This window comes from Acinetobacter sp. ANC_7655, assembly GCF_056784015.1.
The window spans coordinates 343306-400976 of the sequence record NZ_JBWYJB010000001.1; the positions used below are offsets into that span (position 1 = coordinate 343306).

Below are 57671 nucleotides of genomic sequence, written 5' to 3' on the forward strand. Positions count from 1 at the left end.
AACTCGCTGTAATAGACGAATTGGCTGAACTGGTACTACCGCCGCCTGTCGCAGTGCTTGGGGCTTCTGTTTCTGCACCTGAGCCACCTGTATTTCCACCACCTGTGCCTGTACTAGGGTTTGTTCCTGTGTCTTGATCAATTTCGGTATAACCAATTAAGCCTTTGTTTTTATTGTTAAGTGTTTTTGCATCAATCGCTAAGTCCTGTAAGCCTGTTTGAACAACTTTACCTGAACTGTTCTTCAGATCTTTTGTTTCTAGATCAACACGACCTGCATTGAGTTCGCCTTGGTTTTGAATGGTTTCTTTATTTCGAATATTCAATTCACCAGAAGTTGCTATCAAACCAGTGTTATTCAGGTTTGTCGTTTGTATGCTTTGCTTACCCAAACTCGAAATACTGCCACTGTTATTTAACTCTGTAGCTTGAATATCTAATGTTGCTTGTTGAGGATCTTCTTTATGTTGTGCAACAACTGAACCACTGTTTTGTAGTTGTCCATCTGCACTAATTTTAATACTGCCAGCAGAAGCAAACACTTGCCCTGCATTATTAATACCCACACCTTTGTCTGTACTAATCAGGCTAATCTTCCCTGCGTACATTCCCCCTAAGCTACCTGTATCTATGGCAAATTTTGGTGTGTTGTTCGTTGTACCGCTGCTTGCATTACCTATACTTTTAATATTACTTTGTGCATCAATGTCATTTTGACCTGTGACTATTTGCAAGTCTTTTGCCCATACACCTGCATTAATTTGTGCTGCATGACTAAGTAAACGCGTGTAGTCTGCTGTACTGGTATCTAATCCTTGTCCTGTAATATTGATTAAACCATCGCGAACTTGAAAGCCTGTAACCGCACCATTATTTAGTAACGGATTACCCGTACTTAACGTAACTGCACCAGCATTGATGAATCCACCACCATCAACATTAATTCCAGATGGGTTGGCAATAATTACATCGGCTTTACGTCCACCCACTTCAATATAGCCATTAAGGTGACTGGCATTGGTTGAGTTAACTTGATTCACAATGACTTTAGCTTCACCGACTGCAAGCCAAGGGTTACCTTGGATATAACCACCCAATTGCGTTTGAGCATTTTGACGGCTGTTATTGAGGATCACCCCATTTTTATTCACATCAAATTGTTCGTAGTGGTTCATTGAAACACCAGCTTGGCTTGGCGTTTGAATATTCACCTGGGTGGTACCATTAGCGCTGTTAATAATCGTCGGTCTTTGATTCCCTGCTGCATTTGGGTCTGCAATCACATTGGCTTCTGCTAAATCTGTGGTCATACCAATGCTTGCAACGCCCGTCAAAAGCATGATGGAAAATGATAGAACTTTTAAGCCTAAACTTTTTTCAGCTGTAGATTCTGTGTCTAGCTCTAAATGTGTGATGTTTGAATTACTTGTTTGTCCTTCTGCAGACACATTTTCTGCAACAACGACCATTTCACCACGTGTTTTACTGAAAATCGTTTTATAAAAGTTCTTATTCATTTTTCAATTACCTATTCTTTAATCTTTTAAATAAATTATTCAGCAAGTGCGTATTTGTTTTGCCAATCGTTAAAATCTTGCTCACTCATTAAATCGCCTTTGAATGTCATAACTCTTAAACCTGTCTCTCTACCTCTGTGATAAAGCGATCTCATACCATTTTTAGGAAACAGTTGTTGTGCGACTAGATTCTTCATTGTTTTACTACGGCCAAATGGACTAAACCAATCTATAATCCATAAACGATCACCACTGTTACTTTCATTGATTGACAACGGTAGACCTTGGCTTTGTATATATTTTTTTTCAGTTTCATTATTTAAAAATGCCCAACTGACATAGCCAATGACTCGACCATTTTCAACACACACAACAAATTGCTTATTCTGTATATAAGGCACAACTCTCGTCATTAAGTAACTTAAGGGTGCATCCTTTAAGCTGGGCACGTATTGCCATAACCACATCAATGAACCCAATACTTCAGCTTCACTCCAATGCTCATGAGGGTAATGTGATGGTGCAATTAAACTAATATTTCCAATTTTCATAATGGCCTCAACTAGAATGAGTAATTCACACTAAAACCATAGTTCATGTCATAATTTTGAAAGTACTCAGGCTTCTTAATCGGCTTACCTGCAAATACGTCATAATAGAAATTCCCACCGACTTTGAACTGTCCTCTGAAACCCATTGCACCACCAATTAAGGTTTTACCCAGTAGCAATTCTGCTGACTGTCCATCGACATGCCCTGCATCTAATGCAATATAAAATTGGTGTGCTGGGAAAATTGACATCGCTAAATCATTACGCCAGTAATAACCACGGTCAGCAGCTAAAGTCATGTTCCCGTCAAAACCACGTACTGTATAACGCCCACCAATTGACATACGATCTTGCATGGTTAATGGTGTATCGTTGTACTGTGCTCTGATTGAACTTGAGTAGTTATAGTTTTGTTTTTCAAATTGAAATGGGACATTTAGATTGGCATCTAATGTCCAAATTTTCATGCGTGAAGAACCTTCATCAAAGGCTTCTTCCGGGGCACGTAAAGCACTAAAAGCACCTGTCCCGCGTTTATACCCAAGACTCAAATCAAGTACCGATGATTTTATATATTCTCGATGATCTATATTGAATTGCCAGCCTGAAACATCACGTCTTTGAATGCTCACCTCTGCATCATCAATGAAGCTTTTTGATTCTCGATGCCAACCTTTAAAGCTTGCTGAAGTTTTTCTTTTCGCATCGCGATATAACAATCGTGTTACACCTAGATCTTGTGTTTTACTTTCACCATTGTAGTTATAGACGTTATTCGCTCCGGCAACGGCTTGGTCGTAGTTGTATTGGCTTGCATTAGCACTAATGAGCCAGTTTTTATACGGTACTGAGTAATGCAGTGCATAGTTATTAGTACCACTTTCTACAGTCGTACCATGCTGATCTGTGATTTTTTGTTGATCCGCTAAGTTGCGACCAACTGTGATATAAAATAAATCACTTCGGAATAAAGGGTTATCTAACGAGACTGTTATATTACCTTGATATTTACCTGTTTGGCGACTTCCTGCATCATCCGCACTTAGAGTCACACGGATTGGAATTTTTCTTTGTTTCCATTTGACGATGACATCACTCTGATTCGGTGCATCAGCAGGGACAATTTGAATATCAGCCTCTGTAGTAGGCACACGTTTTAAATTTTCTAAGCCTTGTTCTAAATCTCGTAGATTCAGCACATCACCATTTTTAATTGGGAATATGTTTTTCGCATATTGAATTCGGCCGGCGCGGGTATTATCTTCATCACTTAAATCGAGTTTGATTTCTCGAACCAAACCAGAAATAACAGTCAGTTCTAACCTACTCGTACTTAGGTTTTGTGGGGCTACCAAAATACGTGTTGTGGTATAGCCACGACCAATAATGATGTTTTGTGTTTTAGTCATGAGCAAATTAACAGCTTGCTCACCTATACACATGCCAGACTTAAATTCGAGTTCTTTTAAAGCTTGTGTTAAGTATTTACTAAACTTATTACTCATTTCACCATTGAGTTTTACTTCATTAATATCAAAACATTTTTCTTCTTTTATTTCGTGAAGTTTCAAGCTTTCTTTTTGGCGTACAGCATCTAAATTTACATCTGCTGAAGGTTGTATGATTTTTTCTAATTCTGCTTGGCGTTCTTGATTTCGTATAAGTCCATCAATCGCAGGGTCAAAATTTTGTGCATGTGCAGATGAAATAAATATCCCTCCACCAATACTTAGAAGTATTCCCTTGAACAATAATTTTTCTGTAAACATTTTGTCACTTTGTATTAAATTTGCGATAAATCTAACAATTAAAAGTTTATTTTACAACATCTGTAAACCCTTTGTTTAATAGATATTTATAATCAAATGATTCTTATAATAATTTTAAAGCTTTAATTGATTTTTATTCGTAATAGCATCATTTTAAAATATTCTTAGCTTAGAGGGGCTTTGTTGCAGAAAGCTATTCTTAAGGGCTTCTTCAGCCATATAATTTTCAAATGAAGAAGCCTACACACAAAATCTACCGCACAACCAATTGGCCCGCATATAACCGAGCACTCATTAATCGCGGAAATATTGCCATTTGGTTTAATCCTACTACGCAATGGTATGCTCTATCAAAAGGCAAACAAGGACGAAATCAAACCTACTCCGACGCAGCCATCCAATTCAGCTTAATGATTAAATCCTTATTCCATCTGTCTTTACGTATGGTCACTGGCTTTGTGCAAAGTCTGATTAAACTTTGCGGATTAAATTGGACAGCGCCAGATTACAGTACGCTTTGTAGAAGACAAAAGTATATTGATATTGCAATCAGCTACCAAAAAAGTAGCTATGGGCTGCATCTACTCATGGACTCTACAGGCTTGAAGTTTCTAGATGAGGGCGAATGGAAACGCAAGAAACATGGACCTGGATATCGTCGCCAATGGCGTAAGCTACATATTGCTATAGATGCTGAAACCTTTCAAATACGTGCTATACAGCTCACAACCAATAATATCAGTGATTCACAGGTACTAGGTGATTTACTTGATCAGATTCCACAAGATGAACAGATTGACTCTGTTTATACCGATGGAGCTTATGACAGCAAGCAATGCCGTCAGGCCATTGCAGATCGGCAAGCGCATGCGGTGATTCCACCTAGAAAAAATGCGAAACCATGGAAAGATACAAAGAGCAGCTCGCTAGAGCGAAATGAATTACTTCAAACAGTTAAACGTTTAGGTAGGACACTATGGAAAAAATGGTCAGGCTATCATCGCCGAAGTTTGGTTGAGACTAAAATGCACTGCATCAAATTATTAGGAGATAAACTCAGTGCAAGGAGCTTTGATAGCCAAGTCAATGAGGTTCATGCACGTGTAGCGGTCCTCAACAGATTTACGAAATTAGGTCGACCACTTACCCAAGTTACGCCTTAAATTTGGCTCAATTAGGGGCTCTTTGCCTTTCAAATCTTTGTGCAACAAAGCCATTTAGGATACAAACAAGGATACACAGAGCGTGTTCCCATATGAAGTTATATGACGTTAAACAAAGCAATAAAAAACCCTTAACTCTTTTAGAATTAAGGGTTCGGATCTTATATAAAGCTATATAAGTATAAAATTTGGTGGGCCCAGACAGACTTGAACTGTCGACCAACGGATTATGAGTCCGCTGCTCTAACCAACTGAGCTATAGGCCCTATAAATACTGATTTCTCAAGTATTTTCGAATCAGAATACTAGCCAATATCAAATTCAAAAACAAGGTTTTTCATTTTTTTATCTTCAGCTTGACCAAAATTTATTCATCGCAGTTTACAAATCACGTACGATCTTGATCATCTATAGAATTTCAGTCACAAATATGTGAAAAATTATGAATTTTTGGTAAGCGTCGAGGATGTAAAGTTTGCAGATAAAATCTAAATTTAGTAGTCAATTTTTCTATAATTTATTACTAAAGGGATTGAATTTTTTAAAATGAAGTAAGAAACTCTGCCATATAAAATTCAAATATCTCTGTGAATCATGAAAAAACACATTGCCGAAATGGCATTTAAACTTGCTGGTGTCAAATATCATGTTGAACCGAATGTTCTTGGTGATAAACAAGTCATTATCGGTTTTGAACATACCACGATGATGGATGCTGTACTCTCAATCGCACTGTTTCAAATCCATGATATCCCGATTCACACACTAATTAAAAAAGAACTATTCAAAGGACCTTTTAAGCCAATTCTAGAAGGGGTTGGCGGTATTCCAGTTGACCGTCACTCAAATAAAGATATCGTGGCGCAAATGGTTGAACTCTTCAATTCAAATGACAAATTTAATCTCGTGATTGCACCTGAAGCGACTCGTGCGAAAAATGGTGAACAACGTAAACCGATCCGCACTGGTTTTTGGCATATCGCAAAAGCGGCAAACGTCCCTATCGTTTTCTTGTTTGTGAACCAAAAAACCAAACAAGGCGGAATTTTTGGCAAAATCATGCCATCAGAGTTGGATCATGATTTGAAATTGATTCAGGAACTTTATAAGGAACATACAGGTTTAGACATTATTATTCCTGAACCGAAGAATAAAGCCTGATCTTGATCAATTGCTAAAATAAGGGTCTTTATTAAAAAAAAGCCCTTATGGTAGAATTTCGCAGATTTGATTAGGCATAAGGCCAATCTACAAGGAGCATATTTCGCATGGCGGGTCATTCCAAGTGGGCCAATATTAAGCATCGTAAAGCTAAACAAGATGCTAGTCGTGGTAAAGTTTTCACAAAATATATTCGTGAAATTGTTACAGCTGCAAAACTCGGTGGTCCTGATGCAGCAAGCAACCCACGTCTTCGTGCAGTTGTTGAAAAAGCATTGTCCGTTAACATGACTCGTGATGTCATCAACCGTGCCATTCAGCGTGGTGCTGGTGGTGAAGACAATGATGATTTAAAAGAAGTCACATACGAAGGTTATGGTGTTGGTGGTGTAGCCGTTATTGTTGAGACAATGACTGATAACTTAAACCGTACAGTACCAGATGTTCGTCACTGCTTCTCTAAAACAGATGGTAACTTAGGTACTAACGGCTCTGTTGCTTTCCTTTTCACTAAACGTGGCGAAATTACTTTTGAAGATGTTTCTTTAGAAGACCAAATTATGGACGTTGCGTTGGAAGCTGGTGCAGAAGACATTGAAGTGACAGAAGATGAAATTCTTGTGATCACCACACCTGAGTCTTTTGGAACAGTGCAAGATGCTTTAGCGGCTGCAGGTTTAAAATCTGACAATGCAGAAGTGGTGATGAACCCTTCAACTAAAGCAGAAATCACAGATATCGATCAAGCGAAAAAAATCATGAAAATGATTGATATGCTTGAAGATTTAGATGATGTACAAAACGTATATACCAACGTTGAATTCTCTGAAGAAGTTTTAGCGCAATTGGATGCTTAATCCATATTCAGAATTAGAAAACGCACCTTCTGGTGCGTTTTTTTAATTGAAAGGCGTCTTTTTTTGCAAGCTTGAATTATGCTTTACTCAATAAACCATGACAGTTAAATACATCATATTCTTTAATGACAAAGCTTGAATGCAATGCCACAACATGATCAATTTTACCAATGCGCTGTAACAAAATCTGGCTATAATTTTCCATATCACGAGCAACAACTTCTATAATAAAATCAGCAGATTGCCCTGTGACTAAAAAAGCATTGATCACTTCAGGAATACTTTTAAGTTCATCTAAAAATTTTGCAAAAGTATCTGAGTCATGCTTACTCAATGATACTTGTAACAACACATGTAAATTAAACCCTAATTTTTGATAGTTAATATCACGCTTTAAATTCGTCATGATATTGGTTTCAATGAGATGTTTAATACGACGGTGCACTGAACTTACAGACAGGTTAATACGCTCCGAAAGCTCGTTCAGATTCAAATCTTCATGTGTAAGAATTTCTAAAATTTGTTTATCGTAACGATCTAATTCCATCTTCTTCTCAATATTTTCATGGCATAAAATGATTATGCGTTATTTTTTCAAAAATATCGATTAAAATGAAAATAAATTAACCAATCAGACAACTTAATAGAAAATATGCTCTGTTATATCCCGCGCCAATCTACCCGCGCATTTCGTTCATTGGCATAAATACGTTTGACATATTGCCCTATCGGTAAATCAAGCAATTGATTTTGATAGTCCTCAAATTCAGATGAAACTGGCTGATGATATTCTCTTTCCCAAGGTGTACCAGAGATCTCAAGTAGTGGAGCAAGCATTGAACAAACGGCGATATCTGCCAAACCCAAACGATCTCCCACCATATATCGAGCTTGATTCTGAATCAATTGATCGTTTAACTGCAAAATAATTTCATGCATATTTTCTTTAGCAAGAGCAACTTGTTCATCATCAAGTTGATAGCTGGTTGAAACTAAAGTTTTAATAAGTGGCTTACTGATCTTTTGAAATTTTCTCAGATATCCTTTTTCACCGATCATGATTTCTAGTGGCTCATCGCTTTCAGATAAAGCTTGAGCAAGCCCCCACCGCCTCACTGATACACCCAATTGATTACTCAGGTCATTAATTTCAATTGCTTTTTTTCTTAACTTTAAATCTGATCTGAGCAATGAATGCTCTGGATAGACATCATCCAAATACAGAGCAATTTGGGTTGAATCTGCAATCCACTTTTCTTTATCGCGTAATATCGGCAGAGAGTTTTGACCTGTTTTTAATTTTGCGAATGCACGATGTACGCCCGGAATCATATTTTGGGCAACATAATCCAATTCCTTATGATCAAGTAACCAGCGAGCTTTTTCACAAAAGTGAGATAAAGGAAACTGGTAAAGGATGCGCATAAAATCTCCGAAGTCTTGATCAATCATAGGATTTATTGTTTTGCTTACTTTATGCAACCCTATGCCAAAACACAATGTGATAATGCATCAATTGCAACTTAAATTGTTATTTTTGGAAATATGAATCCGTTAAATTATAAATGTTTAGCAAATCTTTATCTTTTTTATTGCAAAGTCTAAATGAATTCATCGTGTTTAGAGCACTATGATTTATTAAAATTCATTATCAATCAATAATTTAAGTTTTCTAATATTTTTCAATCGATATCTATATTTGTCTTAAGCATTTTTTTTGAATAGTTCCACAAAAACCAGCATTTAAAAAAAATATTCTATGGGCGTAGCGTATATCTCCTCAAAGAGGAATTGATCTATGTCTCGTTTAATTACTGAAAATGTTCATGTTATTGAAAATGATCAAGACGCCATTCATGCAGCCTATCATGTTGCTGATTATGCGCTCGAAGGTCGCAATCAGCGTGACCAACAACGAGCTTTACCATTTGCAGAAATTGAACTATTCAGCCAAAAAGGTTTAGGAGGCTTGCGCATCCCCCACGTCTATGGCGGTGCTGAAGTCTCTCATCGTACCCTCGCCCATGTATTTCGTATTCTAAATAAAGCGGATTCAAGTTTAGGGCAAATTCCACAAAATCAAATTGCATTGCTCAATATGATCAACATCATGGGAAGTCATGAACAAAAGCAATTTATTTTCAACGAAATTTTAAAAGGTAAGCGTCTTGCCAATGGGGGGCCAGAACGACATACCAAAGATACCAAGACTTTAGATACACACCTTGTTTTGGAGGATGGGAAATATCGAGTTTCAGGAAAAAAATTCTATTCTACAGGCAGTTCATTTGCACATTGGTTAGCTATCAAAGCCATACACCCTGAAGGTCACGTGGTTTTAGTTTTAGTGAACCGTGAATCCACTGGTGTCGAAGTGATCAATGACTGGGATGGATTTGGTCAACGTACCACTTCAAGTGGCACAGTGATTTTAGACCATGTTGAAGTTGATCCATTACTGATTTTTGATGAAAGAAAATTATTGGACGTCCCTAATTTTAGAGGCGCGTTTTCACAGCTGATGCAAGTGGCTATCGATGTTGGTATTGCTGAAGCAGCATTTGAGGACATGTTGTTTGCGATCCGTAAAGCACGCCCAATTGTGGATGCACAAGTTGAGCGTGCCAGTGATGAGTATTTCACCTTACAAGAAGTTGGCAAAGCTAATGTTTTGTTAGATGCCGCCATTCTTTTGCTTGATGAAGCAGCTGATTATTTAGATTCACTCAATGTAGTTGAACAACTCTCTGATGAACAGATTGCTGAAGCTTCGATCAAAGTTGCTGAAGCTAAAGTCTATGCCAATGATGCTGCACTGCATATCTCAGAAAAGTTGATTGAGCTCGGAGGAAGTCGCGCCAGCCTCAATGTCCATAATTTTGATCAACACTGGCGAAATGCACGTGTACATACCCTTCATGATCCTATTCGCTGGAAACTTCACGCGCTGGGTTCGTATTACTTAAACCATACTTTTCCTGCACGTCATGCCTGGATTTAAGGAGTCATCATGTCATCTTTACAAGCTTTAGAGATCCAAGAATCAGGCAGTTATAGACCAGCGCATATTATTCGCTCTGATGAAGAAGCATTAAAAGTCGCACACGAACTTGCAGAAAAGTTTAAGTACCGTGCATCTGAACGAGATTTAAATCGTGAGCTTCCTCATGAAGAAATCGAAGCGTACAGTCAATCTGGCTTATGGGCCATTACAGTACCTCAACAATATGGCGGTGCCGATGTTTCTATTCATACACTGACAAAAATCATCGCATTAATGAGTGGTGTTGATGGCTCTATCGGACAAATTCCACAAAATCATTTCTATGCACTTGAAATTTTGAGGAATACTGGGTCTGAGGCTCAAAAAAGACGTTTATTTACTGAAGTTTTACAAGGTGCTCGCTTTGGAAATGCCTTGGCTGAGTTTAAAACTAAAAATGCAGCACAACGCCATACCTCTTTAAGACAAGTCGAAAATGGTTATGTCCTCAATGGAGAAAAATTTTATTGCACTGGCAGTCTATTCGCTCACCGTATTCCAACCCTTGCTAGTGATGAACAAGAGCGCCAGTTTCTAGTCTTTGTTCCATATGATAGCGAAGGCTTAAGCCTATTAGATGACTGGAGTGGATTTGGTCAACGTACCACAGGCAGTGGGACTGTTAAATTTGAAAATGTACAGATTGACCCAGAGGATATAGTCCCTTTTGATTTGGCTTATTCAACTGCCACCATTTCAGGTCCATTTGCACAAATTATTCATGCCTCAATTGAAACAGGCATTGCTCGAGCTGCTTTTGAAGAAACATTAATACGCGTTCGTCAAGCACGCCCTTGGATAGATGCAAAAGTTGAACATGCCACTCAAGACCCTTTGACACTATACGAAATTGGTCGAATTGCAACAGACGTCAAGGCCACCGAGTTACTACTAAAACAAGCAGCGCAAGCGGTTCAAGATGCCAAAGTCTCCCCTTCAGAACATTCAGTTGCACATGCTTCTATTCAAGTGGCTAAAGCACGTGCACACAGTACCGAGACTGCACTAAAAGTCTCGTCAAAACTGATTGAACTGGCTGGTAGTCGTGGAAGTCAACGACAAGATAATCTTGACCGATACTGGAGAAACGCACGTGTTCATACCTTGCATGATCCAGCGCGTTGGAAATATTTCTTCATAGCCAATTATGTTTTAAACGGCGTATTCCCCCCAAGACGAGGTACGCTGTAATGACAAAAATTCAATCGAAACCTAAAAAACAGATCCTGTTCAATGCATTTGATATGAATTGTGTAGGTCATATCAACCATGGGCTTTGGACACACCCACGTGATCAATCCTACCGATTTAATGAATTAAGTTATTGGACAGAACTCGCTCAAACTTTAGAGAAAGGTCTTTTCGATGGATTATTCATTGCCGATATTACTGGCGTTTACGATGTCTATCAAAATGGCATTGATCTAACCTTGAAAGAATCGATTCAACTGCCGAGCCATGATCCAAGCACGCTGGTGTCTGCAATGGCAGCCGTCACACAGCATTTGGGTTTCGGTATTACAGTGAACTTAAGTTATGAATCTCCTTATCAATTTGCTCGTCGCTTCGCGAGTCTGGATCATCTGACCCAAGGACGTTTGGGATGGAATATAGTCACTGGCTATTTGGATAGCGCAGCGCGATTGGTCGGTCAGCAAGGACTGAAAGATCATGATTTACGTTATGAACAAGCTGAAGAATTTTTAGAACTCTGCTACAAATTTTGGGAAGGCTCTTGGGAAAATGATGCTGTCATCCAAGATAAGCTCAATCGCATTTTTACCGATCCGACTAAAGTACATACGATCCACCATCAAGGACAGTTCTATAACAGTCACGGCGTCTTCCAAGTCTCGCCTTCAGTGCAACGTACACCTGTGCTATATCAAGCAGGAGCATCACCTAAAGGACTACAGTTTGCCACTCGGCATGCAGAAGCCATGTTTATTGGTGGAGATACTGCTGAAAAAATTGCGTCGCAAACACAAAAGATTCGCCAATTAGCCCATTCACACGGTCGTGATGGTACAGCAATTAAATTATTTGCGGGTATCACTGTCGTTACTGCTGAAACAGATCAACAAGCGCAAGAAAAACTGCAGGACTATATTCAATATGCAAGTCCTGAAGCAGGGATTGCGCATTTTTCAAGCTCAATCGGAACAGACTTAGGTCATCTAAAAGATGAGGATGCTATTCCATATAAAAAAACCAACAGCATCGTTTCTGTAAATGAGCGCTTTAATGAAAACAAAGTCACTTTGGCAGATTTAAAAGCTCAGCATGTACTCGGTGGACGTTATACCTTATTTGTTGGCAGTGGAGCAACAGTTGCTCAACAGCTAATCGAATTCATTGATATTTCTGGATTAGATGGTTTTAACCTTGCCCGTACAGTCGCTCCAGAGTCACATCAAGATTTTATTCGTTATGTCATTCCTGAACTCCAACAACGTGGTCGCTATAAGACCGCCTATGCTGAGGGTAGCTTAAGGCACAAGCTATTCAATGCGGGAGATCATTTACCACTTTCACATCCTGCACATCATTTCCGATGTCCAAGCTCAACACAAGATATATAACAATCAAATTTAAATCCTATACACCAACATTCAGCTTAAGTTTTTAATATTTAGGGGTCTTTCTATGGCACAAGCTCAGTCTTCTCGACTTAAATGGATCGGCGTTGCAATCGCCATTATTGTGATTGCAGCGTTTGCATGGTCCTTTTTGAAAAAAAATGATCAACAAGAAATTGTGATTGGCATTAGCCCACCATTTGCAAAACCACTTCAAGCCGCAATTGAAGAAGCAAAGGCTCAAGGCATTCATGTACGTTTGGTAGAATTTTCAGATTGGAATACACCCAACATCACCCTAAATCATGGGGATATTGATGCAAATTATTTTCAGCATCAACCTTTCTTGAATAATGCGTTAAAAGAAACCAACTTTAAGCTTAAACCCTTGGGCATCGGCTCAGGAACACATGTCGGTTTATATTCAAAAAAATATAAAGCGATGAGTGAAGTTGAAAATGGCGCGCGAGTTGTACTCCCAAATGATCCTGTGAATCAGGGTCGCGCCCTACTCCTCTTACAACACGCTGGATTAATACAACTTAAGGATTCCAACAACCACTTATCCAACTTAAAAGATATTAAATCCAATCCAAAAAAATTGAACTTTATTGAAGTCGAAGGCCCGCAAACTGCGCGTGCCGTAGATGATGCAGACCTCGTATTTAGCTATCCAATGTACCTACGCTTAGCACAAACGATTGATCCGAATGATGCCTTAATTTTGGATGAAATTAACAACACGCTTTATGCCATCTTATTTGTTGTTCGCGATGACTTTGAACAAACTCAGCCTGAAAAAGCAGCTCAACTGAAAAAATTTATCCAAATTTATCAAAGCTCAGACAAAGTTAAACAAGCATTGAATGAGGATATTGGTGAAAAACTCTGGTTCAAAGGATGGAAATAAGGAGTGTTCATGTCTACTTCAACTCAATCATCTAAATTCATCAAAATTGCAGTCATCATCGTCGCAGTACTGGTGGCCTTAGTGGGATATCGTTATATCAGTCAAAACTCAAATGATAAAGTGATTAAAATCGGCATTAGCCCACCCTATGCTGAATTATTGCAAAGTGTCGCTGAGGATGTAAAAGCACAAGGAATCAATCTCGAGTTGATTGAGTTTTCAGACTGGCAAGCACCCAATGTTGCTGTGCAAAATGGTGATATTGACGCTAATTTCTTTCAACAAAGTGTTTTTCTAGCGAATGCAGTGCGTGAAACAGGCTATGACCTTGTGCCTTTTGCGAAAGGTTCAGGCAGTCATGTCGGACTTTATTCAAAAAAATATCAATCCCTACAGGAAATACCTGATCAAGCGAAAGTAGTCGTACCGAATGATCCAGTTAACATGGCACGTGGTTTAAATTTGCTGGCTCGTGCAGGCTTAATTCAAGTCAAAGATATTAATAATGAGCTCACCAGCACCCGAGACATTATCAGTAATCCTAAAAAACTCAAGATTATTGAAGTTGAAGGCCCGCAAACCGCGCATGCTTACAATGAAGCTGACTTAATTATGGGTTTTCCTCATTATTTGAAAATGGCAAAAGTTGCTGATCCTACTTCTGCACTGTTATTAGATCCGATTAATAAAAAATTTGCGGTTTTGTTTGTAACGCGTCGAGATTATCAAGATCAGGATGACAAATTAAAAACTGTGGTTGAAACCTTCCAAAACTCTGCAAAAGTCCGTCAGATTCTAGACAAAGACTTTGGACAAGGTTTGTGGTTTGAAGGCTGGAAATAAGGAGAATGATCATGGTGAGTTTTGGTTCACACATTGAATTTGCAGTACCCCATATTACAATTCGTCATTTAAATAAGTATTACGATGTACAAGGAAAAAAAGTTCACGCACTCAAAAACATTAATTTGAATATTCCCGAAGGAAAAATTTTCGGCATTATCGGCAAAAGTGGTGCGGGCAAATCTTCATTGATTCGCACCTTAAATGGGTTAGAAACTATTTCTGATGGTAGTATTCATATACATCAACATGATTTAGGGCAGCTTAATCACAATGAATTAATCGCCCTACGCCAGCGTATTGGCATGATTTTTCAGCATTTTAATTTACTATCTGCCAAAACAGTTTGGGAAAATGTCGCGCTTCCATTGAAAATCGCAAAAGTGCCTGCTGCTGAGATTCAAACTCGTGTGGATGAGGTTTTAAATCTAGTCGGTCTGGCTGAAAAGCATCATCACTATCCATCACAATTATCGGGTGGGCAAAAACAACGTGTTGGGATTGCCCGTGCATTGGTCAGTAAACCTGAAATACTATTGTGCGATGAAGCAACATCGGCACTTGATCCAGAAAGCACATCTGTTGTTCTATCTTTACTGAAGGAAATTAATCAAAAATTAGGACTCACCATCGTTCTCATTACACATGAAATGCAGGTAATTCGTGAAATTTGCGATCAAGTGGTGGTTATTGATCAAGGTGAAATCGTTGAATCAGGGCAAGTTTGGTCAGTCTTCTCTCGTCCCCAGCAGAAAATCACGCAAGAACTCCTCAATTTGGAACAGCTTGATTTGCCATTCCAGTTACATCAAGAGCGAGCTACACATTTAACGCATACCATTTTGAAAATCAGCTATGCAACTGATTTGAAAAATCCTCCCAACTTAAATGATGTACTTTCTAAAATTACACTGCCTGTGCATTTATATCAAAGCCATGTAGACACTATTCAACATCATCTTGTTGGCTCACTCATCGTAGGTATTCCTCAATTAGATGTTGATGTGCATACGCTCCATCAGCAATTCCCCCATAAAACATCACAAATCGAGGTGCTTGGCTATGCACAACCAGCTCATTGATCTTTTAATTACAGGCACTATTGATACTTTATTAATGGTCGGTATTTCTGCATTTTTAGCACTTCTCATTGGCTTGCCTATGGTCGTGATCCTCGTCAACACCTCAGAAAATGGGATTTATCCATCAAAAAAAATCAATCATGCCTTGGGTTGGGTGGTAAATATTACGCGCTCTATTCCCTTCTTAATTTTAATGGTGGCACTCATTCCCTTCACTCGATTGATTGTGGGGACCAGTTATGGGGTATGGGCTGCGGTTGTACCTTTAACTATTGCAGCTACACCTTTTTTCGCACGTATTGCGGAAGTCAGTCTACGAGAGGTTGATCATGGACTCATAGAAGCCGCACAAGCCATGGGCTGCAATCGCAAACAAATTATTTGGCATGTGCTTTTACCAGAAGCACTGCCTGGTATTGTTGCAGGTTTTACTGTCACGCTTGTAACCATGATCAATTCCTCTGCGATTGCGGGTGCTATTGGTGCGGGGGGTTTAGGTGACATCGCCTATCGATATGGCTACCAACGCTTCGATATGCAAATTATGTTGGCAGTGATCATTGTATTAGTCGTATTGGTGATGCTGATTCAAGCTTTAGGCGATCAATTGGCACATAGTTTGGACAAACGTAAAATCTAATTCACTCTATTCAATTGAGTCTCATCAGTGTTTTCGAGAAACATCAAAGCCATGACCTGACTTTGTCATGGCTTTGATGTAAAATCACCGACAATTTTTAAATAACACTGTGTGAGTCTTTTCATGGGTTTTAATTGCGGTATTGTCGGCTTGCCGAACGTTGGTAAATCTACACTTTTCAATGCATTGACGAAAGCTGCTATTGCTGCAGAAAACTTCCCATTCTGTACCATTGAACCAAACACTGGCATCGTTCCTGTTCCAGATCCACGTTTAGATAAATTAACTGCTATTGTTAAACCTCAACGTGTTATTCCAACCACAATGGAATTTGTAGACATCGCAGGTTTAGTTGCTGGTGCTTCTAAAGGTGAAGGTTTAGGGAACCAATTCTTAGCCAACATTCGTGAAACTGATGCAATTGCACACGTAGTACGTTGTTTTGAAGACGAAAATGTTATTCACGTGAACGGCAAAATTGACCCACTTGATGACATTGCAACTATTAACACTGAGCTTGCTTTAGCAGATTTAGAAACAGTATCAAAAGCGGTTACACGTTTAGCAAAGTCTGCGAAAGGTGGTGATAAAGAAGCCGTTGCAACAAAAGCTGTACTAGAAAAAATTCAGCCATTACTTGATGAAGGTCGCCCTGCTCGCGCAGCTGATCTTGATGACGACGAGCGCAAATTAGTTCGTGGCTTTGGTTTATTAACCCTTAAACCAACAATGTATATTGCAAACGTTGCTGAAGACGGTTTTGAAAACAATCCACACCTTGATGCTGTTAAAAAATTAGCGGCAGAAGAGAATGCTATTGTAGTTCCGCTTTGCAACCAAATCGAAGCTGAAATCTCTTTGCTTGAAGATGATGAGCGTGCTGAATTTTTAGAAGCGATGGGCATGGAAGAACCAGGTCTTAACGTGGTTATTCGTGCAGGTTATGGCTTACTTGGCCTACAAACTTATTTCACTGCAGGCGTTCAAGAAGTTCGTGCTTGGACTGTAAAAATCGGTGCGACCGCTCCTCAAGCTGCTGGTGTGATTCACACTGATTTTGAGAAAGGCTTTATTCGAGCAGAATGCATTGCCTATGACGATTTTGTTCAATACAACGGCGAAGCTGGCGCTAAAGAAGCTGGAAAATGGCGTCTTGAAGGTAAAACTTATGTCGTTCAAGATGGTGATGTTTTACATTTCCGTTTCAACGTTTAAGTTATTAAAAAACAGCCGAAAGGCTGTTTTTTTTTGCAAAGATTATTTAAAAGATTGAGATCATGGATTTTGAGTTGAAGTACTCGAGTGATTTACGTGTTTATGGTCCATGTCATAGCGTAATTGTTTAGCTCGAACCAATACTTTCTCTTCCAGTTTCTTACGTAAACCAATAAGAAATATAAATTCTGCTACCACAAATAAAGGACCTATAGCGAGTCCAACAAGATCATCCACAAAAGCTGGTTTTTTCTTTTCATAATAGTGCCCAATAAATTGAATAATCCATCCCACAATAAAAAATCCAGCACTTACCAATACCCAAGAGGATGTCGCTAAAGCTGCTACTTGTGTGGCTGGTTGATAAATTAAAGCAAATAGCACTGCCATTACCACACCAAAAATGAGATCCAAACTCAAGTAATAAATCACTGATGCGACGATCAATAACATTGCAAGATCAATGGAATATCCAGCAACTGTAAATTGCGCTTTGGCTGCAAAACACAAGATCGAAAATACAATCAAGGGAATTCCAATAAAATGCGAAAATACGTTTTTACGATCTAGGTGATAAGCTGCATATTGTCCAAGCAAGCTCTCTAAACGAGTCATGTTATCATTCCTTTTTCTGACTATTTCCTTCAATATATATAAATGTAAACCAATAAGTTGTCGACTAGACGACAAATAAACAGCATAAAAGGGATAATTTTGCTTTTAAATCAATACGTTTATCTTTTAAAAAATAATTGGTGGTTTAGCCAGTTTGATCATGAACTACAACAGCTGATGCTCGAACATGCTCAGCTCATTGAATATGGCAAAGAACAACTGATATTTTCTAAAGCTGATCAATTTGATGGCATTTATGCCGTGATTGATGGTGCTGTTCGTTTAGCACATATTGACGTAGATGGTCGTGAGGCGGTGACAGTTATCGCAGATCCCATTATGTGGTTTGGTGAAATTTCGTTGATTGATCAACAACCCCGCTCTCATCATGCGATTACCAGTAAAAAATCCAAAATCCTCAAAATAAGTCGTGTAGGACTTGATCTAATTTTAGAACAATATCCAAAATTTTGGTTTTATCTGGCTCAATTGGTGAGTCATAAACTCCGTTATGCTTTCATGGAGTTGGTCTCTATTCAAACACAACCCCTTATTCAACGTTTAGCACAAAGATTAATCTTTATCTTAAATGGATACGGTAATCTCAAAGAGATTGAAAAAAACACCATCAACCTATCTCAAGAACAATTGGCACAAATGTTGGTCTGCTCAAGACAGACCATTAATCAAGAACTACAGCATTTAGAAAAAATTGGCGCAATTAAAATTGCATTTAAAAAAATTGAGGTGATTGATCTCAATCAACTTAAAATTTTAGCCGATCAAACTTAACCGACTAAAGATGAAGAGCTTCAGTAAAATCTGGATTAATCGTTATATTGGGGTTGCTAGGGTCACTTAAAATAATTTTGTATACGCCTTGGTGTTTCCTAATTCTGGTTGCTCAATTGCAGTTTTGCACTGGGCTTTATCGCGTTCATAATTGGCTTGACGCTGTGCGAGCTGACCCTCATTTTCCACGATTGCACGTGCCCAAGCATCTATGGTTGTTAGCGCTTTACGACAAAGCGCATATTTCCCTTCAGTCACTGAGTCGGTCATTTTGACATTAATACGCCAATCCAATACCAATTGACGCACAGGCTCGCGTACTTGTGATGGTATAAGCGCTTTATTGGCTTGATACAGAATAGGATCAACCTGATTAATCAATTGCCAAGCATGATTTGCATATTCAGTTGCATCATTGGTCAACTTCGGTGCTTCTTTAATTTCAACCTTTTGATCGGCAGTTTCTGCCTGACCACCACAACCTGACAAAGTGAAGATGAGGAATGTAGTCAATGTAGCTAATTTAAAGGGAGATTGAATCGCAAACATGACATCGCTCTAATAAACTATTCGGCACTATGCTAGTAAATTCGGGTAGAATACTCAATCTCGTTTTATACCTTTTGTTCCAATCTCCAATTAGGTTTATCGTGACCCAATCAAGCTCCCCACACATGACACCGGCAGGTTTTTGGCAAGGTGCCAAAGATAGTCAAGCCATCATTTTCACCTATTTGCCTGTTTCATTCGCGTTTGGTGTATCTGCAACTCAATTTGGTTTTACAGCGTGGGAAGCATTATTTTTATCCTGTTCGATGTATGCAGGTGCCAGTCAATTTTTGGTGGTTGCCTTACTCGGCAGTGGCACTTCTATCTGGATGACAGCCTTAACTGTAATAGCACTTGATATTCGACATTTGTTATATGGCCCTGCTTTACAAAACTTAATTCAAGATAAACTCAATCTGAAAAAAACAGCAATTTGGTCATGGGGCTTGACCGACGAAGTCTTTGCATCAGGCATGATTAAACTTTCGCAACGCCGTCAAGAATGGTCTGAATCTTGGATGTTAGGTCTGAGTCTGTTTAGCTGGTTGTCTTGGGCACTTGGATCTTTTCTCGGGGGCTTATTTGCAGATCAAGTCAGTCATCTCCCCCAATTTTTGCAAGCAGCGCTCGACTTTCTATTACCTGCACTTTTCTTGAGCTTTTTATTGGCTGCATTTGAGAAAAAACATACCTTTGTCGTGACCATCACCATTATTGTTTCTGCTATTGCCTGTTACTTTATCGATTTATCTGCAGCGATATTCATTGGCATAAGCTCCGGTATTTTGGCTGGTCTGTTTAAACATTATGTACTGAAGCAACATGATCCTTTGCACACAGGTGAACAATCATGAATCTAGAAATTATTTGTGTCGGTATTCTGGTCGGCATCGCGAATTTCGCCTCACGCTTTGGTCCTTTTTTTGTGATTCAGAGACTACAACAAGGTCGCCAGAAACGCGGTGCTCTTTGGCTTAAAATCGCCCTTGGATCAATCGGTATTGCTGCGATCAGTTCAATGCTCGTGGTCGCGACTTTACCGCCGCTCTTAGAAACACCCAATAAGAGCGTTGCCATGCTAATTGGTTTTATTGTGCTCTCGGGTTTGTATTTCAAATTTAAACAGATTGTACCTGCAACACTCACAGCGGCACTCACATACGGTTTGGTGTATACCTATTTCCCACTTTAAAACATTTCTCGCGTATTATTCATTCAGATTCTAAATTTATAAGCCTGATCCTCGGATAAGGCTTATACATTTTTATCAATAAAAAAATTAAACGATATCAAAATAATTTCTTGCTTTTTCTTGTATTCATCGCGCTCAAGAGGTTTTAGTTCTGATATGCTAAAAGTCCATAATATCAAGCACGGATGAATCAAATGCTTATTACACTCGGTACTCCACTTCAATCTTCGGCGTTTAAAGTTCTATTATTGGGTTCAGGTGAGTTGGGTAAAGAGGTGGTAATATCATTACAACGATTAGGTGTAGAAGTACATGCAGCAGATCGCTATGACAATGCACCTGCCATGCAAGTTGCACATCATTCCTACACTTTGAATATGGCGGATCCAAAAGAATTAAAAAAACTGATTGAACAAGTTCAACCTCATTTAATTGTTCCCGAGATTGAAGCCATTGCTACTGAAGTCTTAGTGGAAATCGAAGATGCTAAAACTGCCGTAGTTATTCCCTCTGCGAAAGCCGTCAATCTCACCATGAATCGTGAAGGAATTCGTCGCCTCGCAGCTGAGGAACTAGGGCTACCAACCTCTGCTTATCGTTTTGCCAATACTTTGGAATCATTCCGTGCAGCATGTGATGATATTGGCTATCCAAATTTTGTAAAACCTGTGATGTCATCATCAGGTAAAGGACAGTCACGCGTAAAATCTTTCGATGAAGTCGACGCGGCTTGGGAATACGCTCAAACAGGTGGTCGTGTCAATCAAGGCACTGTCATCGTAGAATCGCAAATTGATTTTGATTTCGAAATTACATTACTCACAGTACGGGCAAAAAATCCTGAAACAGGAGAAATCGAAACGCACTTCTGCGATCCTATTGGACACCGTCAAGATGCAGGTGACTATGTAGAAAGCTGGCAACCTCAACCTATGAGCACAGCTGCCCTTGATGAAGCAAAACGTATTGCCAATAAAGTCACAGTAGCGCTAGGCGGTTGCGGTATTTTTGGTGTGGAATTATTCGTTAAAGGTGATCAAGTTTGGTTCAGTGAGGTTTCTCCACGTCCACATGACACTGGATTAGTGACACTTGCATCTCAATATCAAAGTGAATTTGAACTTCATGCCCGTGCGATTTTAGGTCTTCCAGTGAATACGCAACGTCACAGTGTTGCTGCAAGCGCTGTGATCTATGCAGGTGTTGATGATACGAATTTGTCATTTTCTGGCTTAAATCTTGCTATGCAAAACCCTAATGTCGATTTACGTCTTTTTGGTAAACCTGAAGGTTTTAAACGTCGCCGTATGGGGGTCGCAACTGCACGTGCTGAAACAACTGACATTGCACGCGAATTAGCGACTGAAGCAGCTTCAAAAGTAATTGTAAATCAAAACAAATAATTCAATAGGTAGGCCATCATTTCATGATCAATACGTCTCCATTAGCAAACTATGTTTCGAGTAATCACGACATCAAGGCAATTAATCAATGGCGCTCAGATGTTGAAAATCAATTACAACATGAGTTTGAAAATGGTAAGGCGATACGTGAGATCATCCTCACTCGATCTAACCTGATTGATGAGGCACTTAAATTCCTTTGGCAACATGCTGAGTTAGATCAAACCGATCTGGGCTTGTTCGCTGTAGGAGGTTATGGTCGTCGTGAAATGATGCCCTACTCTGATGTCGACATTCTGATCCTTTCAGAAGATGATCTTACACAAGAACAAGAAAATGCCATTACCATTTTTATTTCCTCTCTATGGGATGTTGGCAATTTTAAACCTGGCGTAAGTGTAAGAACCATTCAACAGTGCTTTGAACAGGCCATGAATGACTTAACGGTAGCTACATCTCTCATTGAGTCTCGTTTAATTATTGGCAATGAACACTTAGCGAAATGGCCTCGTCGTGTTGTTTCACAAACTTGGACGGATAAAACCTTCTTTGATGCCAAGATGGAAGAACAAGCCAAACGCTACGCTCAGCACAACAACACTGAAAGTAATTTAGAACCTGATATCAAAAATGCACCGGGCGGCATTCGAGACATTAACCAAATTGGTTGGATTGCAAAACGGCATTTCCGAGTAAATCGTATATACGATCTTGTACATTTAGGTTTCATTTCTGAGTTTGAACTTGGGGTGCTCGAAGATGCTGAGAATTTTCTCTGGGAAATTCGTCATCATTTACACCGCTTAACTAAGCGTGATGAAAACCGACTATTGTTTGATTACCAACGCGATATCGCAGCAAAATTTGGTTACCACAAAGTCGAAGGTGAACATATCAATTATCCAATTGAACAGTTCATGAAACGCTACTATCGAGCAGCTCAGCAGGTTTCAACCCTGAATGAAATGCTACTCGCCTATTTTAATGAGTCTGTCATCACGCCTCGTTTACCCAACTATGAGCGTAAAATTGAGGAAGTGAATGAAAACTTCAAATTGGTGGATGGTAAACTCGCAGTTCAACACCATAAAATTTTTGCAGAGAAGCCTACAGCCATCCTTGAGATTTTCTATATCCTAGCAAATCGCCCTGATATTGATGGCATTCGAGCTCGTACACTTCGATTGCTTACTTTAGCTGCAAAACGCATTGATCAAGCGTATCGAGACAATCCAGTTAATCAAGCCTTGTTTATGGCGATCATCCGATCACCGAATAACTTATATGAAACATTGCTTGCGATGAAACGTTATGGTGTACTCGGCAACTATATTCCTGCATTTGGGCAAATCATGGGCCTTATGCAATACGATTTATTCCATATCTATACTGTAGATGCACATACACTCCTACTCTTACGTAATTTAAATCGTTTTAAAGCGCCAGAATTTGCTAAAGATTTTCCTGTCGTAAGTTCCGTATTCCAGCGTCTGGTGCGCCGAGACATCGTATTCCTCGCTGCTTTGTTCCATGATATCGCCAAAGGTCGTGGTGGAGACCATAGTGAATTGGGCGCGGTTGATGCCATTGAGTTCTGTAGCAAGCACGGTTTTACTGAGCGTGAGTGTAATCTTGTTGCGTGGTTAATCCAAAATCATCTATTGATGTCGATGACTGCGCAGAAAAAAGATATTTCTGATCCAGATATTGTAAAAGATTTTGCCGAGAAGCTCGGTGATATGGAACACTTAGACTATCTGTATACGCTTACAGTGGCTGACATTAACGCAACCAATCCTAAGCTTTGGAACACATGGCGCGCATCGCTCATGCGTCAGTTATATACCAATGCTCGTGACGTTATTCGTAGTGGTTTGGGTCGTCCTGTCGATTACCAAATGCTGATCGAAGATACCAAATTTGCAGCAAGTGAATTACTTGTCAATGATTATGCTTTAGAAGCTGTTGAAAAAGTTTGGCAAGAACTTGGTGACGAATACTTCCTCAAAGAAACTGCAGATGAAGTCGCATGGCATACACGTGCAATCCTAGATCATGGTGATAATTCAGCACCATTGGTGATGATGCGCGCGCACCGTAAATCAGCGCAAGATGCTGTGCAGATTTTTATTTACACTCAAGATCAACCTAATCTTTTTGCCACCACTGTTGCAGTTCTAGATCGTATGAATCTAGATGTACAAGATGCACGCATTATTACAGCAACTAAATCCTTTAGCTTAGACACCTACGTGGTGCTTGATCGTTTTGGCACATTAGTGACAGATCCAGAACGTGAAAATACGGTAAAAGAATCATTGGTGCACGCATTAACAGATTCACAAAATTATCCAGGTTTAATGCAACGCCGTATACCACGCCAACTTCGTCATTTTGATATCGAAAACACAATTGATATTACGTTGAACGAGGCGCTGCAGCAAAATATGGTCGAGATCTCTACCCTCGATCAGCCTGGATTACTTGCCCGTATCGGTGGCTTATTTATGATGCAAGGTCTCGATATCCATTCCGCGAAAATCGCCACCTTGGGTGAGCGCGCAGAAGATATTTTCTTTGTAACCAAAAAGAATGGCGAACCTATGAATTTAACTGAAGCTCAGGCTTTTGCTGAACAATTAAAAGCAGCATTAGATGAGGCTTCAAATCAGGTCTGTAATCATCATTAAAATTTAGATTTAACCCGACGGTAACTGTTTCATGAACTCTAGTTTAAACCTATTACATCCTTATCCATTTGAAAAGTTGAATAAACTTTTTCAGTTTGTAAAACCTGCAAATCTTCCGTTAATTCCATTGTCAATTGGTGAGCCAAAACATCCTGCACCTGAATTCGTAAAACAAGCTATTGTCGATAACTTCAATCATCTTTCGACATACCCAAACAGTAAAGGCTTACCAGAATTACGTGAAAGTATTGCGCAATGGCTCACACGCCGTTTCAAATTAAATGCTATTAGCGCAGAAGATCATATTTTACCTGTGACTGGCACACGTGAAGGAATTTTCTCATTCGTACAAGCGCTGATCAATCGTGATGAAGCGCCTTATGTAGTTATGCCGAATCCCTTTTATCAAATTTACGAAGGTGCAGCTTTACTCGCTGGCGCTCAACCCTATTTCATCAACTGTACTGAAGAAAATGGTTACCTTGGCGACTTCGATGCTGTCCCTGCGGAAGTATGGGAGAAGACAGCTTTGCTCTTTGTCTGCACCCCCGGAAATCCGACAGGTGCTGTGCTTTCAAAAGAACAGTTCAAAAAATTAATTGCGCTCTCTGATCAATACAATTTTGTCATCGCATCTGATGAATGTTATTCAGAACTATGGTTTGATGAAGCACCAGTTGGCTTATTAGAAGTTTGTGCAGAATTAGGTCGTGATGACTATAAAAACTGTATCGTATTCCACTCTCTGTCTAAACGTTCTAATTTACCAGGTATGCGATCTGGCTTCGTTGCAGGTGATGCTAGTCTATTAAAACCTTATTTAAAATTCCGCACTTACCACGGTGCTGCAATGCCAGTACAACATCAATTGGCATCGATTGCTGCATGGAATGATGAGGCACATGTTGAAGAAAACCGTAAACAATACCGTGCTAAATTTGATTTATTCCAACAAGAATTAGGTCATTTGCTACCACTGAAAAAGCCTGATGCGGGTTTCTATTATTGGTTAAAGGTCGATAATGATGAAACTTTTGCCAAAATGCTGATGGAAAAAGCACATATCAAAGTCTTACCGGGTCGTTATTTATCTCGTGATACTGAACAAGGAAACCCAGGTGAAAGCCATGTTCGTCTTGCTCTCGTAGCAGATTTAGACCAATGTAAAGAAGTTGTTAAACGCTTAAAATCAATTCTCTAATCGTGCATGATCTTTAATTTTAAGCCCTCTTTTTAGAGGGCTTATTTTTTTTATTGATGATTCTAGGCATAGTTTGAGCGGAAATTGATATTTTCTAACAAACCTCTCTCTAACTCTCTCCCAAAGGGAGAGAGAACTAAAAAGAATGGATTGCCCATGATAAAGTTTGGATCACTCTCAAGTGTGAGTTGTATTATGCCTATGGGATTTAATAAATTAGTTCTTTATGCATGATGGTAACCTTTTAATTTACTAGTTATTTTACTTTTTATAGAACCATTTTTATACAAGGCATATATGAGTAAGTGTTCAATGAGTAAATATACATCATTCGGATGTGGTGTATCTTTAATGTCATAATTCTTCTCTACCTTAATAAAGTTTATATATCTTATACATGGAGAACCATAATTTGAGCTTAAGTTACTTATAAATCCTTAGAATATGCTTTTCCGAGAAAATTTGAATGTTTAGATGCTTTATTTTTATATAAAATATATTCTTCTAATAGTTCCTTCCTTCTTTTTGCTGTAGTGCTTTTAGTTTCAATTTCGTTCTGTATTAATTCAAGTTTATTTAAATTATAAATATATTCTTTTGCTTCATTTGCAATAACCTCACTGCCTTTTGATTTCTCCATTCATTTGAAATACACCATGCAGTAGTAGATGCTATTCCAGCTCCTATTAAAGTAGTAATTGCTCCCCAATCCCAGTTACAAACTTGCATATTTTTTTCCTTTTGTACCTTTTATGCAGCAACAACGCCATGCTAAACAGCTTTTCCAATTTCTTTATTTGTTAAACCTTTTATCCAACTCTTTGATTTTATCATGTTATTAAGTTTTAACTGTCTTAGCACAAGGCTTCTTCTCGCTTCTTTATAAACCTTGTTTATTACAATCTTAATCCTAGTTAAAAAAAAGCCATGAACATTCATGGCTTTTTAAAATAGTTCAAGACTGTAATTTGAAAATTACAAAGTCGCTAGAATATCTCTTAAAGTCCGATTTGGATTTTCTGATTTAGTAATCGGGCGACCAATCACCAAATGTGTAGAACCATCTAACATAGCTTGCTTAGGTGTAACAATACGTTTTTGATCATCCGCTGCAGAACCTTCTGGACGAATTCCCGGAGTGACGAGAGCAAAGTTCTGACCTAGAGTTTCACGTAACATTTTTGCTTCTTGCGCAGAACATACAACACCGTCCAAGCCACTTTCTTGAGTCAAAGTCGCTAGACGTTTCACATGTTCAAAAGGCTCGATATCCAAACCAAGATCACGTAGATCTTCTCGCCCCATTGAAGTTAATACAGTGACTGCAATCAACTGTGTTTGATAGTTACCTGCTTTTAATCTTTCTACACAAGTTTCCATCATTTTTCGTCCACCAGATGCGTGAACATTGACCATCCATACCCCTTGATCTGCAGCAGCGCAAACGGCTTGTGCTGTCGTATTTGGAATATCATGAAATTTTAAATCTAAAAATACTTCAAAACCTTGATCATGCAATGCTTTTACAACGGTCGGACCTTCATGTGTAAAAAGTTCTTTACCCACCTTTACACGACAAAGTTTAGGATCCAGATTTTCAGCAATTTTCAATGCGTCGTATTGGCTTTTTGCATCTAAAGCAACAATGATACTCAAGGTTGTTCTTCCGTCCATCTAAAGTTGCGTCATTATAAAGATGTTCAACTTAAGCTGCAAAATTAACTTTCAAAAACTCAGCTTAAAATTCAACAGTTTATTTTCAATAAAAAAAACCTCTAAAATAAATTTTAGAGGTTTTTTAAATATTTATAAATTACAGCGGATTTGAGTTACGCGGATCTGAATGCACATCTAGTACTGTCTTTTCATGACGTACATTTGCAGCAGCTTCAGCAGCAGCTAACTGAGCATTTTGGATTTGTTCTTTACGAAGATATTCAATATCTTTGCGAAGACGCTTAATTTCCCAACTATTTTGGAATACACGGAAAACTTGAACTCCGAGTAATAATCCAACGATGATCCCAAGTGCCAAAGTCAACAAAAGCAATAAACCTAATCTCATTGCCGGTACTTGAGTGAATAGAAGATCAACAGTCAGTTCTGTACCATTTTGCAGAACCAATGCCAATGCATATCCGAAGATTACAACTAACAGTGCAACTAATACGTAACGCATAACCACCCCTGAGTAATTTATTATTTTCCTGCTGATTCGTTTACAGCATCTCTTAGTGCTTTACCTGGTTTGAAATGAGGTACAGCTTTAGCAGCCACTTCAACTGACTTACCTGTTTTAGGATTACGCCCAACTCGCGGTTCGCGATGATGTAAAGCAAAACTTCCAAACCCACGAATTTCAATACGATTATCAGCTGATAATGACTCAATCATTTGATCGATCATAATTTTAACAGCTTCTTCGACCAATGGCTCAGCCAAATGAGGGTTTTTGATAGAAATACGTTCTATTAAGTCAGACTTATTAAGTGCTTCAGTAGTCATCTGCGACCTCTTTAATTATCAAGCTACTCTGTGCATAGCGAGATAATAACCTGTTTAAATACAAAACGGTAGCGCAGTAAGTCAATACTACGCTACCGTTTACAGTATTTGTGTAAAAAGTATTAGTTAAATTACATTAACAATACATTGAACACGAAAGACTTAGTGGTTCATTTGAGCTTTGATCAAATCACCAATTGTCTTAGGACCGTTGTCTTGACCTGCAGAAGCAGTTTTCAAGTTAGCAACAGCTTCTTTCTCTTCAGCTTCGTCTTTCGCTTTGATAGACAAGTTGATTGCGCGTGATTTGCGATCAACATTGATGATCTTAGCTTCAACTTCTTGACCAACTTCTAAGAATTTAGTTGCATCTTCAACGCGGTCACGGTTGATTTCTGAAGCTTTAAGAGAAGCTTCAACTTCGTCAGCCAACTTAATTGTTGCGCCACGAGCATCAACTGCAACTACAGTACCTTTAACAAGAGCACCACGTTCGTTAGCAGCTAAGAAATCGTTGAACGGATCGCTGTTCATTTGCTTGATACCAAGGCTGATACGGTTGCCTTCAGCGTCTACAGAAAGGATAACCGCTTCAACAGTGTCACCTTTCTTGTAACGACGAATCGCTTCTTCGCCTTGTTCATTCCAAGAAATGTCAGATAAGTGAACTAGACCATCGATACCGCCTGGTAAACCGATGAAGATACCGAAGTCAGTGATAGACTTGATTGTACCTGAAACTTTTTCACCTTTGTCGTGAGCCTTAGCAAACTCTTCCCATGGGTTAGCACGAGTTTGTTTGATACCAAGAGAAATACGACGACGCTCTTCATCAACTTCAAGAACCATAACATCAACTTCATCACCAATCTGAACAACTTTAGATGGGTGGATGTTTTTGTTTGTGTGGTCCATTTCTGAAACGTGTACTAAGCCTTCAACGCCTTCAGCGATTTCAGCGAAGCAACCGTAATCAGTTAAGTTAGTTACACGCGCTTTAACGATAGAACCTTTAGGGTAACGGTTCATGATCGCTAACCATGGATCTTCACCTAGTTGTTTAAGACCTAATGATACACGGTTACGCTCTTTGTCAAATTTAAGTACTTTAACAGTAACTTCTTGACCAACTTCAACAACTTCTGATGGATGCTTGATACGTTTCCAAGCCATGTCAGTGATGTGAAGAAGACCATCAATACCGCCAAGGTCAACGAAAGCACCGTAGTCAGTAAGGTTTTTGATTGTACCAGTAACTGTTTGACCTTCTTCAAGTTGAGAAAGAAGAGCTTCACGGTCAGCTGAAGATTCAGCTTCCATAACTGCACGACGTGATACAACAACGTTGTTACGTTTAGCGTCAAGTTTGATAACTTTGAATTCTAACTCTTTACCTTCAAGGTGAGTCGTGTCACGGATAGGACGAGTGTCTACCAAAGAACCTGGTAAGAATGCACGTACTGGACCGATGTCAACAGTGAAACCGCCTTTAACCTTACCAGAGATAACACCAGTAACGATCTCGCCGTCTTCAAAGATTTTTTCAAGTTTAGTCCAAGTTTCAGCACGTTTAGCTTTTTCACGTGATAAAACTGTTTGACCCATACCGTTGTCAAGCGCTTCAACAACTACGTCAACTGTGTCACCAACGTTAACTTCAAGTTCACGTTGTTCGTTTAAGAATTCAGAGCGAGCTACTACGCCTTCAGATTTAAGGCCAGTATCTACAGTTACCCAGTCAGAATCGATGCTAACAACGATACCTTGGATGACTGCACCCTTTTCAACGTTGAGGTTTAATTCGCTTGCTTCAAAGAGGGCTGCAAAAGATTCGGTCATGATATACCTAGAAAAGTCAGCGGTCTTGGATCAGACAAGGCCGGTTTAGTTAAGTATCGACATAGTCCATATAGAACTGATCAAGCTATGCTTCCACTAATATTCATTAATTTATCTTATTGCGCATCAATATATGCGGTCATCAGGTTAAATACAGCGTCAATGTCCAGATCTGAACTATCGATAATGTAAGCCCCTTCAGCCGGCTTAAGCGGCGCAACGGTTCTTTCCATATCACGCTTATCACGTGCTTGGATATTAGATAAAATGTCGCTTATTTTAACATTTTGCCCCATGGCCTGCAACTGCTTTACACGTCGCTCAGCACGCGACTCAGCAGAAGCCGTCAAATATATTTTTGCTTGGGCTTCTGGGAAGATTGAAGTCGCCATATCACGGCCATCGGCAACAAGACCTGGTGCTTGAGCAAATGCACGTTGTCTTTCGAATAATGCCTGTCTTAATTCAGGTACAACTGCAACCTTGGATGCAAACTCACCGACTTTTTCAGTGCGAATTTCATCCGTTACATCATGCCCGTTAAGTAAAATTTTTGTTTTTAAATGATCACTAACAAATTGAATATCGAGATGAGTCGCTATTTCTACGCATTTAACCAACACATCTGGATTGTGAATTGAATCAATTAAATTCAGCTGATGTAATGACAATCCCAACAAACGATACAAAGCGCCAGAATCTAGTAAATGAAACTGGTAATGCTGTGCCAATTTTGCTGCCAAAGTTCCTTTGCCTGAACCGCTTGGTCCATCGATCGTGATAATTTGAATTGTCATTACTTTACCAACTTCGCCTTAAAGGCGTTTTGCTAATTTCTTAAAACCAAGTGTAATAGCAAGTTTGAGTTGTGCAAGAATTAATTTGCTCACAAACGGTGCTCTTGCCTGTAATTCGATCGTGTATGTGACTAAAGTTTTAGCTGTTGAAAGCTCTTTAAATTCAATAATTCCAAGATGATGTTTGATTAATGGATTCTTGATAATTTTGTATTCAATACGCTTATTTGGCTCTAGTACAGTAATTTCTTCTTGAATTGGCTTTATTGGGCCTAATCCCATTTTTCGTACTGATCCAATCCCATCAGGACGACTCGGATCAGCTGCATCTTTAATGCGTACAACCTGAATCGGTGCAAATACATCATTATAAGTCGCATGTTTTGACAAAACTTCAAATACACGATCTATAGGCTGGTTAAATTCTTGTTTAACTTGGATTGAATTCATTTTTATTCCTTTTCATTGAGTCCGCTTCATACTGACAATACATTATGTCAATTTTTCCACAATCAACAATAGCAATCATTCCTGATTATTTTCTATTTTTTGTCGTACACGCTGTTGTTTTTTTTGTTCTCGTCTGAATTTAAAAAATTCTGAAAGTTGATGAGCACACGCTGATTGCATGCAGCCCCCTTCAAATTCAAATATATGGTTGTAGTAACCTTGATTATTCAATAGCTGTCGCGCACTGACTAGAGAACCCGCTTTCGGCTCTAAAGTACCAAATACAACGCGGTGAACTCGAGCATGAATTAAAGCCCCCACACACATCGTGCATGGCTCAAGGGTTACATAAAGGGTTGCATCTTCTGGTAGACGATAGTTCTGAATTTGATTACATGCTTGGCGAAGTGCGACCACTTCAGCATGAGCAGTCGGGTCATGACTCTGGATGGGTTGATTATATCCTTCACCAATTACTTTTCCTTGACTCACAATGACAGCTCCAACAGGGATTTCTCCCAATTGAGCTGCAAATGCAGCCTGCTCATAGGCACGCTGCATCCATTTTAGATCTTCGGCATCAAATTGAATTTCAGTCAAAATTAAATAATACCGTACTGTTTTAACAAGTTATTCCAGCTCTCGATATTTGTAACTGGTGGGTGCGCACCTAAAATTCCTTTTAAGGACATAGATTCTGCAGGTGTCCATTCAGGAGATAAATCTTTATCCACTAAACGTGCACGTACGCCTTCAACAAAATCAGGATGTCTAATTTTCCAATCAGAAATTTGAGTTTCAAGTTCAAATACTTCTTGCCAAGGATGAACTTGACGCCCCCATTGCCATAACAACCAGGTAATCGCAGCTGTACTTGGTGATCCTTTTGCCAGATTTTCACTCGCTTGTCTTAGCCAATCACTTCGTGCATCACTTAAACCGATAATTGCTTCGTAGTCATTTTCAAAGTTTGCACCACGACAGACACTGTGAATCACGTCTAACGAGATTTGCAGTGGCCCTGGAGAAACTGGTCGATGCAAACTATTTAAAGTGTCATCTAATGCCCTAAAATCACCAGCAGGATAATGATCCCAATCGATATTGATCAACTTTTGTAAAACAACATCGCGCTGAGCATCACAAATATGAGTCGCCCAGCCAATACCATAAGCTCCTGCCGCAGTCATGATCGATCCAGTTAAACCTGTAAATAGACCAATTGGGCCACGATCTGCCAAGAAACGACTAGCACCAACATCTGGATATAAACCAATATTTACTTCTGGCATTGCAAGACGCGAATAAGGTGTAACGAGTCTGAATGGTGCAGCCATAAATAAACCAAGCCCACCACCCATCACATAACCTTCTCCCCAAACGACAATCGGCTTAGCGTAGTCATGCAACAAAAGATCTAGCGCGTATTCTTGTTCAAAAAATTTATTTGCCGCATCAACCTCATTATTGATGACCAACTGACGGAGTTTGCGTACATCCCCACCGGCACAAAAAGCTTTAGGGGTTGTTGAATCAAACCAGATCGCTTTAACCGCATCATCATGATGAAACTTTTCAAAAACAGCCAATAAAGCCGTCACAATAGATTCATCAAGTGCATGTAAAGATTTTGGACGATTTAATCGAACCACTCTCCATCCATTCTGTGCTTCTTCAACAATTAAGTCAGGATGATATTGATTCGTCTCAGGAGATATTGTCATGCTTCCAGCTGCCATTTAATTGGCTCAATGCCATTTTGTTTAAGATAATTATTTGTTTTTGAAAAAACTTTACACCCAAAAAAACCACCTCGGTTTGCTGCCAATGGTGATGGATGTGCTGCTTTTAAGACCAAATGCTTATTTTGGTCAATTCGTTGACCTTTCTTATGCGCGTACGCACCCCAAAGAATGAAAACGATCTTTTCACGTTGCTCATTTAGAACATCTATCGCAGCATCGGTGAAATCTTCCCAACCTTTCTTTTGGTGTGAAGTCGGCTGGCCCGCTTCAACAGTCAATACACTGTTCAGCAACAAGACACCCTCTTCAGCCCATTGGGTTAAATCACCATGCTTGGCAGGCGCTATTCCAAGGTCAGTGCTGAGTTCGTGATAGATATTACGCAAAGACGGCGGTAATGCAACACCCTTTTGCACTGAAAAACTCAATCCATGTGCTTGATTTGGACCGTGATAAGGATCTTGACCGAGAATCACGACCTTTACACGATCTAAGGGTGTGGTGTTGAAGGCATTAAAAATAAGAGAATTAGGTGGGTATATCACCTTATTCGCCTGTAATTCAGATTTGAGAAAAGCTTTCAGCTGATCCATTTTATCGCTGAGCAAAAACTCTGCTAAAGCATACTTCCAACCATCCTCTAACCGAACTTGATTCAGTTGACTTAATTCTTGTTCGGTGAGTTGCATTGTGTTCATCCCTAAATCAATCACAGCTTTAAAGTTTTACTTGTAAATCTACACTTGGGTTCTTAAAAGTTAAGCCTTGTTTCAATTGTTCGTACATTTTAGGATCAGACCATTCATTTTGAATTTGTTCTGAGAATACGATTTGATCAAGCGCCAATAAGCCCATCTGTTCATTTACGATATCTTCAGCAAAACTTTGCGCATAGCCTGTGTCAGTTTCATGCACGATCACTGAATAGACTTCAACATCACCTTCACCATTTTGCGTGACAGTTGATTTCAGTACTTGTTCTGCCAAATAAAAGAAAATTCGAGAAAATTGTTCAGCAGAAGGTGAAACGGGTAATGAAACCCAACGCGCACTAAAAGTTTTACATGCTTGAATATATTCAGCTGAATCTTCTTGCCAAAAACAAATCGCATGATCAAAACTATCATAAAGTTCTTTGATCACACCTTTCAGCAAACCAAAATCATAGACCATTTGACCATGGTCTAGCTTTGAGGCTCTCAATAATAATTCGACTTTATAGCTATGACCATGAATTGAACGCTTACAGCGGTCTGATGTGCAATTTCGCACAATATGCGCGTTTTCAAACTTAAATAATTTTCGAATTAACATATGTCAGAGCAATAAAAAATCATGGGTTAAAATAATTATAGTGCATATTCACACAACTCATCATTAATTTTAACGTTTTAAGCAATTGGCAAAACGTATTAAAAACAAAAAAAATAAAAAGCCATCATTCAATTTGTTTAAATTAATAGTTTAGCAATTTAATCAATTGGTTTGAAGAGGTGCCAAACTTCTTGAGAAGACATAAACCTTATCTTCATCACGCATCAGATAACTCGAAAAATATCGCTTTCGATCAGATAGCATGATTTCAATATCTGCTCGATAGAATGCAGATTTAACATCAAAATTATTTTTTGCTGTGCTTTTTGCTTCTTCACTTAACTGACTTAGAGTGTTGAGTTCCCAGAGCTGATCTACGGACTCAAAAAACTCACCATTGGCTTTTTTCTGATCCAAATCACGCTGCACATTTTGCACATCCAAACTTGGGTCTATAGCAGCAATAATCATCGCTGGTGCTGTATTAATATTAATTTTAATTTCTTTTAAAGGAATCGCTATAACATAAGGTTTTATCAATAAAAACTTATCACCTTCAAATCCTCGCACTTGCTTCAACTCTTCAACGCTATGAAAAGGACCATTCGCTGGCAAATAAGGACGCGTTAAACTTAAATAATAATTACTCTCTGCCCCCATCGCACCAATCGTCAAATCATCTTGATCTTGCCAATCAATTACCGCTTCATTCAATTCTTCTGGCAAACCAAGCTTTGTTAATAATCCCTTAAAGTAATTCACCGCATTATCATTCGGCACGCCATCATCTTTGACCAAACTGTTTAAATTAAACTTACCCGTTTCATCAACAATTCGCCCTGCGACATAACCACCATCAATTGGAAATGGTGGCATCGGTTGAGCCCAAGTTTCTTGAAGATTATCTGATTTTGAATTGGACTTAGCATCTTGAACCAATAATTCTGAGAAAAAAGCTTCAGCACTTTTTGCATAATACAGTGCTTGGTTTTGACGAATCACATAAGCCGTATTTTCACTGGTATTGTATTGACGATGGGCAATCGTCGCAGCAATGATAGTTGCCAAAGCGACTAACATTAAAATCGTAATCAGGGCGATTCCTTTTTGCTGCTTCATGCATTTTCCTAATGATTAACTAGATGCCGGTTTTAAATAGTCAGTATTAAGCAAACTAAAAATCCACTCATATTCAGTATCTTGTTGCTTAAATCTAATTCGCATACCTTTAGGCAATAGCCGAGCAACACCATCTTGAGCATCATTACTATTAGAACTTATTGTTGATGCTTCCGGCCACGAATTCAATTCATTCGGGTTTAAAATCGTGATTTGAAAATCATCCACATTTTCTAGGATCGTACTGGATAAAGGTTGAGTTGTTTGAAGAACATTCAGATTGGGATACTTTAAACGATAAACTTTTCGATCTTGCGCATTATAACGATATTCTATTCTCTCAAATGGAGACAAACCCTGTTTCAGCGGGTCTGTGACCCCTGCCTTACTAAATTGTACAGACTGATCATCCAGTAAAAATGCAGGTTGGATTTGTCCTGCGATATTTGCAGTCAGCGGTACAATTTGCAAAGCATCTCTTTGCATTTGTAAATAACTATCTTGCAAACTGAGAAGTTGCTGTTCATGCACCGCATTGCGATCTTTGACTTTATTTAAATAATCAAAAATTTTCCATCCTAAAGCAGACAATACTGCAAAGATGGCTATGGCAACCAAAAGCTCTACCAAGGTAAAACCTTGTTGTTTACTCTTGATCATGAGTTGGATTGCTCTCTGATAGGATAGTTATAAAACACCATGGTGGTGACACCTGATTCAACTTTACCTAAATCATTGTTATATAGACTCACTTGCACTTCTATTTTCTGAACATCTGGGCTAATAGTCGCTTCTGATTTTTTATCAATTTGCCAACTTAACCCTTGAGAGGTAATTTGCTTCGATTGAGTTCCCTCTAACCATTCACCACTAATTTGCATTGCAGCGACTTCATTTTGTGCGACGAATTGTGCTTTTGTTCGTAAAATTGCATTCGCAGTCGCCTGTGTGTACTGCATAGCTACCTTCGTCAATGACATTGCTGCTACAGCGAAAATAGCCAAAGCCACCACAACCTCAATCAAGGTAAATCCTTTAAGCGCCCGCATCGATTTTACCCAAGTAATCTATTTGAATAAGATCACCAATTGCTTTTTGTTCATAATACATTTGAATTGTGACAGGTTTAACCTCGCCATTGCCCAACCAAATTAATTTCGGTGCATTATTATTCATCAAGTCTGCATTAGTTGCATTTTCAAAACTATAGTCGCTACTTTCGATCTGAAATGAAACCTTTGCAGGTAGCTCTCTCGCAGAAAACTCTGGCATTTCAACCCAAGTGGAAGGTTGACGATTATTATTCGATACAAGCGTCTGCTCTGGACGAGTTAAATCATTATATTTTTGAAATGTATAGCGAAACTGATCACCATTCCATTGTGGCACCAATGCAACCACTAACGATTGATCAACAGCCTCTCGATGAATACGTTTTAAATCTAATATTAAAGCCTCTCTAGCTTGCATTGCTTTACGTTGATCAATCCCACCAATATTCATCACCACCAATGCCGCCATGATGCTGATGATCACAATGACCACCATCAATTCGATTAAAGTAAATCCGCCTTGACGGTGATCTAGAGATTGCATATTAGGCCACTGATTCTGTCAAATTTATCTGTTTAGGCATCATCAATGCTTGATCAATTAAAGCAACCCTTAACGTATCTCGACAGCCTAAATAGCGTTGATAGAAACTCGAATTTAATATCGCAGCACCACCATGAGTAATCGACCAAATGGATGCTAGATAATCCCGAGAACTCATCTTACTTTGAATGGATGCTAGATGATTTTCTGTCATACGAATGATAATTCTGAGTCTACTTTTGCGGATCTGATACATTTCATTAAATAAATGATTAATACCCTGACCAGTTGTAGATAATCGTTCTTCAATTTGATGAAAGAGTACAGTACGTTCTGGATGATGCAAATGGTGCAACATAAAAAAAGCTAAATGTTCAGGAAAGCCTTTTTCAGTATCTCGAACCATTTCTAATAACATGCGCTCATTACGAATAATAAGCAACATGTACAATTCATCTTTACTTTGGAAGTGCTTATAGAGTGTTCCTTTTGCTAAATCTAACTCAGCGGCCAATGCATCCAATGTCATGCCCGCTTCGCCGTTTTCCAAAAGAAGTTGTTCTGCGACCTGAAATATTAATGCTTCTCTCGCTCTAAACTGAGCCTGACGATCCATCTTCACTCTATAAACTCTCTTCTTTCTATTTTCCGTATTAAATTTTTACTGCATTCGTAGAAGATTCTCGAAATTTTGCGTTGTAATAAAGGCAATCTCCTCGACTGACTTATCATATACATCACTTAATGCTTTGGCTACATATGGGACATACTTTGGTTCATTAGACTTTCCTCTATATGGCATTGGTGCTAAATAAGGGCTATCAGTCTCAATTAATAGTCGATCTAATGGAACTTGCTTGGCCACATCACGTAAATCCTGAGCATTTTTAAACGATACTATTCCTGAAAATGAAATGTAATAACCGCAATCTAGAACCGCTTTTGCCGTATCCCAATCCTCAGTAAAACAATGCAAAATTCCGTGTGTCGACTTTTCAGCTCTTATAATATCTATCGTATCCTTTTTAGATGAGCGTGTGTGTACGACCACTGGCTTTTTCACCATCTGTGAAGCTTGAATATGTCGTGCAAAACATTCTTTTTGTTCTTTAACAAATTCAGTACTGTGATAATAATCTAGACCCGTTTCACCAATTGCCCAGACCTTATCTATACTCGCCAATTCAACCAAAGTTTCAACAGTAGCACGCTGCATGACTGCTGGATCTTCACATGGATGCACCCCAACACTGTAACCCACTCCTTCGTGTCGAGCTGCAATTTCTGACAGAATAATATGATCATCCAAATCAACCGATATCCCCATCATTTTTGTGACACCAGCATCAATCGCTTGCTGAATTGCTAAATCGATATTTCCCTCGTAAGGTTCAAGATTGAGCATGTTTAAATGACAGTGTGTATCTACAAACACAAGGACACCTTTTAATTTTTTAAGTCAGAGCCTACATTGTAAAGCTTGCACGTGCTGTTGACATACTTCCAGCGAGTATTTTTTCTGCTTCCATCTTGTAATAGGCTCCTTTATCTCCAGTTAACTGCAATCCAAAACCTTGTGGTTTAATCCCCGATTGCTTATAGGAAATCCAAATCACCTTACCCGTAATTGGTATTTTTTGGGTTTGATTAGGAAGTGTTGCCAAGATAAAAATTTCTTCACCCATTTTGACTGGATGTTTGGTTGGAACAAATAATCCACCACCCTCAACAAAAGGCATATAACTGGATTGCAGAGTTTCGCGATCATTAATATTGACTTGTAATAAACCGCCCGGACGTGGCTGCATCTCTATCCCCTGTATTCAAACATGATTATTGAACATTCATTAATTTTATAAAAAGCTGATCAACAATTAAATTTGATTGAACATTCTGCTCAACCATTTGTTTTGCTTGATGCACATCATTATAAATATCAAATAATTGCTCTAATTGATATTGCTCAGCCAACAAACTAAAGTCTAAATCGCTATTTTTTACATTTTGTTCCATTTTATAGGCAACAAGATCAGCTAATAAGTACTCAAACATAACAATCAACTCGGAAAAGTTGAGTTGCTTATTCCATTTAGAGGCGTACTGCATTGGCATATTTTTTTGACTGACTAAATGATACCAATCATTTATAAACGCACTTCGCAGAGTTAACCATTCACTTGAGGCCAACTCAATAGCAGCTAAAGGCATACCATTCGAAAGGTTAAGCAACAGTGAGCTCAAAGTCTGCTGCTCTGCATTCAAATGTTCATTCAAATATGCATTGGCTTGATCATCAGTCAGCCGATCTAAGGCGTAATGTTGTAGGCGACTTCGTATAGTGGCTGGTAATTTTAAATAATGATCCGCCAAAAGAATAATCACAACACGCTCACCTGGTTCTTCAAGTGTTTTCAATAAAGCATTTGACGATGCGATATTGAGCGCTTCCGCCGGTTCGATCACAATAACCCGCCAACCATCGACGGTTTGTTGCACGAATGGCTGTAATTCACGAATTTTCTCAATTTTAATTTTAGCGTTTTGTTTCTTATTGTCCTCATCCGTCGTGACGTAAACATAATTTGGATGAGTATCTGATTTTAGCCACAAACAACTTGAACACTGACCACAAGGTTGATTTGGCTGCTTATCTAAACATAGCAGCCAAGTAACAAATTGCTGGGTAAAAGCTTCTTTACCACAGCCTTTTTTGCCATAAAAAAGTAATCCATGACCTACTTGAGGAAACCGCTGAGTCAGTGTGCTCCATACGTTAAGTTGCCAAGGATAAACATGCTGAGTCTGAGTCATTGACTAATCTGTACTATTGGAAATGAGAAATAGGCATTGCATTAAGACGGTCTAAATCTTGTTGCGTATCCACACCTGGTGGTAAGCTCACCTCTGCCACATCAATTGCGATTCGATGACCATTTTCTAAAACACGCAGTTGCTCAAGGCTTTCTAAAACCTCGAGATCTCCCTGATCCCATGTCACGTACTCTTGTAGCAACTTCACTCGATAGGCATATAAACCAAGATGTCGGTAGGCTTTTCGATGTAGTATCTGAGGTTGTTGCTTTGATCCATCACGATCATATGGAATGGTTGCACGACTGAAATAAAGCGCTTCATTGAACTTACTCATGACGACTTTGACAATACTATCGCGTTTAAACTCTTCTAATTCTTGGATCACTTCACACAAAGTGGACATTGAACATTCAGGCTTTTGCTCTAACAAAGAAGCAACCTGTTGGACTAAAGATGCAGGCAATAATGGTTCATCACCTTGCACATTTACAATAATATCTTCACTCGCCCAACCTTTGATTCGTGCAACTTCACTCAATCGGTCGGTTCCAGAAGGGTGTTCTGCACTGGTCAACACAACATCAATTTGTTCTGCCTTACAAAGATCAACAATTCTTTGATCGTCAGTAGCAACACATAAATCATCAAACCCAGTCACTTTTCGCGCCTGATCTACCACACGTAAAATCATTTCACGCCCGTGTATTTTAAGGAGTGGTTTTCCAGGTAACCGCGAACTTGCAAAGCGAGCAGGTATTACAATATGTTTCATGGATATTCCTTATGTGTTTACGATACCAAGTTTTGCAAGCTGTTGATCCAGCAAATCATAACAAGCTGATGATAAAGCTGCTTCAACAGGAACCACCCAAATTTCACGACTAAATTCTGGATGTTGTTTTAACAAAGGGAGGAGTTTCACAGCATCTTTTTCAGTGGTGATGATTGGATTTGAATCTTCAAATTGTAAATCATCAATCTGATAATCATAATGATCAGGAAATTCATGACACTGAAAATGCTTTAAGCCCATACTTTCAAGGGTTTTATAAAACCGTTGCGGGAACCCAATACCTACGACCGCATAATAATTCAAATCAGTGGCAAAATATTCAACTTGATCTTCGACTGGATTTAACAAGTACGGCGCTGCGACTTGTAATTGCATATACAGATCTGAACTTGGTTGTTCAGCATGCTCAATTACTGTACCACTGCATAACCGTGCTACTGGCTCACGCAAAAAGCCTTCTGGCAACAGTTTCTGATTGCCCAAACCACGATTGTTATCCAGCACAATCCATTCTAATTGACGATCAAGTGCCCAATGTTGCAAACCATCATCACTTATGATCAAATCAAGTTGATGCTGAGAGAGAAGTAACTCTATACTTTTCTGTCGTTGCCCACCTACGACCATCGGCACGCCAGTAGATTGCACAATTAAACAGGGCTCATCACCCACTTCATTTGGCTCAGAATCGAGATTCACGCTTGCAGGAAAAGGACCTTTACCACCATAGCCTCGACTAATTACTCCAACTCGAATATTTTTTTGTTGAAGATATTTAACCAATTGAATTAATAACGGTGTTTTACCACTGCCACCTACCGTTATATTGCCAATGACCATGACAGGCACTGGTGCAGTATAAATAGGTTTTATACCACGTTGATACAAGGCTTTGTTTAGGAAAAATCCTAATCGATAAAGCAATGACAGGGGTCGCAATACAATCAACCACTTGGATTGCTTATTCCAAGCGTTTTGAATGACCTGCGCAATAGACATAACTTATTCCTCAAAATTACGTTGATGCAGTTGGAAATATGCACCACGCAAATCGAGTAATTCCTGATGGGTTCCCTGCTCTAATATCCGACCTTTATCCATTACCACAATAAGATCTGCATTCTCAATCGTTGATAATCGATGTGCAATGACAATCGTTGTCCGATCCTGCATAGCTGCATCAAAAGCACGCTGAATAAAGTATTCAGACTCATTGTCTAATGCGCTTGTCGCTTCATCAAGAATTAAAATTGGAGCATTTTTTAAGATTGCGCGAGCAATTGCAATACGCTGTCTTTGTCCGCCAGATAAATTTAAACCTTGAGCACCTAATGGTGTGTCATAGCCTTGAGGCAGTGCCATAATAAAGTCATGGGCATAAGCAGCTTTCGCAGCAGCAATAATCTGCTCTTCCGAAGCATCTTGTAACTGACCATAAGCAATATTCTCACGAACAGTTCGGTTAAACAGCACGACTTGCTGATTGACCATAGCCACTTGTGAGCGTAACGCTGTTACTTCGATATCTTGAATATCATGGCCATCGAATTTGATTGACCCTGAACTTAATTCTTGAAAACGAACCAATAAGTTAACTAAAGAAGACTTACCAGCCCCCGAACGCCCCACCAACGCTACAGTCTGCCCAGCTTTAACATTTAAATTGAAATCATGAATGGCATGAAAACCATCGCTATATGTTAAATTTGCCTGATTAAATTCAATATTGCCTTTGAGTTGTGGTTTTAACTGCCCTTCATTTTTTTCTTCAGGCATATCCAATAATTCAAATACTGAATGTGCTGCAGCCATTCCTCGCTGTAATTTTTCATTGATATCGGTTAAAGCTTTAATCGGCTTACTCAACATACCGGCTGCAGTAATATACGCAACAAACTGACCCGCTGAAGTATCCTGTAATATCTCAGGTCTTAAAGCAATCCAAATCACAATACTTAAAGCGATCGCCATAATAAGTTGTACAACAGGACTATTTAATTGTTGTACTGCAACCATTTTTAAACCACGACGCAAGTTTTCGAGTGAGGTTTCTTTAAAACGAGTTTGCTCGTATGCCTGTCCACCAAACCCTTTAACAACCAGATTACCATTCACGGTTTCTTGCACTACATGGTTTACATCACCCATCGTATCTTGCACTTGAGTAGACAGCTTACGCATACGTTTAGCAGCTTTTCTAATCAACAAACCGATTAATGGCGCAAAAATCAAAATACATAAAGTCAAGCGCCAGTTGGAATAGAACAAATATCCTAACAGCGCAATGGTGATCAAACCTTGTTGTAATAAGGTTCTTAATGACTCCGTTGAGGCAGCAGTCAGCTGTTCAACGTTGTACATAATTTTGGCAGTAATATGACCACTAGTGTTATCTAAATAATATTGCGACGGCAATCGCATTAATTTAGCAAAAACTTCTTGGCGAATATTAAAAATTAGATTTCGAGAAATCACCGAAGTGTAGTATCCACCTAGAAATAGCCCCACTCCTCGTACAAACATCAAAACCACAACCAAAAATGGGAATAAGTTCGTGAAACTTCGATCCTGTTCTTGAATGGCATTGATAATATGCTCTAATAATTTCGCAACAGAAACTTCAGTCGCGGCATTCAGCACAAAACCAAATACAACAATCAATGCAATCGTCCAGTACTGTTTTAAGTAACTCAACAAACGCATATAAACTTTAAAATCTTGCTTCACTCACAACCTCTAATTGGTACGGTATCCTTAAACACCTAAACAGATTCAGCACGTATGCAATTTAATCATACATAATTCGAACATCGAATGCTAAAGTCTGCCCCACTCTAAAATCAATGACCTGATTGTATGGAATGATCAAAGTAAACCTTAGCTCAATTGGAGTATTGAGACCTAAATGACTTAAATCTCAAACTCATCTAAATAAATCACATTTACTGCTTTTAAATTAATTATTTTTCATCTAAACAGATATTTAGAATACCATCTAACTCATCAAGTGAATGATAATGAATCACAAGCTTACCTTTACCTTGCTTATTGTGATCAATTTTAACATCTGCACTGAAACGTTCAGAAAGACGCTGAGTCAGTTGCTCTAAATCAGCTGAAATTGATGGTTTTGGCTTATCCTGTTTTGGTGCATTAAAATCACGCACTAACTGTTCTGTTTGACGAACAGAAAGGTTTTTTTCAATGACAATTTTTGCAATTTCAATTTGGTCTTTTGCACGCAAAGTCAATATTGCACGCGCATGCCCCATATCTAATTTACCTTGTTGGATATGGTCTTTAATCGGATCCGCTAAGCTTAATAAGCGCAATAAATTACTTACTGTAGTACGTGCCTTGCCCACTGTTTCAGCAATTTCTTGGTGACTTAATCCAAACTCTTCATGAAAACGCTGCAATGCCATAGCTTGATCAATTGGATTTAAATCTTGGCGTTGAATGTTTTCAATTAATGCCAACGCAATTGCAACTTGATCTGACAAATCACGAACAATTGCAGGAACTTCATTTAGTCCAGCGATTTGAGCCGCTCGCCAACGGCGCTCCCCTGCAATAATTTCATATTGATGTACATCATCCTCAATTGGACGAATGACAATCGGCTGCATGATGCCATGCTTTTTAATAGAAGATGCTAATTCCTGAAGGTCTTCTTCATGAATAAAGCGTCGCGGCTGATAATTACCACGTTTAAGAAGTTTGACATCTACTTGTTTGAGCTGACCATGATCTAATGACTGTGCTTCTAATTGTAATTTTTCTTTTTGAATAGAGCCCAATAACGCATCTAAGCCACGACCCTTTGCTAAGCCTCTTTTCTTCACGGTCATGCTTTACTTCCTTTTTTCACTTTGGTTTTTTTTAACATTTCAGCAGCAAGATTCAAATAAGCCACTGCACCCTTAGAACTTTTTTCAAAATAAATAATCGGTAACCCATGTGCTGGCGCTTCCGCTAAACGCACATTTCGAGGAATAACCGTTTCGTATAATTTTTTACCAAAATACTGCTCCAACTCATCCGACACATCACGTGTCAGCGCATTTCGAGCATCGTACATGGTACGCAATACACCAATGATTTCTAAATCAGGATTTAACGCTTGTTGAATACGATCAATCGTTTGTGTTAAATCCGCCAAACCTTCCAAGGCATAATATTCACACTGCATTGGAATGATCACGCTTTTAACAGCAGCCAATGCATTTACCGTGATCAAACTTAAGCTTGGCGCACAATCCACAATGATGTAATCAAACTTATCTTCAATTTGTTGGATCGCATCACGCAGAATAAATTCACGACCGTCTTGCTCAGCAATGGCTAATTCAACACCTGCTAAATCACGATTGGAGCCAAGTACGCGATATCCAACTTCAGCTTTAGTGATGGCAGTTTCAATTGGCACTTCACCCAGTAAAACATCAGTTACTGAGTATAAGAGATCATTCTTTTGAATACCCGAACCCATTGTGGCATTGCCTTGAGAGTCCATATCAATCAACAATACTCGCTTTTTAAGCACTGCTAATGATGCAGCCAAATTTACAGCAGTCGTGGTTTTACCTACGCCACCTTTTTGGTTCGCAATAGCAATAATTTGAGCCATGGTAACCCCAATCCCTAGAATTTTTAAATTTGTTTAAGTAGCAATAAATGACGTTGTTCATCTAAACGAGGAACGTGAAGCTCAATAATTTCGCAACTCAACTCATCTTTATGGTTTTCAATTTCCTCAGCAGGAATTAAACCTTTCATAGAAGCAATAATACTGTTTTCATGCATAAAAGGACGAGAAGCAGTAATAAAATCTGTCAGTGAGGCGAAAGCACGACTGGTAATTACATCGAATTTACCCAGTTCATTAATACTCTCTTCATTCTCTACTCGAGTTTGAACTGCCACAACATTTTTTAGTTTTAGATCAGCAATAAACTGTTTGAGAAAACGAATTTTTTTTCCATTCGAATCCAGAAGCACACAGCTTCGCTCAGGTTGACATAGCGCGATGATCATCCCCGGCATACCACCACCGGTACCGATATCAAGCAATCGCCCTTGAGGCAAGTCTTTCAAGATGCTGAGGCTATCCAATAAATGCTTAACTAACATTTCTTTAGGATCACGAATCGCGGTCAAGTTGTACGCCTTATTCCACAATACAAGCGCATCTTGATATTTTAATAATAAACTCAACGCCTCATCACTGAGTGATAAACCTAGTTTTTGACTACCTTGTTGTAACTCATGAAAAAAAGGATGCATAAACAGTAAACATCTCAATAAAATTAATCAAAGTATACCGTTTTATGCATCGTGGAACACTATTTAACGCTTAGTGAATACTCAGTTAGTTAAATTGTCCTTCTCGAATGTGCTGATCCAACTGCATCAACCTTTCTGGAGTACCCACATCCACCCACATTTCTGCCATTTTTGCAGCAGAAATTCTGTGGTTGTGCATAGCATCTTTAAGCAAAGGTGCTAAAGGACGCTTGCCCCATTCTAGACCTTGAAATAAACGAGGATGAATCACCGCAATACCACTATAAGTCAGATTTTCGCCCTCTTTTTCTTGCTCAAAAGTATAAGCACGACCATCTAATAGTGTGAAATCACCTTGAGGATGTTGTAGCGGATTTGGCACAAGTACTAAGTGTGCTAGATCTTCTTGTAAATCAAGCTCAAGCAACTGAGCAAAATCAAACTGAGTCCACACATCCCCATTGACGAGAATAAATGGTTCTTCACCCAACAAGGGCAAAGCATTGATGATTCCACCAGCTGTTTCCAAACCCTCATCTTCACGCGTCCAGCGAATGTTCACACCAAACTGAGAACCATCGCCTAAAGCACCGATCAATTTGTCTGCCAGCCATGCCGAATTAATAATAATTTCACTAACACCAATCGACTTTAATTTTTCAATATGCCATACAATTAAAGGCTTTCCACCCACTTCCAACAGTGGCTTTGGTTTATAAAGCGTCAAGGGACGCATACGGTTACCCAGACCCGCTGCTAAAATCATGGCTTTCATGCAGCTACTACCTCATAGTGACCATACTTGGCTTCAAATGCATGAAGCACTTTATCTTCAACCCATTGAATAAATGGAGTGAGTTCAGCGTAAGGCTTCGACTCTTCGAGTAAATACCACATGACACGAGGCAGGTCTTTTAAATAGCCCGACTTTCCATCACGTTCAAACAATCGCACAAAAATACCTAAAATCTTTAAATGGCGTTGAATCGCCATGAAGTCGGCATCTTTAATAAAGCGCTCTAAATCACGATCAATTTTTGAATCATCTGGTAATAATTCATAGAAGGTTTTAAACCATTGTTTTACACGTGCTGGAGGCCATTGCACGTATGCATCACGTGTAATTGAAATCAAGTCGTAGGTATCCGCACCGATTACCGCATCTTGAAAATCAATTACGCCTTGTTCTTGTTCATCATTCAACAACATGAGATTACGACTGTGAAAGTCTCGATGAACAATCACTTGGGGTTGAGCTAAAGCCGCATTTGCCAATATCGCAAAAGTGCGCTTAATCAAACCTTGTTCATCAGCATTTAATCGAATATTTAATGATGGAAGCAACCAATCTGTGAATAACTCCATTTCACTGATTAATTTTTCGTAACTATATTCTGGAAACTGATCCACACCACGAATAGACTGTAATTGAATGAGTTGTTTAAAACTCTGTAAATAATGCTGATCTACCGTGTCATTGTTTAAATGGTTCGCTAAAAGCTCATCCCCAAAATCTTCAAGAAGCAACAACCCTTGCTCTAAATCCTTTGCAACAATATGTGGAACACGAACTCCATGACGATCAAAGAATTCGTCAATCGTCACAAAAGGTACACAATCTTCTTTTTCTGGAGGTGCATCCATTAACATAAATGATTTATTATTCAAGGTGATTCGCGCATAGCGACGGAAACTGGCATCGCCTGCTAAATATTTTATTTCGAACTGCTCTGATTGAAGTACAGATTGCACCCACGTATGTATCAATTGTTCACGTTGTGTATTCATTTGCTATAAATTCTAGTACAGGCTGAATATTTAAAGTGCTAAGTGTAGCCACTAATCCGTTTTTTCTCTATGATGCGACAATAATTAATTGCAATTTGCATACTTGGTTAATGATATAAATGAAGCATCAGTTTACTTTCAGCCCTTTGGCGACTGCTATTTTAACCTTATTGTGTGGTAGCACAGTCTCAAGTTATGCCGACTCTAAAGACAGTACAACTGAGGTGGACAATCAAGCACTTCAAACTGCAATTAAAGAAAGCTACCCTGGTCAGCGCTTCTTTGATCAATATTATGTCAATAAAAATTCAGCCGAAGCGCAACAACGTAGCACGTTCTCCCCAAGCTCGAAATTTTGTGCTCAAACTTGGTTGACACCAATCAGCCCTGATACTAAAGCAGTTGATCCTGAGCAAGCAACATCGATCATCACCGCTGATCGTGCATATTACAATCCAAATGGCGATTCAGAATTAGAAGGCAATGTCATCATCGATCAACAAGGTCGTATGGTTCGTGCGGATAAAATTAAAATTGACAATACTCAAACTCATGCCAAAGCTTCTGGCAATGTACAGTTGGCACAAGCGGGTTTATTGGCTCAAAGTGATCAAATTGACTACAATTTAAAAACCCAAACGGGACGCCTCAATAACAGCTTTTATATTTCAGAAGCGACACATGGGCATGGTCGTGCAGAAAATATTGAGCGCACCTCACCCAATATTTTACTCCTTCAGAATGCAACTTATAGCACGTGTCCACCTGAGCAAAGCCCAACATGGAAGATTCAAGCCAATTCGATTGAGTTAAATCAAGACACTGGGCGTGGCGTGACCAAAGGCACTAAACTATATATTAAAAACACACCAGTGCTGGCTGTGCCATATTTCAATTTCCCTATTGATGATCGTCGTACCACTGGCTTATTAAACCCAGGTTTTGGTTATACAAACGATGGTGGTTTAGAACTTGAAGCGCCAATTTATCTCAATTTAGCACCCAATTATGATGCGACTATCACTCCACGTTTCATTGGCGGTCGTGGATTGATGGCTGAGGGTGAGTTCAGATATCTGACTGAACAATATGGTGGCGGTCGTATTTGGGGTGGTTATTTAGCACAAGATCGTAAATATGATGATGAAGATCGTAAAGATTTACACCTCGTGCACAATTGGAAAATCAATGACCAATGGACGACCAACCTAGAATATAACTATGTTTCTGATAAAGACTTCTTTGCAGATCTAGATAGCAATCCGAATACAAGAACAGAGTTAAACCAACGCCGCGCTTGGGATCTTAATTACGCGAATGGAATTCCAGGGTTACGCGCGCAACTCAAAGTTGAAGACTTCCAGACGCTAGACCCTGATGTTGATGATGTTGATCGCCCCTATGCACGACTACCGCAATTGCTCGTCAATTATATCACTGGTAATCCGCAAGGACTGGAATATGAATTTAATAACGATACAGCATATTTCCAAAAAGATATTAATGACTTAAATGCTTCAGACAACTCAAATATGGACACCATTTATCAACCAAGTGGTACACGTCTTTATAATGAGTTTTCTGCTCGATATAACTTCCGCAATCAGTGGTCATTCTTTATACCACAAGCATCAGTTCGCTCTATAAATACTTTCTTTGATCAAAATACGATTGATCGTATCACTGAAGAACAAAGAAAAAACACCAAAGATAATGCAGTTATAGTTCCAGAGTTTACTTTAGATGCTGGTCTTATCTTTGAAAAAGATGGAAAATTCTTACAAACCATCACACCACGTGCATTCTATGCTTATGCACCACACAGAAATCAAAACAGTTCACCGAACTTTGACTCAACCGCAGCGTCCCTGAATTACGATCAACTCTTTAATCCACGTCGCTTTTATGGCCACGACCGCCTAGAAGATAATAACTTCTTATCACTCGGAGTAAGTTACAGCCTCTTTGATACAATCGGATTAGAACGTTTACGTGCCAGCATCGGACAAAGTTACTATTTTGAAGACCGTAAGGTGACTTTGAATAATAGTCAAAATGACCCATTTAATACTGAGCGTCAAACTGGTCCTGTGATCAGCATTGCCAGCCAGCTTTCTCAGAACTTTACTGTGAATGCAAACTCAATGTGGATGTCTAACGGAGATAATGCTCAACGTGATCTACAAGTGTATTACACAGGTGATCAAGGTAACCTATACAACTTTGGTTATTTTAATCGTAAGCGACTTGAAGATCGTCAAGACCACTATGACCAAGTTACAGCATCCTTTATACAACCTGTGAAAGGTAATTGGAATTTGATGGGTCATATGCAATATGATCTAGACAACAGTGTTGCACGCGAGTACCTTTTAGGTATTAATTATGAGTCGTGCTGCTGGGGTGTTTCGGTCTATGGTCGCTCTTATTACAATGACTTAGATGATGTTAATGCACCAGACACCAAACAAAAACGTGCTGTAATGGCAGAGTTTACACTTAAAGGACTTGGTGGCTTAAACAGTAAGTTAAGCTCTTTACTGGAAAATCGAATCTTGGGTTTCGATAAAGTTAAACAAAATTGGACGAATTAATGAAGATGCAAAATTTAAAACAACTCTTTAAAGCTTCAGCGTTAGCACTTGTTATTTCTGCATCAGTGTCAAGTTATGCAAACCCATCAGATCAAATCGTTGCTATTGTTGGCAAAAGCGCCATTTTAAAAAGTGACATTGCACAAGGTGTCGCTGAGCTACAACATCAGCTTAAAGCTCAAAAACAGGATGTACCACCACTTCAGGTACTTGAAAATCAAGCTCTGAATAAACTTATCATCCAAAATGCGCAACTTGAACAAGTAAAACGTTATGGCATTCAAGTTGATGAAAAAACTTTAAATGATGCTGTGCTTAATGTTGCTCGCCAGTCGAACAGTAATAGCCTAGAAGACTTCCAGCAAAAGCTTGACCGTATGGCTCCAGGCACTTATGAAAACCTACGTGCTAAAGTCGCTGATGATCTTGCTATTCAGCGCTTACGTCAACAACAAGTGATGTCACGCATCAAAATCAGCGACCAAGATGTTGAAAACTTCCTCAAATCACCGGAAGGTCAAGCTGCTGTGGGTACTCAAGCTCACGTGATTCACTTCAGAATTTCTGGTGAAGCCTCTCAACAAGAACTCACTCAAGTCGCGCAACAAGTTCAAGATGCACTTCAAGCTTCGAATGATGTAGATGCGATACAGAAACAATTTTCTACATCTACAATTAAAGTTGAAGGTGCAGATATGGGCTCGCGCTCAATCGCAGATATTCCAGAAGAACTTGCATCGAGTATCGCTTTAGTTTCACCAGGCAATACTACTGATTTAATTCAGGCTCGAGATGGCATCCACTTGTTGAAACTCTTAGAGCGCAAGTCAAATGAGAAAAAGACAATTGTGCCACAATACCAAACTCGCCATATTCTGATTAAGACTTCTGAAGTGGTGAGCCCTGAAAATGCCAAACACACTATTGACAGTATCTATAGCCGTGTAAAGGCAGGTGATGATTTTGCAGTTCTTGCTGCAACTTATTCTAATGATCCAGGTTCTGCACGTGATGGTGGTAGCTTAGGTTGGGTTTCACCAGGTATGATGGTGCCAGAGTTTGATCAAAAAATGCAGACTGCGAAAATTGGCGAAGTCAGTGAACCTTTTGAAACACAGTTTGGTTGGCATATTTTGCAAGTTACTGATGCACGTCAGCAAGACATGACTCAGGAACAGCAAAAACGCATAGCGCGCCAAATTCTTGGTGACCGTCAATTTGATGCAGAGTTAGATGGCTGGTTAAGAGAGCTTCGCGCAAGTACATACGTTGAAATTAAACAACCCAACCAAAACTAATTTTTTCTTAATTGAGAGCCTCCACTATGGGGGCTTTAATTTTAACTTTTAGGCTGTTCATATAAAAAAAGGCACCATCATCAGGTGCCTTTTTGATTACTCAAAAATTAACGATTGTTATCGTCTTCTTGAGCATCATCAAATTTTGTTTCGCCATCAAAGTTTGGTGTAGAAGTCGCACCAAAGCCACCTTGACCACCGAAGCCACCTTGACCACCGAAGCCACCTTGACCGCCAAAACCTTGACCGCCACCGAAGCCACCTTGACCGCCAAAGCCACCTTGACCGCCAAAGCCACCTTGACCACCGAAGCCGCCTTGACCACCGAAGCCACCTTGACCACCGAAGCCACCTTGTTGACCACCGAAGCCGCCTTGAGCACCAGCAGGAGCGCCTGCAGGAGCACCAGCAGGACGTGGATTACGTGCAGGTACAACTGTTGAAATAGCGTGTTTGTAAACCATTTGGCTTACCGTGTTTTTTAATAATACAACGTATTGGTCAAATGATTCGATATGACCTTGTAATTTAATACCGTTGACTAAAAAGATTGAAACTGGAATACGTTCCTTACGGAGAGAGTTTAAGAACGGATCTTGTAAAGTTTGACCTTTAGACATGTTATACTCCAAAAAATAAAATCAGCGCAAAAAAACTATCTTTATTTTTCAATTAAAATTTATAAAAAAGATAGTGAGTAAATTTTGCTTTATCCATATAAGTTTCGCAAGTCTTCTTGAGCTTGCTTTATCGTCAAAAAAGTTTGAAAACTGTGCGCTTCTTGCAAAGAACGTAACCAAGTGTATTGACGTTTAGCAAGTTGTCGTGTTGCAAACAAACACTTGTCTTCCATATCTTGCTTAGATTTGAGACTTCTATCACTATTTTTAAGAAAATCTAAAGCTTGGCGATATCCAACAGATCTCGCCGATGGCAAATTATCGTTTAAATCGTATTTTTCAATCAGATACTCCACCTCATTTAAAAAACCGATATCCCACATTATTTTTAGGCGCAGTTCAATTCTTTTGTGTAATTCTACACGATCAGGTAATAGCGCATAATTATGAAAATTGTAACGATATGGCTGTTTTTTAGGCTGTTCAGCTTGAAGCTCAGTGATAGGTCGACCTGTCAGACGATAGACCTCTAGCGCGCGTATAATGCGCTGACGATCACTCACTTTAAACTTCTCACCTGCCATAGGATCGACACGTTTTAACTCTTCGTAGACGCTCTCCCAACCCAATGCCATGGCTTCATTTTCAATTTGTTGACGTACCTTTTCATCAGCATTAGGGAGATTCGTTGCCAAGCCTTCCAACAGTGCTTTGTAGTACAACATCGTCCCACCCACCAAAATTGGGGTCTTACCGCGTGAATGTATTTCATCAATCAGCAGCGATGCATCTTCAACGAATTGAGCTGCCGAATAAACCTCGAGCGGTGTAATAATATCAATCAAGTGATGTGGATATCGTTCCTGCTCTTCTTTTGATGGCTTTGCCGAACCGATATCCATGTCCTTATAGATTAACGCAGAATCCACTGAAACAATTTCAAAATTACCGCGCTCATATAGCTCGCATGCCAAAGCAGTTTTCCCACTCGCAGTCGGCCCCATTAAGTTGATGACTGGCATTTGATTTGACATGTACAATTACTCTCCTCGAGCAAATAATTTATCTAATTGACTAAGTGGAAAAGCTCTCCAAGTCGGTCGTCCATGATTACATTGACTTGCAAACTCAGTTTGTTCCATCTGCCTCAACAGTGCATTCATTTCAGAAATACTTAACATTCGATGCGCACGCACTGCGCCATGACATGCCATCCCTGCCAAGATATGGTCTCTTTTTTGTTGTAAAGCACTGGCCTCATCATTGGGATCAAGATCATTCAAAAGTTCTGGGATTAATGCATTAAAATCAGCTTTGTGCAAAATAGCAGGCACACCTCGCACTATCACTTGCTCATCGCCATATTGATCAATTTCTAAACCAAGCCGCGCCAACTGAGGCTTAAGGTCTTCGATACGCGTGGCTTGCATGCGTGTAATTGAAATCACTTTTGGAATAAGCAACTGCTGTGATGTCCAAAATTCAGGTTTATCCCAAGCAGATTTCATTTGCTGCAACAAGATTCGCTCATGCGCAGCATGCATATCCACAATGATCAAACCTTCAGAATTTTGCGCCAGAATATAAATTCCATGAAGTTGTGCAATTGCAATCCCCAAGGGGAACTCATCAACTCTAGACGATGTTGATTCCATCTCAGCATCATGAGGAACTTCAAAATTAGATGACGTTTCTTTCAAAGGTGCCAAATAAGATTTGAGTGCATTACTGATATTAGAATTTGAATAAGGCTGGCTCGACGCACTATATTGAACTGACTGAGGCTGTTTAACACTAAAATCTGTTAAATAGCCCTCATGACTCGATTCCTGCAACGTCTGGGACATAGGGGGCGATGCTGGAGCATTTTGATGCAGATTAAATTGCTCTTGATAACGTGGTAACTGTACTGATGGTGCGATGACATCTTGATCAAGCTTTAAAGCCTGGGCTAAATCCGCAGTCGCAGTTTGAAATTGCGACAAAGTTTCTTTGGCAAAATGACGTACAAATTCGTGTACTTCACGTTGATTCAAAAATCGAATTTCATGTTTAGTCGGATGCACATTCACATCAATAAATTCAGGATCAACTTCTAAGAACAACAAATAAGCTGCATGTTGATGCCCATGCAAGATGCCATCATAGGCCATTCGCAAAGCATGAGAGATTGTTTTATCTTTTACGATACGACCATTCACGTACACATACTGCAAATCACTTTGTGCTCGAGCATCAGAAGGATGACCTAACCATCCTGATAAGCGCATATTGACACTATCAGCATCGATCCAATACGCATTTTCCGTAAATTGTCGACCTAAAAGCTGCTGTACACGTTGAAATCTGAGTTGACCACTGTCTGCGACAGGCAAATTTAAACGAATAGCACCATTATGTTCCAGCACAATCCGAATATCGAAATGCGTTAAGGCTAAGCGCCGTACGATTTCTTCAATGTGACCAAATTCCGTATTTGGCTTTTTTAAAAACTTTCGTCTTGCTGGCACATTAAAAAATAAATCTTGTACACGTATGTGTGTGCCTTGCTGAGTAGCAACAGCTTGAATCTCTTGATGATCAAAGGCCGTGCCGTTTACTTCGACCTGATAACCAATTCCTGAATCATCACGACTACTGGTCAAGGTCAAGCGCGAAACAGCAGCAATGGAAGCCAAGGCTTCTCCGCGAAAACCTAAGCTCACAATTGCATGTAAATCTTCAGCAGTTTGAATTTTACTGGTCGCATGACGCATGACCGCAAGCGGAAGATCCTCAGGATGAATTCCTTTGCCATTATCGATAATCTCAATCAGCGTACTACCGCCTTGTTCGACTCGAATGATTAATTCAGTCGCACCTGCATCAATGGAGTTTTCTAGAAGTTCCTTCACCACTGATGCAGGACGTTCAATTACCTCTCCCGCAGCAATTTGGTTTGCTAATGCAGGAGATAAGGTTTGAATTCGATTCAAGCTAAGATCATGCGCCATAGAATTATTTAAAACTGTGTCTTTAATTTTGCGAGTAAAGCTTCATCATTTGAAGAAATCGTGACATGACGTACTGATTCATCATCAGATTTCTCAATATTCAAGATAACATCTGCTTCTGGAATTTCGTCGCCACCTTTAGAGGGCCATTCAAACAAGAATAGTGCATCAGCAATATCCAGATAATCACGAATACCCATCAACTCAAGTTCATAAGGATCATTCAAACGATACAAATCAAAATGAAAGACATCCTGCTGATTGATTTTATAGGGTTCAACCAGTGTATAAGTCGGGCTTTTAACCGCACCACGATGACCTAAATTTTGTAGCCAATAACGCGTCAGGGTGGTTTTACCCGCACCCAAATCTCCAATGAGGTATATGACACCCTTTTCAATACACTGCCCTAAACATGCAGCTAATTTTTGAGTATCTGCTTCATCATTTAAGTTGAGTTGAAAAGAATATTGCATCTGGATCACATTAGACATCTGTTGAAGAGGTATAATAGCATGCTCCTGAACAGTGCCTATCTAGACTTGTTCAAAAACTCATTCATCTGATCATTTTTTTATTCTGTTGTCTTGTTATGCCAAAATCAAATTCAGAAAGTGCCCCAAGTTTTACGCCACCGATGATCAATGGTGTAACAGCCAGCAAAGTATTTCTTCCAAATCTACAAATCTCCCCAATCACGATTTATGATTTTCTCATTCAAGCCTTTTCTCATATAGACGCACTGGAGTGGCAACAACGTTTTCAAGATGGTCTTATTTATAATGCAGATGGCAACAAACTTTCCATCAACTCGGCGTATCAACCTAATTCTCATATTTTTTATTATCGTTTTTTAGCAAACGAAATTCATGTTCCGTTTAAGGAAAAAATTTTATACGAAAACGATGAACTGCTCGTGGTGGATAAACCTCATTTTTTAACCATGAGTCCGACAGGTCAATATGTTCAAGAAACCTTATTGGTGAGATTAAAGCAGTTCACTGATAATCCTCATCTCACACCGATTCATCGTTTAGACCGCGAAACAGCAGGTGTTGTTTTATTTTCAAAAAAAGTCGAAAGTCGCGGAGTCTATCAACAACTTTTTGCAGATCGAAAGGTATCCAAAACATATCAAGCCATCGCACCTTACTCAAAAGAATTAGTCTTTCCACGAACAGTTGAATTGCGCATGGAAAAGGGAAATCCATTTTATATAATGAAAGTATGTGAAGGCGTCACCAATTCTGTCACTGAAATTGACCTGATAGAACACAATTCACAGTGGGGACGATATATTTTGAAACCACTGACCGGTAAGCAACATCAAATCCGCGTTCACCTCAATGCGCTCAACATTCCAATCAAAAATGATCCTTTTTATCCGATAATCGCGCATAAAGCTGAGGATGATTTCAGTGCTCCGTTGCAATTACTTGCTGATGAGCTTCAATTTATTGATCCGATATTAAATATTGAAATGCACTTTAAAAGCACGCAAACACTGACATTGTAGATTCATTGTAATGACAAATTTATATAATTTTCACGTTCAGACATTGAAATTACATTTACTTAGATTAAAATAAGCACTTAAATTTAGAGTCGTTTGGTTTTAATTCATGAGAAAAACAGAAGTTTATCAAGTCCGACTTGACTCACAAGAAAAAAAACAAGCCTTTGCAGTTTTTAAGCAATTGGGGATTACACCAGCGCAAGCAGTGCGTTTATTTTTCAAACAAGTTGTACTGACAAAGTCCATTCCTTTTGCAATCGAAAATCAAACGATCAACATGGATCAATTGTTGAAACTTAAAAAGCTTAAGCAAGAACATCAAGATTCCAACACTACAACTTCGAGTTTAGATGACGACGATTTTTTTGCAGAATTGAATGCACTTTTGGGTGAAAGCGATAAAGATTAATTTTTGACATAAGTTAACTTTGTCGTATTTTTAAACAATTTAATTTACAGCACTCTGCGCAAATATGTTTAGCTCTTCATCATAACAACATTAAAAATAATGATCTGAGGAGAGCTTAACAGTGATAGTACGGAAAGCCACAACAGAAGATCTCAATCAACTCGCGGTACTTTTTGATGAATACCGACAGTTTTATGGTGCATCATCCAATATTCAACAATCCTATGATTTTCTAAAACAGCGATTCGAAAACCAACAAAGTGTTATTTTTATTCACATCAAAAATGATGTAATCACTGGGTTCGTGATTCTTTATTTAGGTTTTTCGTCCCATGCTTGTTCAAGCTACTACATTTTAGATGATGTATATGTCACTCCAATTTATAGAAGACAAGGTTCAGCTAAACAACTCATTGACACTGCA

The 57671-nt window shown here is 39.1% G+C and carries 60 protein-coding genes and 1 tRNA gene (2 of these 61 only partly in view); 22 read left to right on the forward strand and 39 right to left on the reverse strand.

Annotated elements, in window-relative coordinates:
- The 3 genes in view from AC1M9N_RS01765 to AC1M9N_RS01775 are tightly spaced (at most 35 nt apart) and all read right to left on the reverse strand, a layout consistent with a single transcriptional unit that may run on beyond the window.
- Positions 1 to 1516: the beginning of a two-partner secretion domain-containing protein gene (locus tag AC1M9N_RS01765; RefSeq protein WP_481954173.1), read on the reverse strand. 6356 nt of this gene lie to the left of the window's left edge; the window shows 1516 of its 7872 coding nt (coding positions 1-1516); it begins with the start codon at positions 1514 to 1516; the stop codon falls past the left edge of the window.
- Between the two features lie 35 nt (positions 1517 to 1551).
- Positions 1552 to 2067: a toxin-activating lysine-acyltransferase gene (locus AC1M9N_RS01770; RefSeq protein ID WP_481596953.1), complete on the reverse strand. Its 516-nt coding sequence runs from the start codon at positions 2065 to 2067 to the stop codon at positions 1552 to 1554.
- An 11-nt stretch (positions 2068 to 2078) separates the two neighbouring features.
- Positions 2079 to 3836 (reverse strand): ShlB/FhaC/HecB family hemolysin secretion/activation protein, encoded by a 1758-nt coding sequence (locus AC1M9N_RS01775; RefSeq protein ID WP_481954174.1) that lies wholly within the window; start codon positions 3834 to 3836, stop codon positions 2079 to 2081.
- A gap of 230 nt (positions 3837 to 4066) precedes the next feature.
- On the opposite strand from AC1M9N_RS01775, the gene AC1M9N_RS01780 reads away from it, so the two are divergent.
- Positions 4067 to 4999 (forward strand): IS5 family transposase, encoded by a 933-nt coding sequence (locus AC1M9N_RS01780; protein WP_481954175.1) that lies wholly within the window; start codon positions 4067 to 4069, stop codon positions 4997 to 4999.
- A gap of 189 nt (positions 5000 to 5188) precedes the next feature.
- Here AC1M9N_RS01780 and AC1M9N_RS01785 read toward each other — a convergent pair.
- Positions 5189 to 5265 (reverse strand) — tRNA-Ile (locus AC1M9N_RS01785).
- Between the two features lie 328 nt (positions 5266 to 5593).
- Between AC1M9N_RS01785 and AC1M9N_RS01790 the strand changes: the two genes are divergently transcribed.
- Complete coding sequence (locus AC1M9N_RS01790; protein ID WP_171076734.1) at positions 5594 to 6160, forward strand: 1-acyl-sn-glycerol-3-phosphate acyltransferase; 567 nt, start codon at positions 5594 to 5596, stop codon at positions 6158 to 6160.
- Positions 6161 to 6267: 107 nt separating this feature from the next.
- Complete coding sequence (locus AC1M9N_RS01795) at positions 6268 to 7017, forward strand: YebC/PmpR family DNA-binding transcriptional regulator (protein WP_035264495.1); 750 nt, start codon at positions 6268 to 6270, stop codon at positions 7015 to 7017.
- Positions 7018 to 7093: 76 nt separating this feature from the next.
- Here the strand turns inward: AC1M9N_RS01795 and AC1M9N_RS01800 are convergent, their stop codons facing one another.
- Positions 7094 to 7564: an Lrp/AsnC family transcriptional regulator gene (locus AC1M9N_RS01800; protein WP_035264497.1), complete on the reverse strand. Its 471-nt coding sequence runs from the start codon at positions 7562 to 7564 to the stop codon at positions 7094 to 7096.
- A 113-nt stretch (positions 7565 to 7677) separates the two neighbouring features.
- A complete protein-coding gene (locus AC1M9N_RS01805; protein ID WP_035264660.1) occupies positions 7678 to 8442 on the reverse strand; it encodes a glutathione S-transferase family protein in 765 nt (254 codons plus the stop codon).
- A 373-nt stretch (positions 8443 to 8815) separates the two neighbouring features.
- On the opposite strand from AC1M9N_RS01805, the gene AC1M9N_RS01810 reads away from it, so the two are divergent.
- The 8 genes from AC1M9N_RS01810 (at position 8816) to ychF (ending at position 17329) form a co-directional block, all read left to right on the forward strand.
- Positions 8816 to 10018, forward strand: a complete 1203-nt coding sequence (locus tag AC1M9N_RS01810; RefSeq protein ID WP_481954176.1) for an SfnB family sulfur acquisition oxidoreductase — start codon at positions 8816 to 8818, stop codon at positions 10016 to 10018.
- Positions 10019 to 10027: 9 nt separating this feature from the next.
- A complete protein-coding gene (locus AC1M9N_RS01815; RefSeq protein ID WP_481587041.1) occupies positions 10028 to 11251 on the forward strand; it encodes an SfnB family sulfur acquisition oxidoreductase in 1224 nt (407 codons plus the stop codon).
- Positions 11251 to 12642, forward strand: coding sequence for an LLM class flavin-dependent oxidoreductase (locus AC1M9N_RS01820; RefSeq protein WP_481954177.1), 1392 nt, complete (start codon positions 11251 to 11253; stop codon positions 12640 to 12642). Before AC1M9N_RS01815 ends, AC1M9N_RS01820 begins: the two co-directional genes overlap by 1 nt.
- A 64-nt stretch (positions 12643 to 12706) precedes the next feature.
- On the forward strand, positions 12707 to 13549 hold the full coding sequence (locus AC1M9N_RS01825; RefSeq protein ID WP_179998201.1) for a MetQ/NlpA family ABC transporter substrate-binding protein: 843 nt from the start codon (positions 12707 to 12709) through the stop codon (positions 13547 to 13549).
- A gap of 9 nt (positions 13550 to 13558) precedes the next feature.
- Positions 13559 to 14392, forward strand: coding sequence for a MetQ/NlpA family ABC transporter substrate-binding protein (locus AC1M9N_RS01830; RefSeq protein ID WP_481954178.1), 834 nt, complete (start codon positions 13559 to 13561; stop codon positions 14390 to 14392).
- A gap of 11 nt (positions 14393 to 14403) precedes the next feature.
- Entirely contained in the window at positions 14404 to 15474 is a 1071-nt protein-coding gene (locus AC1M9N_RS01835; protein WP_481954179.1) for a methionine ABC transporter ATP-binding protein, read from the forward strand.
- The gene (locus AC1M9N_RS01840) at positions 15455 to 16114 is read left to right on the forward strand and encodes a methionine ABC transporter permease (protein ID WP_481954180.1); all 660 of its coding nucleotides are present in this window, start codon (positions 15455 to 15457) and stop codon (positions 16112 to 16114) included. Before AC1M9N_RS01835 ends, AC1M9N_RS01840 begins: the two co-directional genes overlap by 20 nt.
- 123 nt (positions 16115 to 16237) lie before the next feature.
- Positions 16238 to 17329 carry a redox-regulated ATPase YchF gene (ychF, locus tag AC1M9N_RS01845; RefSeq protein WP_035264512.1) on the forward strand — a complete coding sequence of 364 codons (1092 nt, stop codon included), beginning with the start codon at positions 16238 to 16240 and terminating at the stop codon, positions 17327 to 17329.
- 60 nt (positions 17330 to 17389) lie between these two features.
- On the opposite strand, the gene AC1M9N_RS01850 is transcribed toward ychF, so the two are convergent.
- Positions 17390 to 17944 (reverse strand): Mpo1 family 2-hydroxy fatty acid dioxygenase, encoded by a 555-nt coding sequence (locus tag AC1M9N_RS01850; RefSeq protein WP_481588338.1) that lies wholly within the window; start codon positions 17942 to 17944, stop codon positions 17390 to 17392.
- 99 nt (positions 17945 to 18043) lie between these two features.
- On the opposite strand from AC1M9N_RS01850, the gene AC1M9N_RS01855 reads away from it, so the two are divergent.
- Positions 18044 to 18736 (forward strand): Crp/Fnr family transcriptional regulator, encoded by a 693-nt coding sequence (locus AC1M9N_RS01855; protein WP_481954181.1) that lies wholly within the window; start codon positions 18044 to 18046, stop codon positions 18734 to 18736.
- A gap of 66 nt (positions 18737 to 18802) precedes the next feature.
- On the opposite strand, the gene AC1M9N_RS01860 is transcribed toward AC1M9N_RS01855, so the two are convergent.
- A complete protein-coding gene (locus AC1M9N_RS01860; protein ID WP_481954182.1) occupies positions 18803 to 19285 on the reverse strand; it encodes a hypothetical protein in 483 nt (160 codons plus the stop codon).
- Between the two features lie 125 nt (positions 19286 to 19410).
- On the opposite strand from AC1M9N_RS01860, the gene AC1M9N_RS01865 reads away from it, so the two are divergent.
- From AC1M9N_RS01865 to dapC, 5 genes are all read left to right on the forward strand, one after another.
- Positions 19411 to 20139 (forward strand): AzlC family ABC transporter permease, encoded by a 729-nt coding sequence (locus AC1M9N_RS01865; RefSeq protein ID WP_092766232.1) that lies wholly within the window; start codon positions 19411 to 19413, stop codon positions 20137 to 20139.
- Positions 20136 to 20477, forward strand: a complete 342-nt coding sequence (gene ygaH / locus AC1M9N_RS01870; protein ID WP_035264532.1) for an L-valine transporter subunit YgaH — start codon at positions 20136 to 20138, stop codon at positions 20475 to 20477. Before AC1M9N_RS01865 ends, ygaH begins: the two co-directional genes overlap by 4 nt.
- Before the next feature lie 185 nt (positions 20478 to 20662).
- Entirely contained in the window at positions 20663 to 21880 is a 1218-nt protein-coding gene (purT, locus tag AC1M9N_RS01875; RefSeq protein WP_481954183.1) for a formate-dependent phosphoribosylglycinamide formyltransferase, read from the forward strand.
- Between the two features lie 23 nt (positions 21881 to 21903).
- Complete coding sequence (gene glnD, locus AC1M9N_RS01880; RefSeq protein ID WP_035264535.1) at positions 21904 to 24570, forward strand: [protein-PII] uridylyltransferase; 2667 nt, start codon at positions 21904 to 21906, stop codon at positions 24568 to 24570.
- Positions 24571 to 24601: 31 nt separating this feature from the next.
- Positions 24602 to 25771 (forward strand): succinyldiaminopimelate transaminase, encoded by a 1170-nt coding sequence (gene dapC / locus AC1M9N_RS01885; RefSeq protein WP_481954184.1) that lies wholly within the window; start codon positions 24602 to 24604, stop codon positions 25769 to 25771.
- 427 nt (positions 25772 to 26198) lie between these two features.
- On the opposite strand, the gene AC1M9N_RS01890 is transcribed toward dapC, so the two are convergent.
- From AC1M9N_RS01890 to AC1M9N_RS02020, 27 genes are all read right to left on the reverse strand, one after another.
- Positions 26199 to 26411, reverse strand: a complete 213-nt coding sequence (locus tag AC1M9N_RS01890) for a hypothetical protein (RefSeq protein ID WP_481954185.1) — start codon at positions 26409 to 26411, stop codon at positions 26199 to 26201.
- A gap of 335 nt (positions 26412 to 26746) precedes the next feature.
- Positions 26747 to 27445 (reverse strand): orotidine-5'-phosphate decarboxylase, encoded by a 699-nt coding sequence (gene pyrF, locus AC1M9N_RS01895; RefSeq protein WP_481591148.1) that lies wholly within the window; start codon positions 27443 to 27445, stop codon positions 26747 to 26749.
- Between the two features lie 139 nt (positions 27446 to 27584).
- Positions 27585 to 27950 carry a lipopolysaccharide assembly protein LapA domain-containing protein gene (locus AC1M9N_RS01900; RefSeq protein WP_035264552.1) on the reverse strand — a complete coding sequence of 122 codons (366 nt, stop codon included), beginning with the start codon at positions 27948 to 27950 and terminating at the stop codon, positions 27585 to 27587.
- A 20-nt stretch (positions 27951 to 27970) separates the two neighbouring features.
- Positions 27971 to 28276: an integration host factor subunit beta gene (locus AC1M9N_RS01905; protein WP_035264555.1), complete on the reverse strand. Its 306-nt coding sequence runs from the start codon at positions 28274 to 28276 to the stop codon at positions 27971 to 27973.
- Positions 28277 to 28438: 162 nt separating this feature from the next.
- Complete coding sequence (rpsA, locus tag AC1M9N_RS01910) at positions 28439 to 30115, reverse strand: 30S ribosomal protein S1 (RefSeq protein ID WP_035264556.1); 1677 nt, start codon at positions 30113 to 30115, stop codon at positions 28439 to 28441.
- Positions 30116 to 30231: 116 nt separating this feature from the next.
- On the reverse strand, positions 30232 to 30912 hold the full coding sequence (gene cmk / locus AC1M9N_RS01915) for a (d)CMP kinase (protein ID WP_035264559.1): 681 nt from the start codon (positions 30910 to 30912) through the stop codon (positions 30232 to 30234).
- 18 nt (positions 30913 to 30930) lie between these two features.
- Positions 30931 to 31362 carry an SRPBCC family protein gene (locus AC1M9N_RS01920; RefSeq protein WP_180027685.1) on the reverse strand — a complete coding sequence of 144 codons (432 nt, stop codon included), beginning with the start codon at positions 31360 to 31362 and terminating at the stop codon, positions 30931 to 30933.
- Between the two features lie 75 nt (positions 31363 to 31437).
- Complete coding sequence (gene tadA, locus AC1M9N_RS01925; RefSeq protein WP_481596932.1) at positions 31438 to 31962, reverse strand: tRNA adenosine(34) deaminase TadA; 525 nt, start codon at positions 31960 to 31962, stop codon at positions 31438 to 31440.
- A 2-nt stretch (positions 31963 to 31964) separates the two neighbouring features.
- Complete coding sequence (locus tag AC1M9N_RS01930; RefSeq protein WP_179998211.1) at positions 31965 to 33086, reverse strand: enoyl-CoA hydratase/isomerase family protein; 1122 nt, start codon at positions 33084 to 33086, stop codon at positions 31965 to 31967.
- Positions 33083 to 33796, reverse strand: coding sequence for a uracil-DNA glycosylase (gene ung, locus AC1M9N_RS01935; protein ID WP_481589861.1), 714 nt, complete (start codon positions 33794 to 33796; stop codon positions 33083 to 33085). Before ung ends, AC1M9N_RS01930 begins: the two co-directional genes overlap by 4 nt.
- Positions 33797 to 33824: 28 nt before the next feature.
- On the reverse strand, positions 33825 to 34421 hold the full coding sequence (locus tag AC1M9N_RS01940; protein WP_481588348.1) for a 6-pyruvoyl trahydropterin synthase family protein: 597 nt from the start codon (positions 34419 to 34421) through the stop codon (positions 33825 to 33827).
- 162 nt (positions 34422 to 34583) lie between these two features.
- Complete coding sequence (gene gspK / locus AC1M9N_RS01945; RefSeq protein WP_481954186.1) at positions 34584 to 35540, reverse strand: type II secretion system minor pseudopilin GspK; 957 nt, start codon at positions 35538 to 35540, stop codon at positions 34584 to 34586.
- A gap of 15 nt (positions 35541 to 35555) precedes the next feature.
- Entirely contained in the window at positions 35556 to 36200 is a 645-nt protein-coding gene (gene gspJ / locus AC1M9N_RS01950) for a type II secretion system minor pseudopilin GspJ (protein ID WP_481591152.1), read from the reverse strand.
- Positions 36197 to 36589: a type II secretion system minor pseudopilin GspI gene (gene gspI / locus AC1M9N_RS01955; RefSeq protein ID WP_481588351.1), complete on the reverse strand. Its 393-nt coding sequence runs from the start codon at positions 36587 to 36589 to the stop codon at positions 36197 to 36199. The genes gspJ and gspI overlap by 4 nt, the downstream gene beginning before the upstream one ends.
- Entirely contained in the window at positions 36576 to 37136 is a 561-nt protein-coding gene (locus AC1M9N_RS01960) for a pilus assembly FimT family protein (RefSeq protein ID WP_481595444.1), read from the reverse strand. The genes gspI and AC1M9N_RS01960 overlap by 14 nt, the downstream gene beginning before the upstream one ends.
- A gap of 1 nt (position 37137) precedes the next feature.
- Positions 37138 to 37752: a TetR/AcrR family transcriptional regulator gene (locus AC1M9N_RS01965; RefSeq protein WP_035264575.1), complete on the reverse strand. Its 615-nt coding sequence runs from the start codon at positions 37750 to 37752 to the stop codon at positions 37138 to 37140.
- Between the two features lie 45 nt (positions 37753 to 37797).
- Positions 37798 to 38571: a TatD family hydrolase gene (locus AC1M9N_RS01970; RefSeq protein WP_035264578.1), complete on the reverse strand. Its 774-nt coding sequence runs from the start codon at positions 38569 to 38571 to the stop codon at positions 37798 to 37800.
- 31 nt (positions 38572 to 38602) lie between these two features.
- Positions 38603 to 38944, reverse strand: a complete 342-nt coding sequence (locus AC1M9N_RS01975) for a PilZ domain-containing protein (protein WP_481954187.1) — start codon at positions 38942 to 38944, stop codon at positions 38603 to 38605.
- A 25-nt stretch (positions 38945 to 38969) separates the two neighbouring features.
- Complete coding sequence (locus AC1M9N_RS01980; protein WP_481591156.1) at positions 38970 to 39947, reverse strand: DNA polymerase III subunit delta'; 978 nt, start codon at positions 39945 to 39947, stop codon at positions 38970 to 38972.
- 13 nt (positions 39948 to 39960) lie between these two features.
- The gene (gene kdsB / locus AC1M9N_RS01985; RefSeq protein WP_481591157.1) at positions 39961 to 40722 is read right to left on the reverse strand and encodes a 3-deoxy-manno-octulosonate cytidylyltransferase; all 762 of its coding nucleotides are present in this window, start codon (positions 40720 to 40722) and stop codon (positions 39961 to 39963) included.
- Between the two features lie 9 nt (positions 40723 to 40731).
- The gene (lpxK, locus tag AC1M9N_RS01990) at positions 40732 to 41742 is read right to left on the reverse strand and encodes a tetraacyldisaccharide 4'-kinase (protein ID WP_481588355.1); all 1011 of its coding nucleotides are present in this window, start codon (positions 41740 to 41742) and stop codon (positions 40732 to 40734) included.
- A gap of 3 nt (positions 41743 to 41745) precedes the next feature.
- Positions 41746 to 43470 (reverse strand): lipid A export permease/ATP-binding protein MsbA, encoded by a 1725-nt coding sequence (gene msbA / locus AC1M9N_RS01995; RefSeq protein WP_035264595.1) that lies wholly within the window; start codon positions 43468 to 43470, stop codon positions 41746 to 41748.
- Positions 43471 to 43703: 233 nt separating this feature from the next.
- Positions 43704 to 44594 carry a ParB/RepB/Spo0J family partition protein gene (locus tag AC1M9N_RS02000; RefSeq protein WP_481954188.1) on the reverse strand — a complete coding sequence of 297 codons (891 nt, stop codon included), beginning with the start codon at positions 44592 to 44594 and terminating at the stop codon, positions 43704 to 43706.
- Positions 44591 to 45373 (reverse strand): ParA family protein, encoded by a 783-nt coding sequence (locus AC1M9N_RS02005; protein WP_035264598.1) that lies wholly within the window; start codon positions 45371 to 45373, stop codon positions 44591 to 44593. Before AC1M9N_RS02005 ends, AC1M9N_RS02000 begins: the two co-directional genes overlap by 4 nt.
- Positions 45374 to 45396: 23 nt before the next feature.
- Positions 45397 to 46029: a 16S rRNA (guanine(527)-N(7))-methyltransferase RsmG gene (gene rsmG, locus AC1M9N_RS02010; RefSeq protein WP_092766213.1), complete on the reverse strand. Its 633-nt coding sequence runs from the start codon at positions 46027 to 46029 to the stop codon at positions 45397 to 45399.
- 85 nt (positions 46030 to 46114) lie between these two features.
- On the reverse strand, positions 46115 to 46804 hold the full coding sequence (gene murU / locus AC1M9N_RS02015) for an N-acetylmuramate alpha-1-phosphate uridylyltransferase MurU (RefSeq protein WP_481608407.1): 690 nt from the start codon (positions 46802 to 46804) through the stop codon (positions 46115 to 46117).
- Positions 46801 to 47817, reverse strand: coding sequence for an aminoglycoside phosphotransferase family protein (locus AC1M9N_RS02020; RefSeq protein ID WP_481589852.1), 1017 nt, complete (start codon positions 47815 to 47817; stop codon positions 46801 to 46803). Before AC1M9N_RS02020 ends, murU begins: the two co-directional genes overlap by 4 nt.
- 119 nt (positions 47818 to 47936) lie before the next feature.
- Here AC1M9N_RS02020 and AC1M9N_RS02025 point away from each other — a divergent pair, with 119 nt between their 5' ends.
- Positions 47937 to 50411 carry an LPS-assembly protein LptD gene (locus AC1M9N_RS02025; protein ID WP_481608406.1) on the forward strand — a complete coding sequence of 825 codons (2475 nt, stop codon included), beginning with the start codon at positions 47937 to 47939 and terminating at the stop codon, positions 50409 to 50411.
- Positions 50411 to 51709 carry a peptidylprolyl isomerase gene (locus tag AC1M9N_RS02030; RefSeq protein ID WP_179998229.1) on the forward strand — a complete coding sequence of 433 codons (1299 nt, stop codon included), beginning with the start codon at positions 50411 to 50413 and terminating at the stop codon, positions 51707 to 51709. Before AC1M9N_RS02025 ends, AC1M9N_RS02030 begins: the two co-directional genes overlap by 1 nt.
- Before the next feature lie 107 nt (positions 51710 to 51816).
- Here AC1M9N_RS02030 and hfq read toward each other — a convergent pair whose 3' ends face one another.
- The 4 genes from hfq to tsaE form a co-directional block, all read right to left on the reverse strand.
- Positions 51817 to 52329: an RNA chaperone Hfq gene (hfq, locus tag AC1M9N_RS02035; RefSeq protein WP_035264611.1), complete on the reverse strand. Its 513-nt coding sequence runs from the start codon at positions 52327 to 52329 to the stop codon at positions 51817 to 51819.
- Between the two features lie 89 nt (positions 52330 to 52418).
- A complete protein-coding gene (gene miaA / locus AC1M9N_RS02040) occupies positions 52419 to 53363 on the reverse strand; it encodes a tRNA (adenosine(37)-N6)-dimethylallyltransferase MiaA (protein WP_481589849.1) in 945 nt (314 codons plus the stop codon).
- 6 nt (positions 53364 to 53369) lie between these two features.
- Positions 53370 to 55322 carry a DNA mismatch repair endonuclease MutL gene (gene mutL, locus AC1M9N_RS02045; RefSeq protein WP_481954189.1) on the reverse strand — a complete coding sequence of 651 codons (1953 nt, stop codon included), beginning with the start codon at positions 55320 to 55322 and terminating at the stop codon, positions 53370 to 53372.
- An 8-nt stretch (positions 55323 to 55330) separates the two neighbouring features.
- Positions 55331 to 55798, reverse strand: a complete 468-nt coding sequence (gene tsaE / locus AC1M9N_RS02050; protein ID WP_481612518.1) for a tRNA (adenosine(37)-N6)-threonylcarbamoyltransferase complex ATPase subunit type 1 TsaE — start codon at positions 55796 to 55798, stop codon at positions 55331 to 55333.
- A gap of 116 nt (positions 55799 to 55914) precedes the next feature.
- Here tsaE and AC1M9N_RS02055 point away from each other — a divergent pair, with 116 nt between their 5' ends.
- The 3 genes from AC1M9N_RS02055 to AC1M9N_RS02065 form a co-directional block, all read left to right on the forward strand.
- Positions 55915 to 56838: an RluA family pseudouridine synthase gene (locus tag AC1M9N_RS02055; protein ID WP_481954190.1), complete on the forward strand. Its 924-nt coding sequence runs from the start codon at positions 55915 to 55917 to the stop codon at positions 56836 to 56838.
- Between the two features lie 106 nt (positions 56839 to 56944).
- A complete protein-coding gene (locus AC1M9N_RS02060; protein ID WP_481606985.1) occupies positions 56945 to 57247 on the forward strand; it encodes a type II toxin-antitoxin system RelB/DinJ family antitoxin in 303 nt (100 codons plus the stop codon).
- Between the two features lie 121 nt (positions 57248 to 57368).
- On the forward strand, positions 57369 to 57671 hold the 5' portion of the coding sequence (locus AC1M9N_RS02065; protein ID WP_035264628.1) for a GNAT family N-acetyltransferase. The gene runs 141 nt beyond the window's last position; 303 of the gene's 444 nt are visible here — the first part of the coding sequence; its start codon is at positions 57369 to 57371; its stop codon lies beyond the right edge, outside the window.

What these genes read in the sequence shown, in the direction of transcription:
- AC1M9N_RS01770 (WP_481596953.1), bottom strand. Translation starts at nt 2,067, where the DNA reads ATGAAAATTGGAAATATTAGTTTAATTGCACCATCACATTACCCTCAT.
- AC1M9N_RS01775 (WP_481954174.1), bottom strand. Translation starts at nt 3,836, where the DNA reads ATGTTTACAGAAAAATTATTGTTCAAGGGAATACTTCTAAGTATTGGT.
- AC1M9N_RS01780 (WP_481954175.1), top strand. Translation starts at nt 4,067, where the DNA reads ATGAAGAAGCCTACACACAAAATCTACCGCACAACCAATTGGCCCGCA.
- AC1M9N_RS01790 (WP_171076734.1), top strand. Translation starts at nt 5,594, where the DNA reads ATGAAAAAACACATTGCCGAAATGGCATTTAAACTTGCTGGTGTCAAA.
- AC1M9N_RS01795 (WP_035264495.1), top strand. Translation starts at nt 6,268, where the DNA reads ATGGCGGGTCATTCCAAGTGGGCCAATATTAAGCATCGTAAAGCTAAA.
- AC1M9N_RS01800 (WP_035264497.1), bottom strand. Translation starts at nt 7,564, where the DNA reads ATGGAATTAGATCGTTACGATAAACAAATTTTAGAAATTCTTACACAT.
- AC1M9N_RS01805 (WP_035264660.1), bottom strand. Translation starts at nt 8,442, where the DNA reads ATGCGCATCCTTTACCAGTTTCCTTTATCTCACTTTTGTGAAAAAGCT.
- AC1M9N_RS01810 (WP_481954176.1), top strand. Translation starts at nt 8,816, where the DNA reads ATGTCTCGTTTAATTACTGAAAATGTTCATGTTATTGAAAATGATCAA.
- AC1M9N_RS01815 (WP_481587041.1), top strand. Translation starts at nt 10,028, where the DNA reads ATGTCATCTTTACAAGCTTTAGAGATCCAAGAATCAGGCAGTTATAGA.
- AC1M9N_RS01820 (WP_481954177.1), top strand. Translation starts at nt 11,251, where the DNA reads ATGACAAAAATTCAATCGAAACCTAAAAAACAGATCCTGTTCAATGCA.
- AC1M9N_RS01825 (WP_179998201.1), top strand. Translation starts at nt 12,707, where the DNA reads ATGGCACAAGCTCAGTCTTCTCGACTTAAATGGATCGGCGTTGCAATC.
- AC1M9N_RS01830 (WP_481954178.1), top strand. Translation starts at nt 13,559, where the DNA reads ATGTCTACTTCAACTCAATCATCTAAATTCATCAAAATTGCAGTCATC.
- AC1M9N_RS01835 (WP_481954179.1), top strand. Translation starts at nt 14,404, where the DNA reads ATGGTGAGTTTTGGTTCACACATTGAATTTGCAGTACCCCATATTACA.
- AC1M9N_RS01840 (WP_481954180.1), top strand. Translation starts at nt 15,455, where the DNA reads ATGCACAACCAGCTCATTGATCTTTTAATTACAGGCACTATTGATACT.
- ychF (WP_035264512.1), top strand. Translation starts at nt 16,238, where the DNA reads ATGGGTTTTAATTGCGGTATTGTCGGCTTGCCGAACGTTGGTAAATCT.
- AC1M9N_RS01850 (WP_481588338.1), bottom strand. Translation starts at nt 17,944, where the DNA reads ATGACTCGTTTAGAGAGCTTGCTTGGACAATATGCAGCTTATCACCTA.
- AC1M9N_RS01860 (WP_481954182.1), bottom strand. Translation starts at nt 19,285, where the DNA reads ATGTTTGCGATTCAATCTCCCTTTAAATTAGCTACATTGACTACATTC.
- AC1M9N_RS01865 (WP_092766232.1), top strand. Translation starts at nt 19,411, where the DNA reads ATGACACCGGCAGGTTTTTGGCAAGGTGCCAAAGATAGTCAAGCCATC.
- ygaH (WP_035264532.1), top strand. Translation starts at nt 20,136, where the DNA reads ATGAATCTAGAAATTATTTGTGTCGGTATTCTGGTCGGCATCGCGAAT.
- purT (WP_481954183.1), top strand. Translation starts at nt 20,663, where the DNA reads ATGAATCAAATGCTTATTACACTCGGTACTCCACTTCAATCTTCGGCG.
- glnD (WP_035264535.1), top strand. Translation starts at nt 21,904, where the DNA reads ATGATCAATACGTCTCCATTAGCAAACTATGTTTCGAGTAATCACGAC.
- dapC (WP_481954184.1), top strand. Translation starts at nt 24,602, where the DNA reads ATGAACTCTAGTTTAAACCTATTACATCCTTATCCATTTGAAAAGTTG.
- AC1M9N_RS01890 (WP_481954185.1), bottom strand. Translation starts at nt 26,411, where the DNA reads ATGGAGAAATCAAAAGGCAGTGAGGTTATTGCAAATGAAGCAAAAGAA.
- pyrF (WP_481591148.1), bottom strand. Translation starts at nt 27,445, where the DNA reads ATGGACGGAAGAACAACCTTGAGTATCATTGTTGCTTTAGATGCAAAA.
- AC1M9N_RS01900 (WP_035264552.1), bottom strand. Translation starts at nt 27,950, where the DNA reads ATGCGTTACGTATTAGTTGCACTGTTAGTTGTAATCTTCGGATATGCA.
- AC1M9N_RS01905 (WP_035264555.1), bottom strand. Translation starts at nt 28,276, where the DNA reads ATGACTACTGAAGCACTTAATAAGTCTGACTTAATAGAACGTATTTCT.
- rpsA (WP_035264556.1), bottom strand. Translation starts at nt 30,115, where the DNA reads ATGACCGAATCTTTTGCAGCCCTCTTTGAAGCAAGCGAATTAAACCTC.
- cmk (WP_035264559.1), bottom strand. Translation starts at nt 30,912, where the DNA reads ATGACAATTCAAATTATCACGATCGATGGACCAAGCGGTTCAGGCAAA.
- AC1M9N_RS01920 (WP_180027685.1), bottom strand. Translation starts at nt 31,362, where the DNA reads ATGAATTCAATCCAAGTTAAACAAGAATTTAACCAGCCTATAGATCGT.
- AC1M9N_RS01930 (WP_179998211.1), bottom strand. Translation starts at nt 33,086, where the DNA reads ATGACAATATCTCCTGAGACGAATCAATATCATCCTGACTTAATTGTT.
- ung (WP_481589861.1), bottom strand. Translation starts at nt 33,796, where the DNA reads ATGCAACTCACCGAACAAGAATTAAGTCAACTGAATCAAGTTCGGTTA.
- AC1M9N_RS01940 (WP_481588348.1), bottom strand. Translation starts at nt 34,421, where the DNA reads ATGTTAATTCGAAAATTATTTAAGTTTGAAAACGCGCATATTGTGCGA.
- gspK (WP_481954186.1), bottom strand. Translation starts at nt 35,540, where the DNA reads ATGAAGCAGCAAAAAGGAATCGCCCTGATTACGATTTTAATGTTAGTC.
- gspJ (WP_481591152.1), bottom strand. Translation starts at nt 36,200, where the DNA reads ATGATCAAGAGTAAACAACAAGGTTTTACCTTGGTAGAGCTTTTGGTT.
- gspI (WP_481588351.1), bottom strand. Translation starts at nt 36,589, where the DNA reads ATGCGGGCGCTTAAAGGATTTACCTTGATTGAGGTTGTGGTGGCTTTG.
- AC1M9N_RS01960 (WP_481595444.1), bottom strand. Translation starts at nt 37,136, where the DNA reads ATGCAATCTCTAGATCACCGTCAAGGCGGATTTACTTTAATCGAATTG.
- AC1M9N_RS01965 (WP_035264575.1), bottom strand. Translation starts at nt 37,752, where the DNA reads ATGGATCGTCAGGCTCAGTTTAGAGCGAGAGAAGCATTAATATTTCAG.
- AC1M9N_RS01975 (WP_481954187.1), bottom strand. Translation starts at nt 38,944, where the DNA reads ATGCAGCCACGTCCGGGCGGTTTATTACAAGTCAATATTAATGATCGC.
- AC1M9N_RS01980 (WP_481591156.1), bottom strand. Translation starts at nt 39,947, where the DNA reads ATGACTCAGACTCAGCATGTTTATCCTTGGCAACTTAACGTATGGAGC.
- kdsB (WP_481591157.1), bottom strand. Translation starts at nt 40,722, where the DNA reads ATGAAACATATTGTAATACCTGCTCGCTTTGCAAGTTCGCGGTTACCT.
- lpxK (WP_481588355.1), bottom strand. Translation starts at nt 41,742, where the DNA reads ATGTCTATTGCGCAGGTCATTCAAAACGCTTGGAATAAGCAATCCAAG.
- AC1M9N_RS02000 (WP_481954188.1), bottom strand. Translation starts at nt 44,594, where the DNA reads ATGACCGTGAAGAAAAGAGGCTTAGCAAAGGGTCGTGGCTTAGATGCG.
- AC1M9N_RS02005 (WP_035264598.1), bottom strand. Translation starts at nt 45,373, where the DNA reads ATGGCTCAAATTATTGCTATTGCGAACCAAAAAGGTGGCGTAGGTAAA.
- rsmG (WP_092766213.1), bottom strand. Translation starts at nt 46,029, where the DNA reads ATGCATCCTTTTTTTCATGAGTTACAACAAGGTAGTCAAAAACTAGGT.
- murU (WP_481608407.1), bottom strand. Translation starts at nt 46,804, where the DNA reads ATGAAAGCCATGATTTTAGCAGCGGGTCTGGGTAACCGTATGCGTCCC.
- AC1M9N_RS02020 (WP_481589852.1), bottom strand. Translation starts at nt 47,817, where the DNA reads ATGAATACACAACGTGAACAATTGATACATACGTGGGTGCAATCTGTA.
- AC1M9N_RS02025 (WP_481608406.1), top strand. Translation starts at nt 47,937, where the DNA reads ATGAAGCATCAGTTTACTTTCAGCCCTTTGGCGACTGCTATTTTAACC.
- AC1M9N_RS02030 (WP_179998229.1), top strand. Translation starts at nt 50,411, where the DNA reads ATGAAGATGCAAAATTTAAAACAACTCTTTAAAGCTTCAGCGTTAGCA.
- hfq (WP_035264611.1), bottom strand. Translation starts at nt 52,329, where the DNA reads ATGTCTAAAGGTCAAACTTTACAAGATCCGTTCTTAAACTCTCTCCGT.
- miaA (WP_481589849.1), bottom strand. Translation starts at nt 53,363, where the DNA reads ATGTCAAATCAAATGCCAGTCATCAACTTAATGGGGCCGACTGCGAGT.
- mutL (WP_481954189.1), bottom strand. Translation starts at nt 55,322, where the DNA reads ATGGCGCATGATCTTAGCTTGAATCGAATTCAAACCTTATCTCCTGCA.
- tsaE (WP_481612518.1), bottom strand. Translation starts at nt 55,798, where the DNA reads ATGCAATATTCTTTTCAACTCAACTTAAATGATGAAGCAGATACTCAA.
- AC1M9N_RS02055 (WP_481954190.1), top strand. Translation starts at nt 55,915, where the DNA reads ATGCCAAAATCAAATTCAGAAAGTGCCCCAAGTTTTACGCCACCGATG.
- AC1M9N_RS02060 (WP_481606985.1), top strand. Translation starts at nt 56,945, where the DNA reads ATGAGAAAAACAGAAGTTTATCAAGTCCGACTTGACTCACAAGAAAAA.